Source organism: Novosphingobium sp. (assembly GCF_024642085.1).
Classification (GTDB): domain Bacteria; phylum Pseudomonadota; class Alphaproteobacteria; order Sphingomonadales; family Sphingomonadaceae; genus Novosphingobium.
The window spans coordinates 1-43,708 of the sequence record NZ_JAHEBV010000020.1 but is presented as its reverse complement, the minus strand read 5'-3'; the positions used below and the strand labels follow the sequence as shown (position 1 = coordinate 43,708).

54 protein-coding genes and 1 riboswitch are annotated in these 43,708 nt (G+C 62.2%); of the genes, 21 read left to right on the top strand and 33 right to left on the bottom strand.

From position 1 onward, the window contains the following. Positions 1-149: 149 nt before the first annotated feature. The 4 genes from infC (at position 150) to Q0L62_RS09650 (ending at position 3,980) form a co-directional block, all read left to right on the top strand. The gene (gene infC, locus Q0L62_RS09665; protein ID WP_296679256.1) at positions 150-671 is read left to right on the top strand and encodes a translation initiation factor IF-3; all 522 of its coding nucleotides are present in this window, start codon (positions 150-152) and stop codon (positions 669-671) included. A gap of 25 nt (positions 672-696) precedes the next feature. After that, positions 697-1,983, top strand: a complete 1,287-nt coding sequence (locus tag Q0L62_RS09660) for an MFS transporter (RefSeq protein ID WP_296679254.1) — start codon at positions 697-699, stop codon at positions 1,981-1,983. A 174-nt stretch (positions 1,984-2,157) separates the two neighbouring features. Further along, positions 2,158-3,456 carry a cystathionine gamma-synthase family protein gene (locus tag Q0L62_RS09655; protein ID WP_296679252.1) on the top strand — a complete coding sequence of 433 codons (1,299 nt, stop codon included), beginning with the start codon at positions 2,158-2,160 and terminating at the stop codon, positions 3,454-3,456. A gap of 41 nt (positions 3,457-3,497) precedes the next feature. Beyond that, positions 3,498-3,980 carry a PaaI family thioesterase gene (locus Q0L62_RS09650; protein WP_296679250.1) on the top strand — a complete coding sequence of 161 codons (483 nt, stop codon included), beginning with the start codon at positions 3,498-3,500 and terminating at the stop codon, positions 3,978-3,980. A 4-nt stretch (positions 3,981-3,984) separates the two neighbouring features. Here Q0L62_RS09650 and Q0L62_RS09645 read toward each other — a convergent pair whose 3' ends face one another. After that, the gene (locus Q0L62_RS09645; RefSeq protein WP_296679248.1) at positions 3,985-4,293 is read right to left on the bottom strand and encodes a hypothetical protein; all 309 of its coding nucleotides are present in this window, start codon (positions 4,291-4,293) and stop codon (positions 3,985-3,987) included. Continuing rightward, the gene (locus Q0L62_RS09640) at positions 4,281-4,814 is read right to left on the bottom strand and encodes a J domain-containing protein (protein WP_296679247.1); all 534 of its coding nucleotides are present in this window, start codon (positions 4,812-4,814) and stop codon (positions 4,281-4,283) included. The genes Q0L62_RS09645 and Q0L62_RS09640 overlap by 13 nt, the downstream gene beginning before the upstream one ends. A 135-nt stretch (positions 4,815-4,949) precedes the next feature. Between Q0L62_RS09640 and Q0L62_RS09635 the strand changes: the two genes are divergently transcribed. Further along, a complete protein-coding gene (locus Q0L62_RS09635; protein WP_296679246.1) occupies positions 4,950-5,126 on the top strand; it encodes a hypothetical protein in 177 nt (58 codons plus the stop codon). Between the two features lie 51 nt (positions 5,127-5,177). Here Q0L62_RS09635 and pal read toward each other — a convergent pair whose 3' ends face one another. The 12 genes from pal to hisB all read right to left on the bottom strand — a co-directional run bounded on the left by pal (position 5,178) and on the right by hisB (position 12,968). Then, positions 5,178-5,687 carry a peptidoglycan-associated lipoprotein Pal gene (gene pal, locus Q0L62_RS09630; protein WP_296679245.1) on the bottom strand — a complete coding sequence of 170 codons (510 nt, stop codon included), beginning with the start codon at positions 5,685-5,687 and terminating at the stop codon, positions 5,178-5,180. A 27-nt stretch (positions 5,688-5,714) separates the two neighbouring features. Further along, on the bottom strand, positions 5,715-7,076 hold the full coding sequence (tolB, locus tag Q0L62_RS09625; RefSeq protein ID WP_296679244.1) for a Tol-Pal system beta propeller repeat protein TolB: 1,362 nt from the start codon (positions 7,074-7,076) through the stop codon (positions 5,715-5,717). Positions 7,077-7,079: 3 nt separating this feature from the next. Next, positions 7,080-7,865, bottom strand: a complete 786-nt coding sequence (locus Q0L62_RS09620) for a hypothetical protein (RefSeq protein WP_296679243.1) — start codon at positions 7,863-7,865, stop codon at positions 7,080-7,082. A gap of 10 nt (positions 7,866-7,875) precedes the next feature. Next, positions 7,876-8,265: an ExbD/TolR family protein gene (locus Q0L62_RS09615; RefSeq protein ID WP_296679258.1), complete on the bottom strand. Its 390-nt coding sequence runs from the start codon at positions 8,263-8,265 to the stop codon at positions 7,876-7,878. Positions 8,266-8,317: 52 nt separating this feature from the next. Then, the gene (tolQ, locus tag Q0L62_RS09610) at positions 8,318-9,016 is read right to left on the bottom strand and encodes a protein TolQ (protein WP_296679242.1); all 699 of its coding nucleotides are present in this window, start codon (positions 9,014-9,016) and stop codon (positions 8,318-8,320) included. Beyond that, the gene (locus Q0L62_RS09605) at positions 9,016-9,471 is read right to left on the bottom strand and encodes a YbgC/FadM family acyl-CoA thioesterase (protein WP_296679240.1); all 456 of its coding nucleotides are present in this window, start codon (positions 9,469-9,471) and stop codon (positions 9,016-9,018) included. Before Q0L62_RS09605 ends, tolQ begins: the two co-directional genes overlap by 1 nt. Before the next feature lie 96 nt (positions 9,472-9,567). Continuing rightward, complete coding sequence (locus tag Q0L62_RS09600; protein WP_296679239.1) at positions 9,568-9,945, bottom strand: histidine triad nucleotide-binding protein; 378 nt, start codon at positions 9,943-9,945, stop codon at positions 9,568-9,570. Continuing rightward, a complete protein-coding gene (locus Q0L62_RS09595) occupies positions 9,945-10,259 on the bottom strand; it encodes a phosphoribosyl-ATP diphosphatase (RefSeq protein WP_296679238.1) in 315 nt (104 codons plus the stop codon). Before Q0L62_RS09595 ends, Q0L62_RS09600 begins: the two co-directional genes overlap by 1 nt. Positions 10,260-10,278: 19 nt before the next feature. Further along, positions 10,279-11,040, bottom strand: a complete 762-nt coding sequence (gene hisF, locus Q0L62_RS09590; RefSeq protein ID WP_296679237.1) for an imidazole glycerol phosphate synthase subunit HisF — start codon at positions 11,038-11,040, stop codon at positions 10,279-10,281. Then, positions 11,037-11,765, bottom strand: a complete 729-nt coding sequence (gene hisA / locus Q0L62_RS09585; RefSeq protein ID WP_296679236.1) for a 1-(5-phosphoribosyl)-5-[(5-phosphoribosylamino)methylideneamino]imidazole-4-carboxamide isomerase — start codon at positions 11,763-11,765, stop codon at positions 11,037-11,039. The genes hisF and hisA overlap by 4 nt, the downstream gene beginning before the upstream one ends. Further along, a complete protein-coding gene (gene hisH / locus Q0L62_RS09580; RefSeq protein WP_296679234.1) occupies positions 11,762-12,382 on the bottom strand; it encodes an imidazole glycerol phosphate synthase subunit HisH in 621 nt (206 codons plus the stop codon). The genes hisA and hisH overlap by 4 nt, the downstream gene beginning before the upstream one ends. Then, positions 12,375-12,968 (bottom strand): imidazoleglycerol-phosphate dehydratase HisB, encoded by a 594-nt coding sequence (gene hisB / locus Q0L62_RS09575; RefSeq protein WP_296679233.1) that lies wholly within the window; start codon positions 12,966-12,968, stop codon positions 12,375-12,377. The genes hisH and hisB overlap by 8 nt, the downstream gene beginning before the upstream one ends. 103 nt (positions 12,969-13,071) lie before the next feature. Here hisB and Q0L62_RS09570 point away from each other — a divergent pair, with 103 nt between their 5' ends. From Q0L62_RS09570 to gmk, 3 genes are read left to right on the top strand one after another with little or no spacing between them, the layout of a single operon-like run. After that, positions 13,072-13,566, top strand: coding sequence for an SspB family protein (locus tag Q0L62_RS09570; protein WP_296679232.1), 495 nt, complete (start codon positions 13,072-13,074; stop codon positions 13,564-13,566). 4 nt (positions 13,567-13,570) lie between these two features. Next, positions 13,571-13,990: a hypothetical protein gene (locus tag Q0L62_RS09565; RefSeq protein ID WP_296679230.1), complete on the top strand. Its 420-nt coding sequence runs from the start codon at positions 13,571-13,573 to the stop codon at positions 13,988-13,990. A 30-nt stretch (positions 13,991-14,020) separates the two neighbouring features. Further along, entirely contained in the window at positions 14,021-14,659 is a 639-nt protein-coding gene (gmk, locus tag Q0L62_RS09560; protein ID WP_296679229.1) for a guanylate kinase, read from the top strand. On the opposite strand, the gene Q0L62_RS09555 is transcribed toward gmk, so the two are convergent. From Q0L62_RS09555 to Q0L62_RS09535, 5 genes are all read right to left on the bottom strand, one after another. Next, positions 14,656-15,519, bottom strand: coding sequence for a dienelactone hydrolase family protein (locus tag Q0L62_RS09555; protein WP_296679228.1), 864 nt, complete (start codon positions 15,517-15,519; stop codon positions 14,656-14,658). The genes gmk and Q0L62_RS09555 overlap by 4 nt on opposite strands. 67 nt (positions 15,520-15,586) lie before the next feature. Continuing rightward, the gene (locus Q0L62_RS09550; RefSeq protein ID WP_296679226.1) at positions 15,587-16,465 is read right to left on the bottom strand and encodes an SMP-30/gluconolactonase/LRE family protein; all 879 of its coding nucleotides are present in this window, start codon (positions 16,463-16,465) and stop codon (positions 15,587-15,589) included. Between the two features lie 4 nt (positions 16,466-16,469). Beyond that, positions 16,470-17,288, bottom strand: coding sequence for an SDR family NAD(P)-dependent oxidoreductase (locus Q0L62_RS09545; protein ID WP_296679224.1), 819 nt, complete (start codon positions 17,286-17,288; stop codon positions 16,470-16,472). Between the two features lie 148 nt (positions 17,289-17,436). Next, a complete protein-coding gene (locus tag Q0L62_RS09540) occupies positions 17,437-18,576 on the bottom strand; it encodes an acyl-CoA dehydrogenase family protein (RefSeq protein ID WP_296679222.1) in 1,140 nt (379 codons plus the stop codon). Between the two features lie 107 nt (positions 18,577-18,683). Further along, entirely contained in the window at positions 18,684-19,847 is a 1,164-nt protein-coding gene (locus tag Q0L62_RS09535; RefSeq protein WP_296679221.1) for an acyl-CoA dehydrogenase family protein, read from the bottom strand. A 172-nt stretch (positions 19,848-20,019) separates the two neighbouring features. Between Q0L62_RS09535 and Q0L62_RS09530 the strand changes: the two genes are divergently transcribed. The 5 genes from Q0L62_RS09530 (at position 20,020) to Q0L62_RS09510 (ending at position 25,964) form a co-directional block, all read left to right on the top strand. Beyond that, entirely contained in the window at positions 20,020-20,859 is an 840-nt protein-coding gene (locus Q0L62_RS09530) for an SDR family NAD(P)-dependent oxidoreductase (protein ID WP_296679257.1), read from the top strand. Continuing rightward, the gene (locus Q0L62_RS09525; RefSeq protein WP_296679219.1) at positions 20,856-22,304 is read left to right on the top strand and encodes an MFS transporter; all 1,449 of its coding nucleotides are present in this window, start codon (positions 20,856-20,858) and stop codon (positions 22,302-22,304) included. Before Q0L62_RS09530 ends, Q0L62_RS09525 begins: the two co-directional genes overlap by 4 nt. Before the next feature lie 90 nt (positions 22,305-22,394). Continuing rightward, complete coding sequence (locus tag Q0L62_RS09520; RefSeq protein WP_296679218.1) at positions 22,395-23,678, top strand: acyl-CoA dehydrogenase family protein; 1,284 nt, start codon at positions 22,395-22,397, stop codon at positions 23,676-23,678. A gap of 111 nt (positions 23,679-23,789) precedes the next feature. Then, positions 23,790-24,878 carry a Zn-dependent alcohol dehydrogenase gene (locus Q0L62_RS09515; RefSeq protein ID WP_296679216.1) on the top strand — a complete coding sequence of 363 codons (1,089 nt, stop codon included), beginning with the start codon at positions 23,790-23,792 and terminating at the stop codon, positions 24,876-24,878. 12 nt (positions 24,879-24,890) lie between these two features. Then, positions 24,891-25,964, top strand: coding sequence for a phosphotransferase family protein (locus tag Q0L62_RS09510; protein WP_296679215.1), 1,074 nt, complete (start codon positions 24,891-24,893; stop codon positions 25,962-25,964). On the opposite strand, the gene Q0L62_RS09505 is transcribed toward Q0L62_RS09510, so the two are convergent. Beyond that, positions 25,961-28,309 (bottom strand): S8 family peptidase, encoded by a 2,349-nt coding sequence (locus tag Q0L62_RS09505; RefSeq protein WP_296679214.1) that lies wholly within the window; start codon positions 28,307-28,309, stop codon positions 25,961-25,963. The two genes, Q0L62_RS09510 and Q0L62_RS09505, sit on opposite strands and share 4 nt — an antisense overlap. Before the next feature lie 214 nt (positions 28,310-28,523). On the opposite strand from Q0L62_RS09505, the gene dapD reads away from it, so the two are divergent. The 3 genes from dapD to Q0L62_RS09490 are packed head-to-tail and all read left to right on the top strand — an operon-like array spanning position 28,524 to position 30,091. Further along, positions 28,524-29,363 (top strand): 2,3,4,5-tetrahydropyridine-2,6-dicarboxylate N-succinyltransferase, encoded by an 840-nt coding sequence (gene dapD / locus Q0L62_RS09500; protein ID WP_296679212.1) that lies wholly within the window; start codon positions 28,524-28,526, stop codon positions 29,361-29,363. Between the two features lie 7 nt (positions 29,364-29,370). Continuing rightward, entirely contained in the window at positions 29,371-29,805 is a 435-nt protein-coding gene (locus tag Q0L62_RS09495; protein WP_296679210.1) for a potassium channel family protein, read from the top strand. A gap of 43 nt (positions 29,806-29,848) precedes the next feature. Continuing rightward, positions 29,849-30,091 carry a hypothetical protein gene (locus tag Q0L62_RS09490; protein ID WP_296679209.1) on the top strand — a complete coding sequence of 81 codons (243 nt, stop codon included), beginning with the start codon at positions 29,849-29,851 and terminating at the stop codon, positions 30,089-30,091. A 3-nt stretch (positions 30,092-30,094) separates the two neighbouring features. Here Q0L62_RS09490 and Q0L62_RS09485 read toward each other — a convergent pair whose 3' ends face one another. Continuing rightward, positions 30,095-31,354 (bottom strand): dipeptidase, encoded by a 1,260-nt coding sequence (locus tag Q0L62_RS09485; protein WP_296679207.1) that lies wholly within the window; start codon positions 31,352-31,354, stop codon positions 30,095-30,097. Positions 31,355-31,427: 73 nt separating this feature from the next. Next, positions 31,428-32,606, bottom strand: coding sequence for a hypothetical protein (locus Q0L62_RS09480; RefSeq protein WP_296679205.1), 1,179 nt, complete (start codon positions 32,604-32,606; stop codon positions 31,428-31,430). Between the two features lie 93 nt (positions 32,607-32,699). Here Q0L62_RS09480 and Q0L62_RS09475 point away from each other — a divergent pair, with 93 nt between their 5' ends. After that, the gene (locus Q0L62_RS09475) at positions 32,700-33,458 is read left to right on the top strand and encodes a sulfite exporter TauE/SafE family protein (protein ID WP_296679203.1); all 759 of its coding nucleotides are present in this window, start codon (positions 32,700-32,702) and stop codon (positions 33,456-33,458) included. A 2-nt stretch (positions 33,459-33,460) separates the two neighbouring features. On the opposite strand, the gene Q0L62_RS09470 is transcribed toward Q0L62_RS09475, so the two are convergent. Beyond that, positions 33,461-33,913, bottom strand: coding sequence for a hypothetical protein (locus Q0L62_RS09470; protein WP_296679201.1), 453 nt, complete (start codon positions 33,911-33,913; stop codon positions 33,461-33,463). A 195-nt stretch (positions 33,914-34,108) separates the two neighbouring features. Between Q0L62_RS09470 and Q0L62_RS09465 the strand changes: the two genes are divergently transcribed. The 3 genes from Q0L62_RS09465 (at position 34,109) to Q0L62_RS09455 (ending at position 35,922) form a co-directional block, all read left to right on the top strand. Beyond that, complete coding sequence (locus Q0L62_RS09465) at positions 34,109-34,420, top strand: alkylphosphonate utilization protein (RefSeq protein WP_296679200.1); 312 nt, start codon at positions 34,109-34,111, stop codon at positions 34,418-34,420. Between the two features lie 9 nt (positions 34,421-34,429). After that, on the top strand, positions 34,430-35,353 hold the full coding sequence (locus Q0L62_RS09460; RefSeq protein WP_296679199.1) for a 1-phosphofructokinase family hexose kinase: 924 nt from the start codon (positions 34,430-34,432) through the stop codon (positions 35,351-35,353). Positions 35,354-35,427: 74 nt separating this feature from the next. After that, positions 35,428-35,922, top strand: a complete 495-nt coding sequence (locus tag Q0L62_RS09455; protein WP_296679198.1) for a hypothetical protein — start codon at positions 35,428-35,430, stop codon at positions 35,920-35,922. A gap of 2 nt (positions 35,923-35,924) precedes the next feature. On the opposite strand, the gene Q0L62_RS09450 is transcribed toward Q0L62_RS09455, so the two are convergent. The 6 genes from Q0L62_RS09450 to Q0L62_RS09425 form a co-directional block, all read right to left on the bottom strand. Beyond that, complete coding sequence (locus tag Q0L62_RS09450) at positions 35,925-36,398, bottom strand: YciI family protein (RefSeq protein ID WP_296679195.1); 474 nt, start codon at positions 36,396-36,398, stop codon at positions 35,925-35,927. Positions 36,399-36,523: 125 nt separating this feature from the next. Next, positions 36,524-37,135, bottom strand: coding sequence for a hypothetical protein (locus Q0L62_RS09445; protein ID WP_296679194.1), 612 nt, complete (start codon positions 37,133-37,135; stop codon positions 36,524-36,526). Positions 37,136-37,174: 39 nt separating this feature from the next. After that, positions 37,175-37,495: a hypothetical protein gene (locus Q0L62_RS09440; RefSeq protein ID WP_296679192.1), complete on the bottom strand. Its 321-nt coding sequence runs from the start codon at positions 37,493-37,495 to the stop codon at positions 37,175-37,177. Positions 37,496-37,498: 3 nt separating this feature from the next. Beyond that, positions 37,499-37,906, bottom strand: coding sequence for a GFA family protein (locus Q0L62_RS09435; protein ID WP_296679191.1), 408 nt, complete (start codon positions 37,904-37,906; stop codon positions 37,499-37,501). Beyond that, positions 37,903-38,100, bottom strand: coding sequence for a hypothetical protein (locus tag Q0L62_RS09430; RefSeq protein WP_296679189.1), 198 nt, complete (start codon positions 38,098-38,100; stop codon positions 37,903-37,905). The genes Q0L62_RS09435 and Q0L62_RS09430 overlap by 4 nt, the downstream gene beginning before the upstream one ends. 55 nt (positions 38,101-38,155) lie before the next feature. Further along, on the bottom strand, positions 38,156-38,488 hold the full coding sequence (locus Q0L62_RS09425; RefSeq protein WP_296679188.1) for a DUF2834 domain-containing protein: 333 nt from the start codon (positions 38,486-38,488) through the stop codon (positions 38,156-38,158). Positions 38,489-38,640: 152 nt separating this feature from the next. On the opposite strand from Q0L62_RS09425, the gene Q0L62_RS09420 reads away from it, so the two are divergent. Beyond that, positions 38,641-38,775, top strand: coding sequence for a hypothetical protein (locus Q0L62_RS09420; RefSeq protein ID WP_296679187.1), 135 nt, complete (start codon positions 38,641-38,643; stop codon positions 38,773-38,775). A gap of 73 nt (positions 38,776-38,848) precedes the next feature. Here the strand turns inward: Q0L62_RS09420 and Q0L62_RS09415 are convergent, their stop codons facing one another. The 4 genes from Q0L62_RS09415 to Q0L62_RS09400 all read right to left on the bottom strand — a co-directional run bounded on the left by Q0L62_RS09415 (position 38,849) and on the right by Q0L62_RS09400 (position 43,631). Continuing rightward, positions 38,849-39,205 (bottom strand): hypothetical protein, encoded by a 357-nt coding sequence (locus Q0L62_RS09415; RefSeq protein WP_296679185.1) that lies wholly within the window; start codon positions 39,203-39,205, stop codon positions 38,849-38,851. Between the two features lie 312 nt (positions 39,206-39,517). Beyond that, complete coding sequence (gene thiC, locus Q0L62_RS09410; protein WP_296679184.1) at positions 39,518-41,377, bottom strand: phosphomethylpyrimidine synthase ThiC; 1,860 nt, start codon at positions 41,375-41,377, stop codon at positions 39,518-39,520. A gap of 31 nt (positions 41,378-41,408) precedes the next feature. Beyond that, positions 41,409-41,516, bottom strand: a riboswitch (TPP riboswitch). A gap of 65 nt (positions 41,517-41,581) precedes the next feature. Further along, entirely contained in the window at positions 41,582-41,848 is a 267-nt protein-coding gene (locus Q0L62_RS09405) for a hypothetical protein (RefSeq protein WP_296679183.1), read from the bottom strand. A gap of 67 nt (positions 41,849-41,915) precedes the next feature. Next, complete coding sequence (locus Q0L62_RS09400) at positions 41,916-43,631, bottom strand: S8 family serine peptidase (RefSeq protein ID WP_296679181.1); 1,716 nt, start codon at positions 43,629-43,631, stop codon at positions 41,916-41,918. Between the last annotated feature and the right edge of the window lie 77 nt (positions 43,632-43,708).

The following is a 43,708-nucleotide window of genomic DNA, read 5'->3' as shown; positions in this document are numbered from 1 at the left end:
ATGCGCTGCTGGCTGCTTCGGGCCGGCTGGTACAGTTCCCGGTCTGGCGGAAAGCCGCCTAAACCCTTTCCCAAATCGCGGAATCGGATTAAGGAGCCGCCCAGACAACCGTCTAAGGAGATTCTAACATAGCACCCCCACCCCGGCGCATGATGTCGCCCCCCGTGAAGAGCGGGCCGCGCTACAACCAGATGATCACGTCCGACAAGGTTCGCGTCATTGACGAAACCGGCGAAAACATCGGCGTAATGTACACCCGCGAAGCCATCGAACAGGCAGCCGGAGTCGGCCTCGATCTTGTCGAAGTCAGCCCCAATGCCGACCCTCCGGTGTGCAAGTTTCTCGACGTCGGCAAATTCCGGTACGAGGCGCAGAAAAAGGCCAACCTTGCGCGCAAGTCGCAGAAGACGCAGGAGATCAAAGAGATCAAGATGCGTCCGAATATCGACGACCATGACTACGACACCAAAATGAAAGCGATCCACAAGTTCATTGGAGAAGGTGACAAGGTCAAAGTTACCTTACGTTTTCGAGGCCGCGAACTGTCACACCAGCAGCTGGGGATGAACCTCTTGAAGCGGGTGCAGGACGATACTGCCGAAGACGCCAAGATCGAAGCCTATCCCCGCATGGAAGGCCGCCAGATGCTGATGGTGTTGTCGCCTAAGTAATCGGTCTGGAGCGGGGGGACGACTAATGGTTAAACGGCTGTCGATCCCTCGCCAGCGCCTGGTCTCGATTATCGGCGGCTCGGCTGGCAATCTGGTCGAATGGTATGACTGGTTCGCTTATGCCAGCTTCGCGATCTATTTCGCCCCGGTGTTTTTCCCTAAGGCCGATCCCACCGCGCAATTGCTCAGCACAGCGACGATTTTTGCCGCGGGTTTCGTCATGCGACCGATTGGCGCCTGGGTGATGGGCCGCTATGCTGACGGGCGCGGCCGCAAAGCGGGCCTCACGCTGTCGGTTGCACTGATGTTTTCCGGATCGCTTCTGCTTGCCGCTGCGCCAACCTACGCCCAGGCCGGGCTGCTTGGCCCGGCGGTGCTGCTGCTGGCGCGGATACTACAGGGTTTGTCACTGGGCGGTGAGTACGGCGCCAGCGCGACATACCTGTCGGAAATGGCACCAAAGGAAAACCGCGGGTTCTGGGCCAGCTTCCAGTACATGACGCTGTGCGGCGGGCAGTTGTGCGCGATTGCCGTAGCAGTGGTGCTACAGGCCTTCCTGACCGAGGCTGAGCTGACCGCTTGGGGCTGGCGCATTCCCTTCGTGATCGGCGCGTTGTTGGCGCTGTTGGTCTACATGCTGCGCCGCAATCTTGCCGAAACGCCCTCATTCACCAACCAGGCGGTCGACCGACCAGCATCGACTGCAGCTTTGCTGTGGAAGCACCATCGGCGCGAAAGCATTCTTGTCGCCATGCTGTCGGCCGGCGGCGGGCTCAGCGCGTATACCTATACCAGCTACATGCAGAAGTACCTGTTCAACACGGTCGGCTTCGACAAAGCGACCGCAACCTACATCATTGCCGCGGCGCTGCTGTGGTTCACCGCGATGCAGCCCGTGTTCGGTGCGCTGGCCGACCGGTTCGGGCGCAAGCCGATGCTGCTGATCTTCGGGATCGGCGGGGCGCTAGCCGCAGTGCCAGTGTTCCTGCTGCTGGAACAGACCACCTCGCCAGTGGCGGCCCTGCTGCTGATCCTTATCCCGTTGACCCTGCAAAGCGGCTATAGCGCCAACAATGCGCTGGTGAAGGCCGAGCTGTTTCCTGCCCACATCCGCGGACTGGGTGTGGCGCTTCCATATGCGATCGGCAATGCCGTGTTCGCCGGAACGTTGGAAATGGTAGCGCTGGCACTGAAAGGCGCGGGGATCGAGCGGGCGTTTTACGGCTATGTCGCGGTGGTCATCGCCATGGCTGGTGTCGCGACGCTGCTGCTGCCTGAAACACGAGAGCGCAGCCTGATTGTGGAGGACTGACCGAGCCTTAATCCGGTTTCAGTTGAAATCATTTCACAGCTTGGCTAAGCACCCGCCCTGTTCCGGGACCGGGCCGGAGATGCGTTCCTGCGGAGGTTAGGAACGCCAGCGCCCCCGCCGTCCCATCACGTTCCCGCCTTCCTGGGAGCGCCTGTTCCGGAAGGATGCCACGCGATGGCCGATGCCCCGACCCCGACCCGTAAGCCCAAAGCCGCAATCACCCGCCTGGGCAATCACCAGTTGTCGCCCGCCACGCTGATGATGGGTCACGGTTATGATCCAGTTTTGTCCGAAGGCAGCCTCAAGGCACCGATCTTTCTGACTAGCACCTTCGCTTTTCCCAGCGCGGCAGAAGGCAAACGGTTTTTTGAAGGGATCACCGGCAAGGTCCCCGGCGGGACCGAGGGCCTGGTCTACTCGCGGTTCAATGGCCCCAACCAGCAGATCCTCGAAGGCCGTCTCGCGGTGTGGGACGGTGCCGAAGAGGCGCTGTCGTTTTCCAGCGGGATGACCGCGATCTGTGTTCTGTTTCTGGCCTTTGCCTCGGCGGGGGACGTCATCGTTCATTCGGGGCCGCTGTACGCCGCCAGCGAAGGCTTCGTCGCCAAAACGCTTAGCCGGTTCGGAATAACCTACGTCGATTTCCCCGCAGGGGCAACGCGCGCGGAACTGGACGCAGTGATGGCGAGCGCCAAGGAACAGGCCGCAGCGCAGGGCGGAAAGGTGGCGATGGTCTATCTGGAAAGCCCTGCAAACCCAACCAACGCGCTGGTTGACGTCGAAGCCGTAAAGGGCGCTCGCGATGGCGCTTTCGGGCCGGAATGCCCGATTGCGATCGACAACACTTTCCTTGGTCCGCTCTGGCAGCGCCCGATCGACCAAGGCGCGGATATCGTGGTCTACTCGCTGACCAAATATGTCGGCGGGCATTCCGATCTGGTGGCCGGGTCTATTTCCGGCGCCAAGAAGTGGATGACCCCGGTGCGCATGCTGCGCAATGTCATGGGCGGCATCGTTGATCCCAATACCGCCTGGATGTTGATGCGCAGCTTGGAGACGGTCGAACTGCGGATGAGTCGCGCGGGCGAAAATGCAGCCAAGGTATGCGCCTGGTTGGCGGTACACCCTAAAGTCGAAAAGCTCGGCTATCTGGGCATGATTGATGACCCACGCCAGCAGGATATATTTGACCGCCACTGTAGCGGCGCGGGCAGCACCTTTTCGCTCTACATCAAGGGCGGCGAGGCCGAGGCGTTTCGCTTCCTCGACAGCCTCAAGATCGCCAAGTTGGCGGTTAGCCTTGGCGGGACCGAGACACTGGCCAGCCTGCCCGCGGCGATGACGCATCTTTCAGTGCCGGATGAACGCAAAGCCCAGCTCGGCATTACCGACAACCTGGTCCGGATCAGCATCGGAATCGAGGATGCAGACGACCTGATTGCTGATTTCGAACAGGCCTTGGCCGCCGTGTGATCTGCCTTGCGGCGGCGTCGGCATTGTGCTTGGGCCGCCTTATGAGCTTCGAACCCCACGACAAGATGCAGCCCGACGGCGCGGCGCCCGTGTCCTGGCGGCTTGCCCCGGCGCAGGATCCGGCGTGGGATGGATGGTTTCATTGGGAACCGGCCGACGATTTCGAGGATTACGCTGGCCCATTTTATTGCCAGCCCCAATCTGGCGGCATCCTGTGCGGCTTTGTGCCCGAAAACAAGAACCGTAATGGCGGCGGAAACATCCACGGCGGATCGCTGATGACCTTTGCGGACTATGCACTGTTTATGATCGCTGGGGGGATGGAAGCCAACGTCCATGGGGTAACAGTAACGATGAACTGCGAGTTCGTCGGCGCAGCCGAGCCAGGACGTTTGCTGACCGCACGGGGCGAAGTAGTCCGCGCCGGTATGTCGATGGTCTTCGTGCGCGGCATGATCGACGATGACGGCCGCAATGTTCTGGCTTTTTCCGGTACGATCAAGCGAACCAGCCGCAAAAGTTAGATGTTCAGACGCGTTTGCCGCTCAGACGGCGGCGGTTGCTTTCCACTTTGCGGCGCAACGTTCGCACCGCGCGGTGAGCTTGGCCCTGAGGGGTCATGCCAAGGCTGCCAGTCATCGCCATAGTCTGCAACTCGATTGCGGCGTCGATTTTCTCGTTCACCATGCGCTGCGCTTCGTTCATGGCATCGGCATCGCCAGACGCCAGTTTAGTAAGCCGCAAGCCGATAACGGCAGTTGCTTCGAAACCCAGTGCCGCGCTGTCAAACCACAGTGACGTCCAGTTGCGGTACACCGGCAAACCTACCCTTTCCATTCGCGGCGCTCTTCCGCAGCGCGGAGTACTTCATAGGCCAGTTGCAGTGCCTGAAACGCTTTGGCCGCATCTTCGTCGCCAGGGCGCACATCGGGATGTACCAGCTTTGCCTTCGCCCGATAGCTTTTCTTGACCTCGTCAAAATCGACGTCGGCAGTTAACTCAAGCAGTTCAAGCGCGCGCATTTCGTCACGACTGCGGCTGCCATCGCCTGAGCCGCCCCAGCCATAGTGCGCTGCTTCCTTGTAGCCAGAATTATCCCTGGTCTCTTCCGCCTCGCGCTGAGCTGCCTCCTCCTTGTCCAGGCCCTCAAAATAGTCCCAGCCTGAATTGTATTCGGCGGCGTGGCGTTGACAGAACATCCAGCGTTCAGGGCTGTTGGGACTTTTTGGCGCAGGACAGGTACCGGAGTCCGCGCAGCCATGGCGGTCACACAGACGGATCGTCGCCGCCTCGCGCGCACCTTCATAGCCGCGCCAACGCGGGAAACCCCAACTATCCGAACGCCCAGCCTTGCTCATCCCTCCAGAGATAGTCGCTGGCGGGGGCTGGATGCAAGCTCTCGTGCAATGATTGCCCTTTTGAACAGATTGATCATTACTTGAAAATTGCCAATTTTTAGGACAAGAAGACCGCCGCAACGGGAGTTTTTCGCCATGAGCAAGCAACTGGCCCTGTCGATCGCACTATCGGTGCTGGCGATGACCGCCTTTGTCTTGCTGGGTCCGCAGCGCAGCGCATCAATGGCGGAAGATGGTGGCCTTAGCTTGCCGATCAAAGCCCATGCTCCGGCGCTGCCAAGCTTAAGCCATTTGATACCGTCGCTGCAATAGCACCCGGCCAGCCCGCTCGGACGCGCTGACTAAGCAACTGCCTGCTACGAATCAGTCGATCGTCACAGTCACCGCACGGCGGTTGCGCGCCCAGCTTGCCTCGTCCGACCCCAAGGCGGCGGGGCGTTCCTTGCCATAACTGATCGTGGCTATTCGCATTGGGTCAACACCAAGCGTGGCAAGGTAATTCTTGGCCGCGTTAGCGCGCCGTTCACCCAAGGCCAGATTGTATTCGCGGGTGCCTCGTTCGTCGCAATGCCCTTCCAACGTGATGCGTTTGGCCGGATATTTCGCCAGCCACTGTGCCTGGGCGGCAAGCGCTGTTTGGTCGGCACTGTCGATGTTGTACTTGTCGGTATCAAACAGGATCGTATCCTGGCCCATTAGCGTCGCGGCGAAATCGGCCTGACTGCCGGGAACAGGCCCCTGGCTGCTGGCCGGCGTTTCGGTCGATACCGCGGCGCCGGGATCGGGCGGCAGCACTTTGGGCGGCTTTTTCGAACAGGCCGATACGGCGAGGCCCGCGGCCAGCAAGGCGATCAGGGCGGGGTTGGTTTTCATGGGACTTACTCCTTTTGAAACTGCGAATTAGGGACGCAGCGCGCCCCAGGCGGGATCGCTGCCGTCGACCGGTGTATCGAGCTTGCGCAGCGTTCGGCCGGTCAGATCAACTTGCCACACGCTGGTTCGCCCAGTTGACTTGGCAGTGCGGAAGAACTGTATGACACGGCCATTGGGCGCCCAGGTCGGGGCTTCGTCCTGCCAGCTGTCGGTCAGGTACCGCAGCGATCCGCCTTGCGGGTCCATCGTGGCGACGCGCAGGTTGCCGACTATGTGGGTAAAGGCGATCTGGTCGCCGCGCGGACTCCATTCCGGGGTTGCCCCGCGTCCGCCAAAAAAGCTAATCCGCTTCTGGCCGCTGCCATCGGCATTCATAACATAAATCTGCTGGCTGCCCGAACGGTCGCTTTCAAACACAATCCGGCTTCCATCGGGGGAAAAGCTGCCGCCGATATCGATCCCCGGGCTGTCGGTCAGCTTTATCGCCGTACCGCCGCCAGCGGCCGGGATCTTGTAGATATCGGTATTGCCAGCGCTGGCCATCGAATACAGCACCCACTTGCCGTCGGGCGACCAGCGCGGCGCGAACAGAGGGTTCTTGGCGCTGAGCAGCAGCCGCTGCGATTTGGTTGCAGGATCGAGTATGTAAATCCGCGGCTGGCCGTTAAAATAAGACAGGTAAAGTATCGACTTGTAATCCGGCGACCAGCGCGGGGTCAGAGCGGTGGTCTGGCCGGTTGTCAGAAACTCGTGATTCTGCCCGTCCGAATCCATGATCGCCAAGCGCTTTAGCCGGCGGTCCTTCGGTCCGACTTCGGCGATATAGGCGATCTTGCTATCGAAGAACGGGCTTTCTCCCGATAGCCGTGAATAAACCAGATCGGCGCATTTGTGCGCTGCACGGCGCCAGTCGCCTGGGGCCAGTGTCCAGCCTGCCTTGGCCAGTTGCTGCTTCAACGCGACGTCATAGAGATAGCAGCCGATGGTAACCTGGCCGCCCGCTTCTGCCCGGACATAGCCCTGTATCAGCATGTCCGTCCCGCGGGCCCCCCAGTTATTGTATTCGGGCGCCTGGATCTGCGGCAGGGCCGGGCGCGGCAAGGCCGCCGGGCCGGTCGGCTTGAACAGCCCGTTGTTCTGAAGATCGGCGGTTATTACCCCGGCCAGCGCGAAACCCAGGGCCGACGTGCTGCCGGCGCTGGCCTGGGTGGGCACGTCGGCATTGGTAGCAAAGGACGGGATGGCGATCGTCTGGTTCTGCCAATCGCTGTCATCGGTGACGTCTATGGCCGGTTCTGCTGTTTGCGCAGTTGCCGCGTCAGGTGCGCTTTGCGTGAACGCGGGCTGCGCAGTCAACGCGAGGGCCAGGGCAAGGGACATAGTGTTCATGGCTCAGATGCTCTTTCTCATCCTCAGGGCGGGCGGCTTCTTCCACGCGTCGTACAATTCGGCTGGCAAGGTGAACGGCGCCGCCAGCTGGACAGCGCGGATTGCCTCTTCGGCATGGCGGCGGGCCTGGGCGCGGTTGGCGTCGTTGATTCCTTCCTGCGCCAGCAGCCGCGGTGATCCGGCTAGCGACCCATCAGCGTTGAGGTCGATGGCGATGACTGAGACCAGATTTTCGGTATCAACCCCTTGAGGTACGCGGCCCTGCCACTTGGGCTTGATCTGCCGCATGATCGCCGCGGCCAGTGCGGTCTTCACCCCCGGACCTACGGCGGCAGCGGGCGGATTGGGGGTGCGCGACTGGCCTTGCGCACCGCTAACGCCTTTGAGAAAATCGGAACCGATGCGGCTTCCTCCTGCAGGCTTAGCCGGGGCGGGAGCGGACTTTGCCTTGGGCGGCACAGGCCTCGCTGCCGGGGCGCGTTGCACAGCTGGCTTTACCGGGGCGGCAGAGACGAGCGGCACCGGGGTGGGTCGCGGCGGAGCGGCAACCGGCTGCGGCGCGCGTTCACCCAGCACCGACGCCTCGTCGGGTGCTGGCGCCGGGGCAGGCTGCGGCGCAGTAGAAGTGACGGCGATATCATCACTTAGCGTCACAGTCATCCGTTCAGGCGGCAATACCAGCGCAGAGCCGTGCGGGCTCAGCGCCAGCCAAGCAACCAGGCCCGCATGCGCGGCCACGGCCAGGCCAAGGCCAATGCGTTCGTCGCGGCGAAGGGCGATGGCTGCCATGGTGCCGGGCCTATTGAGTGGAGCCTGAACTGGTCGTGACCAGCGATATTGCGTTGAATCCGGCGTGATTGAGCTCACCCATCACCGCGATCACCCGGCCATAGTCCAGCGCTTTGTCCGCGCGAAGCGTCACTAGTGGTGGCTGACCATCCACATTGCGGGGTAACGCTGCCAGGCGCGCGGACAGAGTCCCGGGCACAACCTCGCTCTGGTCGATGAACAGGCGTCCTGCTGCATCCATTGTCAGGTTGATCTGCCGGGGCTGCTCATCAAGCGGCTTGGCCGCGCTGTCGGGCAGATCAATCGGAACTCCGGCGTTGAGCAGCGGCGCAGTGACCATGAAGATGATCAGCAGCACCAGCATGACATCGACCAGCGGGGTAACGTTGATCTCGGCCATTGGCGCGCGGCCGCGCCGTTTGCTGCGGCGGCTGATGGCACCTATCGCCACCTTACTGCCCCTCCAGATCGCGGCTCAGGCTGGCGTGGAACCGGTCGGCAAAGCGTTGCAGTCGTGCTTCCAGCTGATCGACCCGGTGCGAAAAACGGTTGTAGGCAATCACCGCAGGAATCGCCGCAAACAGCCCGATCGCGGTGGCAAACAGCGCTTCGGATATGCCCGGCGCAACCACCGCCAGCGATGAGTTCTGCTGCTGTCCGATCTGGAAAAAGCTGTTCATGATCCCCCAGACGGTGCCAAACAGGCCTACAAACGGCGCAACCGCCCCGACCGTCGCCAGAAAGTTCAGACGTTCGGACAACCGGTCCGCCTCCTGCGCAATCGCGCCGTCCATAGCCAGGGAAAGACGCTGGCGCGTTCCTTCCTTGTCGCGCCTGGCCGAAGCGCGCCATTCGGCAAGTCCGGCAGCGGCCACACGGGCTGATGGCGTTTCGCGGCTTTCCCATTCGGCCTGGAACGCGTCGATGTCCTTGGTTTTCCAGAACGCGCGCTCAAACCCGTCACACCGCTTGCGGATCGCGCTGGAGCGAAGACTGAAGGACAGCACGATCATCCACACCCAGACCGAGGCGAGGATCAGCCCTGCCATGACGATCTGCACGACAATATCGGCGTCGAGGAACAGTTTGACCGGGTTAAGATGGCGCGGCGCAGCAGCAGTGCTTGCGGCAAGGAGGGTGGCAAGGCTCATCAGGATCCTTCAGGAACGATGTGGGCAAAGGCCGCGTGCCAGCCGTCCGGCATGCGGCGGGGGCGACCATCGGGAGAAACAAAACCGACGCGAAAGTTAGCCTCTGACAGTAATATGCCGTCATCGCGTAAGGCCTTCTGGTGCATCCGGCACGATGCGGCGCGCAGATCCGCGCAGCGGGTCTCAATCAGTATTGCATCATCCAGTCGCGCGGGCACGGCATAACGGATGGTCAGGTCAACCACGGCAAAGGCGCCCAGGCCGCTTTCGTTTGCGCCGCGCTGATCAATCCCCCGCAGGCGAACGAAATCGCTGCGCGCGCGTTCGAACCAGCGCAGGTAATTGGCGTGATATACCACCCCTGAAAGGTCCGTATCCTCAATATAGGCGCGCACGGCAAAACGGTGAACGGTGCCGTCGATCAAACCGGAAGGAGGCGCGGGAAATGACGTCATGCCGCCGGACCTTTAGCAAGCGCAGGAGTCGCACGGCAACCCCGCTAAAGTGCGCCAGGGCGCAGTTTGCACGGCTGATCAGTCGTGCAGGGCGGCTCAGCGCGCCAGCATCGGACCCAAAGGTCTGCCGCCGAACAAGTGGACGTGAAGGTGCGGCACTTCCTGATGACCGTGCCCCCCTACATTGGCCAGCAAACGGTATCCCGGTTCGACCAGCCCCGCCTCACGTGCGATATGGCCCACGGCGCGGATGAATCCGGCGATTTCGTCTGCCGATGCCCGCGCCGAGAAATCATCCCAGCTGACATAGGCGCCCCGGGGGATAACCAGCACGTGCAGAGGCGCCTGCGGATTGATATCGTGAAACGCCAGCGCCCATTCATCCGCATAGACGGTCTTGTTTGGTATTTCGCCGCGCAGGATTTTCGCAAAAATGTTCTGATCGTCATAGGGCAGGGTGGCGTTGATTGGCATCATTCGCTCCGGCTGGCTTTTTCTGCGATCCCGCTAACGCCCTCTCGGCGGTCAATCTCGGCGGTAACTTCATCAAGGGTGACCCCCTTGGCATCAAGCAGGACGAGCAGGTGGAACAGTGTGTCGGCCGCTTCGCCAATCAATTCCTCGCGCGTGCCAGTCAGCGCGGCAATGACGGTCTCGACAGCTTCCTCGCCCAGCTTTTTTGCAATCACTGGAACTCCGCGCGCATGGAGCCTGGCCACCCAGCTGGTCGCAGGGTCGGCATCGCGGCGCGCGGCGATGGTCGCGGCAAGGCGGGTCAGAGTGTCCATGGCTGCGTGGTCTGCCAAGCTAACTGCGTGCCGGCAAGCCTGCTGCGCGCAGGGCAGAGTGGGCCTGGGCCAGGGTATGGGTGCCAAAATGAAAGATTGAAGCGGCGAGAACTGCGGATGCGTGGCCTTTTGTCACGCCTTCGACCAGATGTTCGAGCGTGCCGACCCCGCCGCTGGCGATCACCGGAACCGATACGGCATCGGCAATCGTGCGGGTCAGGTCAAGATCATAGCCGCCCTGCGTACCGTCGCCGTCCATCGAGGTTACCAGCAGTTCGCCCGCGCCCAGCTGCGCCAGACGGACCGCGTGCGCCAGCGCATCGATCCCGGTGGCCTGGCGTCCGCCGTGGGTGAAGATTTCCCATTTGCCCGGCGCCACCCGCCGCGCATCGACCGAGGCGACGATGCACTGGCTACCCATTTTCTGGGCGATGTCGGCAACCATTTCAGGGCGGCTGACGGCCGCGGAATTGACCGCGACCTTGTCCGCGCCGGCAAGCAGCAGCGCCCGGGCATCCTCCACCGTGCGCACCCCGCCGCCGACGGTCAGGGGCATAAAGCAGACTTCGGCAGTGCGCCTGACGACTTCGAGCAAAGTTCCGCGTCCTTCGTGGCTGGCGGAAATATCCAGGAAGCACAACTCGTCCGCTCCGGCCGCGTCATAGGTGCGGGCCTGTTCGACCGGATCTCCAGCGTCCTTGAGGTTTACGAAATTGACGCCCTTGACCACGCGCCCGTCGCGCACGTCGAGGCAGGGGATTACGCGGATGCGGACGGTCATGCCCTGTTCGCCATTGCAATTGCCGCGGCCAGATCGAGCCGCCCTTCGTAAAGCGCGCGCCCGGTAATTACCCCTTCGATGCCTTCATGCGCGTGCAGCGCCAGAACGTGAATGTCGTCGAGCCCCTTGACCCCGCCGCTGGCGATCACCGGCAAGTCTACTCTGCGGGCCAGTTCGACAGTTGCGTCGATGTTGACGCCTTTCAGCAGCCCGTCGCGGCCGATGTCGGTGAAAAGCAGGCTGGCGACTCCAGCGTCTTCGAACCGGCGGGCGAGGTCGACCACTTCAACGTCCGAGACATCGGCCCAGCCCTCGGTTGCGACCATCCCGTCTTTCGCGTCGACCGCAACGACGATTCCGCCCGGGAACTCTGCCGCCATATCGCGCACGAAATCAGGGTCCTTGAGCGCGGCGGAGCCCATCACGACGCGGCTTACCCCAAGGTCAAACCAGCCTTCGACAGCTGCGCGGGTACGGATCCCGCCGCCCAGCTGTACGTGGCCAGGAAACGCCGCGACAATGGCTTCCACCGCCTCGCGGTTCTCGGCGCGGCCGGCAAAGCTGCCGTCCAGATCGACCACGTGGAGGAATTGCGATCCGGCCTCGGCAAACAGCGCTGCCTGTGCCGCCGGATCATCGCCATAGACCGTGGCGCGGGCCATATCGCCCTCGGCCAGACGAACGACCTGACCGGCTTTAAGGTCGATGGCGGGGAATACGATCACGGCTTCCACTCAAGAAAGCGAGACAGCAAGGCAAGTCCATATGCCTGGCTCTTTTCCGGGTGAAACTGAACGCCTACCAGATTGTCGCGCCCAACCGCGGCGACCAGTCCGCCGCCGTGGTCGGTCATCGCCAGCACATGGCGGCCATCATCAGGGACAAAATGGTAGGAATGAAGGAAATAACCCTCACCCGGTTCAATCAGCACCGCGTGGGCAGTGGTCGCGACATCGTTCCAGCCCATATGCGGCACCTTGATCCGCCGGTCAGTCCGTTCGATCAGCCGCACTTGGCCCGCGATCCATCCCAGCCCCGAGGTTTCGCCGTGCTCCACTCCGGTCGCGGCGAGCAACTGCATTCCAACGCAAATGCCCAGGAATGGCGCGCCGCCGACGAACACCCGCTCGTGCATTGCTTCGACCAAGTGGGGAATCGCGTTCAGCCCTTCGGCGCAGGCCCTGAAACTGCCGACGCCGGGCAGGACAATCCGGTCGGCAGCGCGAACCACATCGGGGCTGTCGGTAATCGTGACGCCGTTACAGCCCGCCGCTTTTAGTGCGTTGGCGACGGAATGAAGATTGCCCGCGCCGTAATCGACCAGCGCGACAACCTCAGCCACCGAGCACCCCCTTGGTACTGGGAATTGCTCCACCCTTGCGCGGATCAAGCTCGACCGCCTGGCGCATTGCACGGGCAAAACCCTTGAAGATGCCTTCGCAGATGTGGTGGTTGTTCTGCCCGTAAAGCAGTTCGATATGCAGCGTGATCCCCACCGCCTGCGCAATCGACTGGAACCAGTGTTCGAACAGCTCGGTATCCATTTCGCCAAGGCGCGGCTGGCTGAACGCAGCGTTCCATACCAGCCAAGGCCGCCCCGATATGTCGAGCGCGACGCGGGCCAGCGCCTCGTCCATGGGGCTGTAAGCCGTGCCGTATCGTCCGATCCCGGCCTTGTCGCCCAGCGCGCTCGCGATCGCCTGGCCAATCGCGATCGCGCTGTCCTCGGTCGTGTGGTGCTGGTCGACGTGCAGGTCGCCTTTGATGCGGCAGGTCACATCGATCAGCGAATGGCGGCTGAACTGTTCGATCATGTGATCGAGGAAGCCGATCCCGGTCGACACGTCATAGGCCCCGGTCCCGTCAAGATTGACCTCGACCAGGATGTCGGTTTCGTGCGTCTTTCGAGCGATTCTGGCAGTACGCATGGGGCTGGCCTATAGGCCGGATTGCGCACCGTGCAACCATTCGCGTGGCCGCCCGTTGCTGCTATGGCTTGACCTATACCCCCAAGGACGCCAGTTGACAGCCATGAGCGATGACGCACCAGACAGCCTGATCCCCTATGACGAAATCGTCCAGGAGGCGCTGCGCGCTGTGGTCGGCCGGGTGCTGGGCCAGGTTGAAACGACCGGCGGAACCCTGCCGGGCAACCACCATTTCTACATTACCTTCAAGACCGAAGCGCCCGGGGTATCGATCCCGTCACACCTGAAGGAGCGCTTCCCCGACGAAATGACCATCGTCCTGCAGAACAAGTTCTGGGATCTGACAGTTGGCGAAGACGGTTTTTCGGTCGGACTGACTTTCAACCAGATCCCGGCAAAGCTGGACGTACCGTTTTCGGCGATCACCGCGTTTGTCGATCCGGCCGTCGATTTCGGCCTGCAATTTCAGGCACTTGGTGCGCCCGACGGCCCCGAACCGCACGAGGATGCCGAGAACGATACGCCCGATGGTGAAGCTCCGGCCGGAACCGATGATGGTTCCAACGTGGTGACGGTCGATTTCGGACGGAAGAAATAGGCCCGTGGCAAAGGCTCCCAAGACCCTTGCGGGCAAGACAAAGGCCGCTGCCCGCATGGCCGGCGAAAAGGCGCAGGACGCCAGTCCCAATCCGATGACCAATCTGATCGCGGCCGACATTGCACTGCGCGGCGGCGGGCGGATTCTGCGTCACGTGGTTGAACGCACCTTGCTGCAGACCAAGTATGCGCCCGGCAAGGCCAAAGCGATTGTCAAAGGTCGCTCCATGACCCAGACCCTGGTCGGCACCGCGCTTGCCCGTATGGCAACCCGTTCGGTCCCCGGGGCGCTGATTGTGGGCGGCGGTCTGCTCGCCAAAACCCTGCTCGACCGACGCCGCGGCAAGGAAAAGGCCCGCGCAAAGGGCAAGGTGCTGGTGGACAAGCAGGCGAAAAAGGGCGGTGCGGACACCTCGGGCGCTTGATCGCAGCGCTTCCATGAGCGATTGAGCGCCATGGCAACTCCAGATACCCTGCAGCGCCGCGGCCTGATGTTCATCCTGTCATCGCCTTCGGGCGCGGGCAAGACCACGATCTCGCACATGCTGCTCAATGCCGACGCGGAGATCTGCCTTTCGGTTTCCGTCACCACCAGGCCCCAGCGCCCGGGCGAGGTCGATGGACAGGATTACATCTTTGTCGATCAGCCGACCTTTGACCGGATGGTCGAGGAAGAGCATTTTCTGGAATGGGCGCCAGTGTTCGGGCATAGTTACGGCACGCCCAAGGCCCAGGTGAAAGCGGGACTTCGTGACGGGCAGGACTTCCTGTTCGACATTGATTGGCAGGGTACCCAGCAGCTTTATCAGAAGCTGGAAACCGATGTTGTCCGGGTGTTCCTGCTCCCCCCCACAATCGATGAACTGCGCCGCCGTCTGACCGGGCGCGGAACCGATGCGCCCAATGTGATCGCCAAACGGATGGAACGCGCCCGCGCCGAGATCAGCCATTGGGACGGCTATGACTATGTCGTGGTCAACGACGATATCGACCTGTGCTTTGCCAAGGTTCGTGAAATACTCCACGCCGAACGCATGAAGCGCGCCCGGCAGACCGGCCTGATCGGCTTTGTCCGTGAACTGATGCGTGACTAGCGCCGCCGTACCTCAACCTGCGCTCCACCAGTAGCCGCTGCAAAGCGCTTTGCCGCGGCTGCGTCGCCGGCAATCCTTGCTTTCAGGAAGTCGATTGCCAAGGCCCACGTTTCGTTGAACCCGGCTTCCTTGCCGGCAACAAACTCATGCGTCGCGCCCTTTACGATCAGGACCGTGTGATCGCCTTCCGGAAGCCTGTCGAAATAGAACAGGTGGAGCGCAGGATCAGACACGAAGCCAGGCACGGTGTCTGCGGTGCCGGTGACCAGAAGGGTCGGCACCGTTACACCGTCCAGCGGGCCGGGCGCCTGGCTGAGGCCGGGGATCGGTCCGGGCGAGGAAAACATCACCACGGCTTTCACCGCATCGACTTTGGCCGGCACCATCGGGGCGAATGCACCGCCCGCCATCAGCCCGGTCAATGCGCCGTAACTGTGGCCTGCCGCAGCCTGGGCCAATCCGGGAAACCTCTGCGCGGCAAAAGCTGATACGGCGATCATGTCGCCAACGCGGGTCGGGAAGGCGTCCTGCATGGTGGTACGGGTTTCAGCCGGCTGGTCCAGCGAATCGGTGTGGGTTGGCGCGGCCACGGCAAAGCCTGCTGCCACCAGACGGTCGATCACCGGGCGGACCCCGGCAAGCGGGGTACCTCCACCGTGCGAGAACAACACCACGCCCAGTGGCTGTGCCGGTGCGACCAACAGAACGGGCACGGTGCGGCCATCGGCGCTTTTCAGCGTCAGCGTTTCGGCTGAAGCGGTCATCGCAGCAGGAGTGGCTTTGGGCGGCGGGGCGACCGGAGCGCAGGCGGCAGTGGCCGCAAATGCGAGAAGAGCGGCAGAGCGGAGGAAAAGGTTCACGATCAGGTCTTTACAGGGACAGGAGGGCCCCTAGTGCCGACCCGCCTCCGGTCTGTCGAGCGCGAAATCAGGGCAATCCGGCATGGGCGGTCGAAACTTCGGTAACCAGCACCTTGCCGGTTGCCGTGTCGCTCGGTCCCGAATCTGCAGCCACCAGCATGAACAGGTGCCGTCCGGTCGGCCCACCCAGCATGCAGGCGTAGCAGGGCAGGTCGCCGGTCTGGACGACATCCAGCACTTCGCCGCCCGGCGCGATCAGCGCACATTCCGGGGCGGCGGGATTGGCGATCCACACGGCGCCGCTGGCATCAAGGCAAATCCCGTCCGGAATACGCGGCGCGGTCAATGCAAACGGCCGGCGGTTGGTCAGCGTGCCATTGTCTGCGATGTCCAGTTGGGTAAGCCGTGTGCCAAAGGTTTCGGCTACAATTAACGTGTGCCCATCAGGGCTAATCACCATGCCATTGGGGAAAGAAAAACGTTCTCCGGGCGCGGCATCGCTGACCGCGCCGTCGCTCTGAATCAGAGCGAGCATTGTGGTCGGGTGATCGGCCAGAACGCCCGCGACCCCGCGTTCAGCCAATGCTGCGCCCAGATCGAAACCGAAGTTGCCCACATAGGCGCGACCGTCGGGATCGACCACCATGTCATTGCACATGAAAGCCGAATGATCAGCCAGATCTGCGTGGCATTCAAACCGTCCGTCCGGCCAACGCCGCCACACTTGGCGCAATTCCATCCGCACCACCAACAGCGACCCATCGGGCATCCAGCCAAGCCCGGACGGCTGGCCTTCCAGCCTCAGTTCGACGCGTAAGTCCCCGGCCAGATCGACCGAATAGATGCATTGCGCGTAGAAATCGGAAAACCACAGACGTCCATTGCGCCAGCGCGGCCCTTCGCCGAAATGGATTCCGCTGGCGAGCGTGCGCAGGTGGTGCTTCATTACGTCAATGCCCTCCCGAAGCGTCCTGGAAATCTTGCGGAATCCAGCCGTTTACGATGCCGCCGTCAATCGGGATTGTCGTGCCCACGACATAATCCCCCGCGCGGCTGGCTAGATAGACTGCTCCGCCCGCAATATCTTCCGCAACGCCGACACGGGCATAGGGAATGCCCTTGGCGCTGCCTTCCGGATTGCGCGCTGCGGCCTTGTTCATTTCGCTGGGATAGGCACCCGGCGCGATCCCGGTGACGACGATGTTATCGGTGATCAGCCGCGCCGCCATCCGCTTGGTCAGGTGGATCACCGCCGCCTTCGATGCCTGATAGGAATAGGTTTCCCAAGGGTTTGGCCGCAAACCGTCGATCGAGGCGATGTTGATCACCTTGGCCGGCCGCTCAAACGTGCCGGCGGCTTTCAGCAGCGGAAACAGCTTCTGCGTCAGGAAAAACAGCGATTTGACGTTAAGGTCCATGACCTTGTCCCACCCCGCTTCGGGGAACGTTTCGAAATCTCCGCCCCAGGCCGCACCGGCATTGTTGACCAGAATGTCGAGACGGCCTTCGCGCGCGGTCAGGTCTTCGGCCAGCTTTTTGATATCGTCCATCTGGCTGAGGTCGCCAGGCAGGCCGATAACCTTGCCCGGGTAGGCCGCATTGAACTCAGTCTCGGTCTCGGCCAGCTGATCGCGCTTGCGAGCGGTAATGTAGACACGCTCGCACCCGGCGGCGAGATAACCTTCCAGCAGCATCTTGCCGATCCCGCGGCTGCCGCCAGTGATCAGGGCAACTTTGCCTTCGAGGCTGAACAGTTTGGTGAAATCCATTGTGACGCTTCCTTGGGTCTGGCACCGCGCGCGGGCTTCAATAAGCGCAGCCTGAGCGGTTTTGGGTTGCAATCTTTCGTGTCGAAGTCAGTTTCGTGTTGAGGCCCGCCTTTTTGAAACCGTCGGAGGGTGCGGCGCGGTCCGTCTCTTAATATCCGCTCAACTGCGCCACGCGCTGGGCGTGGTAATACTGATCGCCCATAAACTCGGCCAGCGCGCGGTCGCGCTTCATGTAAAGTCCGATGTCGTATTCGTCGGTCATGCCGATTCCTCCGTGCATCTGCACTCCTTCGCGCACGGCCAGGCCCGCGGCCTTGCCGGCCTTGGCCTTGGCGACCGAAACCATCAGGTCCGCCTTTTCGCTGCCCCCGTCGAGGAGCTGCTGCGCTTTGAACGTCGCGGCGCGCGCAATCTCGATTTCGGAATAGAGATGCGCGGCGCGGTGCTGTAGCGACTGAAACTCACCGATCAGCTTGCCGAACTGCTTGCGCTGCCTGAGGTAGGTGGCGGTCATGTCGAAGGCACCGGCGGCCACCCCGACACTTTCCGCAGCCGCACCCACCCGCGCAGCATTGAGCACGCGGTTCAGCACTTCGCGCCCACCGTCAACCTCGCCGATCACCGCATCGGCATCGAGCTGAACACCCTCAAGTTTGATATGGCTGGCGATTGAACTGTCGACCAGGCGAACTGCATCCTGGCTTAGCCCGACGGTATCACGCGGCACTGCGAACAGCGTGATCCCGTCCGCATCGTCATCGCTGCCGGCGGTGCGCGCGGCGACTACCAGCATGTCTGCGCTGGCGCCGTGAATCACGAAAGTCTTGGCGCCGTCCAGCCTGAACCCGTTGCCGCTGCGGACTGCCTGTGTTGCGATGCGTTCCGGACGATGCTTGCGCCCTTCATCGATCGCGACAGCGAACACGCTGTCACCTGATAGCAGCCCGGGCAGGTACCGGCCCTTCAGCTCGTGACTGGAAGCGCCTAGGGCGGTGGCAGCGGCAATGGCGCTGGTCAGGAACGGCGAAGGGGTCAGGTTTCGGCCGATCTCCTCCATCACGATACCCGCCTCGACATGGCCCATGCCAAGCCCGCCATCATCTTCGCTGACCATAATGCCGGTGAAGCCCAGCTCGGCCAATTGCTTCCACAAGGTGTGGCCAAAGCCGTCCTTGCATCCGGTGTCGCGCCAGTGACGGAGCTGCTTGGCAATTGCACCCTCATCGGCCATGAACTGCCGGGCGGTGTCAGCCAGCATCGTCTGGTCTTCGGTATGATAAAGCGGCATTTTGTTCCTTTCGTCATCCCGGACTTGATCCGGAACCGCTGGCATCCTGTCGCGGCCTCGGTGCGTTGAGGCCAGCGGTCCCCGGGCATGCCCAGGGTCGAAGCGAATTAAGCCCCCGGCAGGTCGAGAATGCGCTTGGCGACGACGTTGAGCATCACCTCGCTGGTCCCGCCCTCGATCGAATTGGCCTTGGTACGCAGCCAGTTGCGGGCGCTGGATCCGCCATTGCTGGCTTCGCTTTCCCATTCCAGCGCGGCGCTTCCGCCCGCCGCCATGACCAGCTCAAGCCGGCGCTTGTTGAGCTCGGTCCCGGCGTACTTCATCATGTTGGGCTGGGCCGGGTGGCCTTTTCCGACCTTCACTTCGTCCATGAACTTTTCGCTCATCGCGGTGAAGGCCAGGGCATCGACGTCGAACAGCGCAAGTTCGGCGCGCAGCACCGGATCCTCAAGCGCGGCAGCGCGCGATACGGCCGAACCAAGTGACGCCGCCCGGTCGCCACCACCGGTTGACGAGATCATTTCGCGCTCGTGGCCCAGCAGATACTTGGCCACATCCCAGCCGCGGTTGAGTTCACCCACGATCTGCTCCTTGGGCACCGTCACGTTGTCGAAAAAGGTTTCGCAGAACGGCGAATTGCCGCTGATCAGCAAGATCGGCTTGGTCGATACCCCAGGGCTGGCCATATCGAACAGCAGGAAGCTGATGCCCTGATACTTGTTGGTCTTGTCGGTACGAACCAGGCAGAAGATCCAATCCGCCTTGTCGGCATAACTGGTCCAGATTTTCTGGCCGTTGACCACCCAGTGATCGCCCTTGTCCTCGCCAAAGGTCTGCAAGGACACCAGGTCACTTCCTGACCCTGGTTCGGAATATCCTTGGCACCAGCGGATCTCGCCCCGCGCGATCTGGCCAAGGTAATGTATCTTCTGCTCCTCGGTCCCGAACTTGAGCAGCGCCGGGCCAAGCATCCAGATGCCGAAGCTGGACAGCGGCGGGCGCGCGCCGATCCGGGCGCATTCCTCGCGCCAGATCTTGGCCTCGGCCGCACTCATGCCCGCGCCGCCATAGGCGTTGGGCCAGTCAGGTACGGTATAACCCTTAGCGGCGCAGCGCTCCATCCAGGTTTTCTGTGCTTCGCTTTTGAATTGAAAATTGCGTCCGCCCCAGCAGACGTCATCCTCGTCCTTGACGGGCTGTCGCATTTCGGGCGGGCAGTTCGATTCAAGCCAGTCGCGGATTTCCTCGCGAAAATTCTTAAGGTCGGACATGCAATTCCTACTCCCTGGTTAAGCGCAAGGTTAAGGCCGTTGGGGGGCGCGGCGCAAGCGCGGATTTTCGCCATTTGCCAAGAATCGCAGATACCGTAGCGTCACCACTTGAGCGTTGACCGACACGGCCGCAACCCTAAGTTGTCGAACAAACGGTATGGAGAGAGAGTCGGTGCGATTCAGCGGAAAATGCGTCGTCATCACGGGGGCCGCTTCGGGAATCGGACGGGAAACGGCGCTGCTCTTCGCGCGGGAAGGCGCGCATGTTTTCGCCGCGGACCGCGATTTTGAAGGCGTTCAGGCGCTGGCCCTCGAATCCCCCGGCATTACTGCGGTGGCGTGCGATGTCTGCGCGGTCGATCAGATCAAGGCGCTGATGGATCAGGCTGCCGCCGCGCATGGCGGCATTGATGTGGTCTTCAACAATGCCGGCGCAGCCGGTGACCGCGCCCCGATCGACGAGATCGAGGCGGAAGGTTGGGACCACACCATGGATCTGTTGCTGCGCTCGGTTGCAATGGGCATCCGCCATGCTGCGCCGCACATGAAGGGGCGCCCCGGCGCCAGCATCATCAACACCAGCAGCATCGCCGCGATCGGGCCCGGCTATTCGCCCACCGCCTATGCGGTGGCAAAGGCAGGCGTGCTGCAGCTGACCCGCTGCACCGCGACCGAGCTGGCGCAATACGGCATTCGGGTCAACGCGGTGCAGCCCGGCTTCATCAACACCAATATCTTCACCAGCGCACTCGAGATTCCGAACGAGCTGGTCGATACAGCCAAGGCACTGATCCACCAGGTGTCGAGCAACGCCCAGCCTGTCGCCCGCGCCGGTATGCCCGCGGACATCGCCAATGCCGTTGCCTTCCTTGCAAGCGCAGAGGGCAGCTTCATGACGGGCGCATCGCTGGTGGTCGATGGCGGCATCACTGTCGGCCCGCGCCATGCCTGGGATCCCGAGGCGCCGAAAATGTTCGATGCGCTGCAGGCGATGGCCGAGGCGCCCAAGTGACACCCCGCGCCGATGCGCTGCCGCTGCGGGTAAAGCTGTTCAATGGACTCGGCTCGATTGCCTATGGGGTCAAAGACAACGGCTTTTCGACCTTCCTGCTGATCTTCTATAGCCAGGTCATCGGGCTGGATGCCAAACTGGTCTCTCTGGCATTGATGCTGGCGCTAATTGTCGATGCCTTTGTCGATCCGTTGATCGGCCATTTGTCAGACCGGACCTATACCCGCTGGGGACGGCGGCACCCTTGGCTTTATGCTGCGCCCGTGCCGCTTGGCCTTGCCTGGATGCTGCTGTGGAGCCCACCGGCAGATCACACCCATATTTTCACGTACCTGGTGGTTGTTGCCATACTGGTGCGCACACTGGTTTCTTGCTGCGAAGTGCCGTCCCAATCGCTGGTGGCCGAGCTGACCAGCGACTACGACGAACGCACATCCTTGGTTCGGCTGCGCTACCTGTTCGGTTGGAGCGGCGGGCTACTGCTGTTCTTCCTGGCCAACACCGTGTTCCTGCGCGCGGATGAAACCCACGCGGTGGGGCAACTCAATCCCGAAGGTTATTGGCGCTTTGGCCTGTGCGGCGCGGTACTGATGGTCGGCGCAGTGCTCATTTCGGCCTTGGGGCAACATGGCCGGGTGGCCACGATTCCCGAATTCAAGCCAGCGGCGCAATCGGCGCGCGGCGCGCTGGACGAAATTCTTGAGGCCCTGCGCCATCCGGCCGCAGTGATCCTGCTGTCCGCTGCGATGATCGCTATTGCCAGCACGCAAATGGCCTTCGCCATCGCCAATTATCTGTACCTTTATGTATGGCAACTCGATGAAACCGGCTTTGCCGTACTTCCTGGCCTGTTGCTCTGCACTGTAGTCAGTGCCTTTGTCATTGTCCGGCCGCTGCACCAGCGTTACGGCAAGCGTGACACGGCGATTGCCTGCAACCTGATCAGCGTGATCATCTGGGTGATCCCGTTCGTGCTGCGGTATGTCGGTTTCTGGCCGGAGCCGGGATCGACCCCTTCGACCGCGCTGATATTCGGCTTCCTGCTTGTCACCAATACAGCGGGGATCATGGTGTTCATTTCAGCACAGTCAATGCTGGCCGACGTAGTCGAAGCGTCGTTCGAACAAACCGGCCGGCGCACCGAAGGCACCTTTGCTGCCGGGTGGATGTTCGTGCAGAAATGCGGAACCGCGATTGGCATCGGCCTGACCGGGCTGATCGTCAGTCTGGCCGGCTTGCCTGCGAAGGCTGTGCCGGGCCAGGTTCAACCGCAGGTGATCGACAATCTAACTATTTATTATGTGTCGCTGGTGTTGCTTGCGGGAGCTGGATCAACGCTGATCCTGCGGCGCTTCCCGATCACCCGCGCCGATCACGAAGCGCGTCTCGCCGCGCTCGACGCAGCAGCCATGATCGACCGCGATGCGGAAGGCAGTCACCCTTAACCGCCCGGTTAATTCACCCTTGGCGCGGCGAGCACGGCGTGGCAGGGACAAAACCAAGAGACTCGAAAGTTTCACAGAAAGGATGACCTCATGGACTTCGACCCGACCGAACGGCAGGTCTACTGGCGCGACCGCGTGCGCCAGTTCATCGAAAACCACGTTCGCCCGCGCCAGGGTGACTATAAACGCCAGGACGCTGCAGGTGAGCGCTGGAAAGTCATCCCGGTGGTCGAAGAGGAAAAGGCCCGCGCCAAGGCGCAGGGAATCTGGAACCTGTTCATGCCGCCGCAGTCGGGCCGGACTCATGTCGATGATACGTTCGAATTCGACGGTCCGGGCCTAACAAACCTTGAATATGCGCTGTGCGCCGAGGAAATGGGCCGGGTCGGCTTTGCCTCTGAAGCGTTCAACTGCTCTGCGCCTGACACCGGCAATATGGAGGTGCTGCACCGCTACGGCACGCGCGAGCAGAAGGAACAGTGGCTCAAACCGCTAATGAATGGAGAAATCCGTTCCGCCTTCCTGATGACCGAACCGCAGGTTGCCAGTTCGGACGCCACCAACATCGAATGTTCGATCCGCCGTGAAGGCGACGAATACGTCCTCAACGGGATCAAGTGGTGGTCGTCGGGCGCGGGCGATCCGCGCTGCAAGATTGCAATCGTGATGGGCAAGACCGATTTCGAGGCGAAGCGCCATGCCCAGCAATCGATGGTGCTGATGGAACTTGATGCGCCGGGGGTTGAGATCCTGCGTCACCTGCCAGTCTTCGGCTATGATGATGCCCCGCACGGCCATATGGAAATCAAGCTCAACAACGTCCGCATCCCAGCCAGCAACATGTTGCTGGGCGAAGGCCGCGGGTTTGAAATTGCCCAGGGCCGCCTCGGCCCGGGCCGTATACACCATTGCATGCGCACCATCGGGGTCGCCGAGGAAGCGCTGGCCAAGATGGTCAAGCGATTGTCCAGCCGGGTGGCCTTCGGAAAGACGATCAGCACCCATTCGATCTGGGAACAGCGGATTGCCGAAGCGCGGATCGAAATCGAGTGCTCGCGGCTGCTGTGCCTCAAGGCGGCAGACATGATGGACAAGTTCGGCAACAAGGCTGCCCAAGCTGAAATCGCAATGATCAAGGTCAAGGCGCCGAACATGGCGCTGAAGATCATCGACGACGCGATCCAGGCCCACGGCGGCGGCGGCGTCTCTGAAGACTTCGGTCTTGCCTCGGCCTATGCTCATCAGCGTACCCTGCGCATCGCCGATGGCCCCGATGAGGTTCACAACCGTTCGATAGCCCGGATTGAACTGGGCAAATATGCCCCTCAACCCGCTGGCGGGCCCAGTTCGGGCGATGTCGGTGTGTCGCGGTAGTCGGAAAGTGGTCCCGGGCACCGCCCGGGACTCACGACCTTCAAAAACCGGCCTCAAGTTTTAGAGGCCAGCGATCCCCGCCTGCGCGGGGATGACGAGTGGAGAGAATTAATGAAAGCCGCAGTCCTGGTCGCACCGAACCAGCCGCTTGAAATTGAGCAATTGCAGATCAGCAAGCCTGCCCCGCACGAGGTTTTGATCCGCACGGCTGCTTGCGGGCTGTGCCATTCAGACCTGCATTTCATCGAAGGAACTTATCCCCACGCCCTGCCCGCTGTTCCAGGACACGAGGCGGCGGGAATTGTAGAGGCGGTTGGCAGTGAAGTGCGCACAGTCAAGGTTGGCGATGCGGTGGTAACCTGCCTTTCGGCGTTCTGCGGCCACTGCGAGTTTTGCGTCACGGGCCGTATGGCGCTTTGTCTGGGGGCCGAAACCCGCCGCGCATCCGGCACAGAATCGCGCCTGTCACGCGGCGATGGGAGCCCGGTAGCGCAGATGCTCAACCTGTCGGCCTTTGCCGAAATGATGCTGATTCACGAGCACGCCTGTACCCGGATCGATCCGGATATGCCGCTGGACCGCGCTTCTGTGATCGGTTGCGCGGTGACCACCGGGGCCGGGACGATCTTCAACGCGTGCAAGGTGACCCCAGGCGAAACGGTTGCCGTGGTCGGCTGCGGCGGGGTCGGCCTGGCGGCGATCAATGCCGCCAAGATCGCTGGCGCAGGCAAGATCATCGCCGCCGACCCGGTTGCAGAAAAGCGCGAACTGGCGATGAAGCTGGGGGCGACGCATACGGTCGATGCCTTGGCAGAGGATGCCGCCGCGCAGATCGTGGAAATGACCAAGGGCGGGGTTGATCACGCGGTGGAGGCTGTCGGCCGCCCCGCTTCGGGCGAACTGGCGGTCAAGTCACTGCGCCGCGGCGGGACGGCAACGATCCTGGGCATGATGCCGCTTACGCATTCGGTCGGGCTGTCGGCGATGGACCTGCTGTCCGGCAAGAAGCTGCAAGGCGCGATCATGGGGATGAATCACTTCCCCGTGGATATGCCGCGGCTTGTTGATTTCTACATGCGCGGGCAGCTCGACCTTGATTCGATCATTGCCGAACGCATTTCACTGGAACAGATCAACGAAGGCTTCGAAACGATGAAGGGCGGCGCTTCGGCGCGCAGCGTCATCGTATTCGATCATTAAGCAGGGGGCAGCATGTCCGAAGCAATCAACGCGGATGAAGCCTTTGTCGGCACGGTCGAACCCGAAGGCGCCGACAAGCTGGACGAAGCGCGGCTGGCTGATTGGATGACGGCTAATATCGAGGGTTTTGCAGGCCCCTTGCACCTTACCAAGTTCAAGGGTGGGCAAAGCAACCCGACTTACAAGGTCGAAGCGACGAGCGGCACCTATGTTTTGCGCAGAAAGCCGTTTGGCCCGCTGCTGCCGTCGGCCCATGCGGTAGACCGCGAATACAAGGTCCAGAACGCGCTGAACAAGGCGGGGTTTCCGGCTGCGAAGCAATACGGGCTGTGTACCGATGACAGCGTGGTGGGATCGTGGTTCTATGTGATGGACATGGTTGACGGCAAAACCATATGGGATGGGGCGATGCCGGGCTATGCGCCCGAATACCGCCGCCAGACCTATTTGGCGCTGATCGATGCCCTTGCCCAGCTTCACTCGATCGACGTCGAGGCGGTAGGCCTTGGTGATTTCGGCAAGCCGGGCAACTATTTTGGCCGCCAGGTCGATCGCTGGACCAAACAGTACAAACTGTCTGAAACCGAACACATGCCCGGTATGGAGCGGCTTATCGAATGGCTGCCGCAGACCCTGCCCGAACAAACCCAGACCAGCGTAGTCCATGGCGATTACCGGATCGACAATATGATCTGGTCAAAGGACAAGCCAAATGTGATGGCAGTGCTCGACTGGGAACTGTCGACTCTGGGCGATCCGCTGGGCGATCTGTCTTATGTGTGTATGGCCTATGTGACTGAAAATGCGGGACGATCCGGCGTTCAAGATCTTGATCGCGCAGCGCTTGGCATTCCTGGACTCAGCGAACTGGTCGAACGTTATTGTGCCGCAACGGGCAGGACTTCGCTTCCGGACATGAACTGGCTGTTCGCTTACAACTTCTTCCGCCTTGCTGGCATCCTCCAGGGGATCAAGAAGCGGGTAATCGATGGCACTGCCAGCTCAGCCCACGCCAAGGCGCAATCCGACCGGGTCCAGCCGCTGGTTGACCGCGCGGTTGAGTTTGCGCGGTTAGCCGGAGCCTAGAACTTTCGTGACCAGCTTGCTGCAACTCCGGCATCAGCCGGAAGGCTGGCGGTGTGCCCAGGGTTGTGCCGATAGAACAGACTGAATGCAGCGTTCCCCTCAAGCCAGGGTCCGCGCCATGCCAGCTCGCTGTCAATTTCGCGGCCATGCGGACTGAGCGAGAGCGGGACAGTGGCCAGAGTAGGTGTTTGCGTCACATAGGACCAGGCAACAGGCAAGGTTAGGTTGAGGCCGCCTTTTTCGATTCTAAGCGGTTGCGCGATCCGCAGTGACAGACTGTCGGACGGCCCGAAAACGCCAAGACGAGATGCGTCAAACGACCAAGCTGAACTAAGCAGTCGTGATCCTTGCGCGATCGAACCACCACTTTCAGGGTACGTCAAACCGCCGCGAAGCGCCGCGCCCATCCGCCAGTTTTGGCCCGGACGCCATTCGAGCCCGGTGTCGAGGAACAGGCTCTGTGCACCGCCTGAGCCCAAACTGCGGTGGAACTGTGCCCCCACTACGGAGCGCTGCTCGTGCAGCCAGTTGGCGCCAAATGAAGCTGAAACCGTACCCAGGTCGCGATCAATCGAAACGGCGAAGCGATCAACCGGAGCGCCGCGCGTTTGCACAAAGGTGCTGGCCGGGTTGACAACGGCCGCCGGGGCCAGTGCCGATCCGCGCTCTGCTGCAAGTGTTACGCCCCACGGTCCGGCCTGACGGCGCAGGGCCATGCTAGCGCTGCCTGCCTGCGCAAAACCGAAATTGTCCGACGCATTGCGGGCGACCAGGAAGGCTGGCTGGCTGCGCCCCTGCAGCTGCATGACCAGCCCGTCGGCACCTTGCGCGAAAGCAAAGGCCGCTGTCGAGCGCGGGGCAATTCGTGCCACGGCCCTACCCGCCAACACCCGCGATACTGCGGCGTCACTTGACGACAGCCGCAATTGACCCTGCCATGCCAAGCGAGACATCGCTCCGCGATTGTCGACCGAGAAGGCCAGCGAGGCCTGTGTGGTGCCAAGGGCTATCTGGCGGCTGTCGCCCAGCAACGAGCGCGCCAGCACCGGACTGCGCTGGGCCTGCTGCAATTGAGCCGGGATGTTGAGGCGATAGGCGCGCTGGTAACTATCCAACACCACACCGTTTACTGCCTGCGATCCGCTGGTCGCATCGCCCATTGCCGCAGATGTGACACCCAACGTGTCACCAAGCGGAATGGAAGCGCTGCTGCCCGCCAGGGTAGTCTGACCGCGCGGTGCAAAGGCTGCCGCGATATCAAGGATGCCGCGCCCATATACGGCGTCAGTTCCGCTGGCGCCGGCGTCCCTGGCGCTAGACAAAAGAATATCGACCGAGTCCTTGGCGCTAAGATTAGGAAAGGCCTGACGCAGCAATGCTATCGCGCCGGTTATTTGCGGGGCAGAAAAACTGGTTCCTGAAAACACATAATTGACGCGCGAACCATCGGCCTGGGTAACGACTTCAAGCGTGCCATCCTTGTAGCTGCAACATACCCGTTCTCCGCGCGCTGCCAGATACCACGCCGCTTCACTGCCCGCGCGGTTTGAAAATGCGGAAATCACATTGCTTGCATTAACTGACCCGGCAATGATCACATTTCCATTGCCAGCCGCCCGCAGCCCAGCGCCAAATGGATCGGGCTGGTTGGGATCGATCAACGGGTCGGTCGAATCGCCATCGTTGCCGGCGGACACGACCACCACCACGCCATTGACGGCAGCCGTAGCGATCGCATTGCGGATCTGCTGGTCTGGCGGATCGCCCCCCAATGACAGGTTTATGACTTTTGCACCTGCGGCAACGGCGGCATTGATGCCGGCAGCCACTGAACCGTCAGAGAAATTGCATCCGCCTTTGTCATCGCCGGAAGCCGGTGTCGCGCAGCTTCCCGGATCGTCGGCCCGAAACATCGCAATCGTCGATTGGTAGGCAATCCCCAGAACACCTACGTTGTCGCGCGCTGCGGCAGCGACCATCGCAACATTGGTACCGTGGTCACTGTCGGCGTTATCCAGCCCTCGCGAACCCGCCACATCGCGCGACGAAGCGGATAGCCGACCGGCAAACTCGGGACTGTCGGTGTCAATGCCGGAATCGATGATGGCGATCGTCACCCCGCTGCCGGTGTAACCCGTTGACCACGCCGTTACAGCGCCGTGCTGCGGCGGGCCGGACGATCGGTTGTATTCATTCGTCAGAAACGCCGACGGCGGCGTTGTTGTCGGTGTGGGGCTTGGCGTGGGGGTTGGCGTGGGCGCAGGTGTTGGTGCAGGTGCAGGTGCAGGCGCAGGTGCCGATCCGACTGAGCCACCTCCGCAGGCTGCAAGAAGCGCCAGCGGCATTGCAGCGGCACCTTTTGACACCCGATGCCACGGCAAAAGACGTGCGACCATAATCGAAACCCTCAACGGTGCCGTCGATGACTTGCGGCAACCCTTTGCACAACGCAATGGCACTTTAACGATCAGATGCTTAACGGCAGCTTGCAGGCGCGCTTGTGCCGCAGTCCGGCAGCGCTATAGGCGGCTAGCAGCCATGCGATCAGGAGAAATTACCATGTCCGCCGATCTTGCCGCCGCCATTGAAGCCGCGTGGGATGCGCGTGAAACGGTAACGCTTGCCAGTACGAACGTACGCGAAAAGGTCGAAGCGGCAATTGAACTGCTCGACAACGGCGGCGCCCGCGTGGCCGAGCCTGATGGCATGGGCGGCTGGTCTGTCAACCAGTGGCTAAAGAAAGCGGTCCTGCTGTCTTTCCGGCTCAATGATAATGCGGTGATCGATTTCGGATCGGGCGGCGCTCCGGCGTTCGACAAGGTGCCAAGCAAGTTTGCTGGTTGGGGCGAAAACCGGTTTCGCGATGCCGGCTTTCGCGTAGTTCCCGGAGCGGTGGCCAGGCGCGGCGCGTTTGTCGGCAAAGGTGTGATCCTGATGCCAAGCTTCGTCAACATTGGCGCGTATGTGGGTGAAGGCACCATGGTTGATACCTGGGCCACGGTTGGCTCATGCGCGCAGATCGGAAAGCACGTTCACCTGTCGGGCGGTGTCGGGATTGGCGGTGTGCTGGAACCGCTGCAGGCCGGCCCCGTCGTGATCGAAGATGCCTGCTTCATCGGCGCGCGCAGCGAAGTTGTGGAAGGTGTGCGGGTCTGCGAAGGCGCGGTCCTGTCGATGGGGGTTTACCTTGGCGCATCAACCAAGATCGTCGACCGGGCAACCGGCCAGGTCCATGTCGGAACCGTGCCGCCCTACAGCGTGGTTGTTCCGGGATCAATGCCGGGAAAACAGTTGCCTGATGGGTCGCCCGGTCCTTCGCTGTATTGCGCCGTGATCGTCAAGACCGTCGATGCCCAGACCCGTGCCAAGACCGCCATCAACGATCTTTTGCGCGACTAACTTTGCGATGTCACAATTTGGCCTGCAAATCATCGCCTCGGTCGTGATGGCGCTCATTTCAGTGATGATTCACGGTGCTGGCTTACTAAGTTTGAGCCGGATGCTTCGCAGTGAGTCTACTGTCGAGCATCTCAAGCACATTGATCCCATGAGCTTGCGCGGCGGCTTTTTCACGCTGTGCGTTGTCTTGGCAATGTTCATGCTGCACGGTCTGGAGATACTGGCGTTCGCGTTGTTTTTCATGGCAATCTACGCCATCCCGAACTTCGAGGACGCGTTCTATTATTCGACCATCAGCTATTCCACAGTTGGCTATCACGACATGCACATGGCCGCGAACTGGCGCCTTCTGGGCGCGTTCGAAAGCCTGCTAGGGATATTTCTGTTGGGCTGGTCGACCGCGTTCTTTTTCCGTATGCTTGACCGCATCGAAAGCCACTAAACTGCAGGCCCTTCGCGGAACCCCACAAGGACCCGCGCGTTAAGTGAACGATACTGCACACAATGGAGCGATGGTCATGCACCGCGAAGGCGAAGAAATCCACGTCAGCACCGAAGAGGCTAAAGGCGGCAGTCGCGGCAGACATGTTTTCACGATCCTGATCGTTAGCCTGCTCCTTGCCGCAGGCGCGATGACGATAGCCTGGGTCACCGGCGCTTTGACATCTACTGACGGCACCGCGAACCCGAAGGATACCCCCAGCGCTTCGGCGACTGAGGCGATGTAGCGATCAGAATGCGGTAGGATTCTCCAGCGGCGCATCGCGGCGGTGTTGCGCCGCATAGCCTTCGGCGGCCTTCATAACGCGCATCATATTGCCGCTCGACAACTTTTCCAGGTTGGACTGGCTCCATCCACGGCGGGCGAGTTCTGTGAACAAAGCAGGGTAGGTTGAGACGTCCTCCATCCCGACCACAACTGTGTCAATGCCGTCGTAATCACCGCCCAGCCCGATATGATCGAACCCTGCCACCCTGGCCAGATGGTCGACATGATCAGCCACCTGCGAAAGCGTGGCATGCGGTAGTGGATTGGCTTTGATCCACGCCGCCCGCCCGGCAAGGGCGGCATCGGGATTGCCGATATGGATCGCTTTAAGCCGTTCTTCCTCGCCAATACGCGCGGCTATCCAGCTGCGAACCGTTTCGCTGACGTAGGCGGGTGCGGTATTGACCATCACGATACCGCCGTTGACTGCCATCCGCTTCAATACGCGATCGGAAACATTGCGGGGATGTCCGTCAATGCCCTGGGCGCCCGAATGGCTGAAGATGACAGGGGCTCCGGCCACGTCCAGGGCGTCGATCATGGTCTTTTCGCTCACATGGCTAAGGTCGACCAGCACACCCAGCCGCTGCATTTCGCGCACGACGTCTTTCCCGAACGGGGTCAGGCCTTGCGCCATCGGCGCGTCAGTGGCGCTTTCGGCCCAGGCCAGGTTTTTGAAATGCGTCAAGGTCATGTAGCGCGCGCCGAGTGCGTGCATCTGGCGCAGTACCGCCAGAGAACCGCCGATCGAATGTCCGCCCTCCATACCCAGAAGCGAAGCAACCTTGCCTGACTTCATTGCCTTATCCACGCAAGCGCTGTCGGTACAGAACTGCATTTCAGCGGGATAGCGGGCGATTATCCGCTTCATCACGTCGATTTGCTCAAGCGTTGCCTGCACAGCTTGCGGTTCGGAAAGTCCAGCCGAGACATAGACGGACCAGAACTGCGCTCCGACCTTTCCTGCACGCAGGCGTTTGAGATCAGTGTGCATCGCACCGATGCCTTTGGTGGCATCGCCGGTGGCCAAGGTATCCCGGAAGTCGAAACCGCTCAGCACGTTCTTGCGCCGTTCCCGCAGCTGCTCGGGCACGTCGTTGTGCCCGTCCCAAACCGGCGCTGCTTTCAAAGCAGCGGCTGCGGTCTGTTCGGGTGTCTGCGCCATCGCCGGATGGGCAAGTGCTATCACCAGCACCGTGGCAGCCAGAGTAATCGAACGCATGACCATTCCTTCCAGCAAAGATTCTTTGTGTCGCGATAGAGCCGATCAAAGGAACGTGCGCAAGCAGGGCGTGTCAGGCAGTAAGTTCGCCCGCATCTTCCAGCAGTTTGAGCATGACTGCCGCACCGCATTGCTGCGACCGCGCTTGTGGATCGAAATGCCCATCGGCAACGAACTTGCCGCGTTCGTACAAGTTCGAAAAGCTCCACAGATAGGGGCTGGCGCGGCCTGCCCGGCGATAGCCGAAGCCGTTGTAAGCTTCCAGCCGGTAGAGCAGCCGCGGCAGGCTCCAATCAGATTGTCCAGCAAAGCCCATCAACCGCAGCGCATCGGCCGCGCTGTCTTCCCATTCGCTGGGGGGCAACCACGTCAGCGGGCGCCCCGCAGGTACCTGGCGAGTGCGCCGCGACAAGGGAAAATCGCCGTTGTGCAAATGAGCGCGGAAATTGAAGCTGGCCTCAAGTCCGTGGATTGCGGCGATGAAGTACCACGGCACTCCCATCCGCCGGCTGACCGATTGATAGCGGCTGCGCGACTGACGGAACATGGTCAGATGCCAACTCGCGCTCGACTCATGCTGCGGTCTAAGCGCGGCAGCGGCAAACCAGCTGCGATATTCTTCGGCCAGGTCATCGAACCGCAATGACCGCGATGGCCGTCCCAGCGCCGCCGACGTTTCGGGCAAATCGGGTTGGGGCAGGCTGACCTGCGGCAGTGACAACGGCGCGTCACTTTCCGGCGGGTCGGCAATGCGCAAAGGGCGTAAAGGCAATTCCGGCAGGTGCAGACGCCCGGCACCCGTCTCGATCGTAGGGACTGCAACGGGTCGCTCGGTAAACCAGGCATCGGGCGCATCGTACTGGGTTCGGTGAAGTCTGGAAAGCAGCGCGCCGGCGTCGTCGCCCAAGCCCGGGCTGATCGCTCCGGCGCGGTCAATCAGCGCAACAAGGCGCGGCATCGCCGCTTCATAAAGCTGGTCGGGATCCTTAGGCAGCGGCGCATTTCCGGCCCCTAACGGCGAGGGTGGCAGTTGCTTCGCATCATGTTCCAGGCGCACCAGCTCGGCCACAATCCGGGCCGCTTCGCCCAATTCTTGCGGCAATGCACGGCGCAAAGGTTCGGGCAGGTTCTTGCCAAGCAGTCTGCCCAGATCATCCAGTGTCTGGCCGGCCCGCGCCGGCGCGGCAAGACCTGCCGCGCCCGCCGCCAGCGCGGATACAAGCAGGTCCCTTCTCGCAATAGCCTTTCGCATCGACTCGCCCCTCTGCCGTCAAACTATCACCGATGACTGGACGCAACCAACACGGCTTGCACAGCGCAGCTGCGCATGCTTTGGCGCAAGCCTATGCAGCTGCTGTCCGACCCCTTTGTCGTCATGATGGCGTTGCTGGCTGTGCTGATATTGGGCTTGGCCAAAGGCGGATTTTCCGGACTGGGCGCTCTTGCCACACCGGTCCTTGCTTTGGCGCTAGCACCGACGCGGGCGGCAGCGCTGCTCCTGCCGGTGCTGCTGGTCCAGGACGTGGTTAGCGTCTGGTCGTTTCGAAAAACATGGGATCGGTGGATTGTTGCACGGATGTTGCCCGGTGCGGCCATAGGTGTTGGGCTGGCGGCATGGTTCGCCGCCTCTGTCGATGAGAGCCAGGTTATGCTGCTGCTTGGGTCAATCACCCTGTCCTTTGGGCTTTATCGGCTGTGGCTTGGACGGGGCGGACGGCTGATTGCGGCATCGGATTCGCCTGGCTGGATAGGCACCCTGTTCGGCATTGCGACAGGATTTACCAGCCAGATCGCGCATGCCGGCGGGCCGCCTTTCCAGATGTGGGTCACTCCGCGCCGCTTGCCGCATCAGATATTCGTCGGCACCAGTTCAATCACCTTTGCTGCGATCAACTGGATGAAAGTACCAAGCTTCATTTTGCTCGGCAGCTTTGACCGCCAGGTTTTGATCGCGTCCGCGCTGCTGATGCCTTTCGCCATCGTCAGTACGCTGGTCGCGGTCGCGCTGATCCGGCGGCTTGATTCCATGCGATTCTATTCGTTAATCTACGCCCTGATGATCCTGCTGGGCGCCAAGCTTGTCTGGGACGGGCTTAGCGCCTGAAGTCAATCGATCCGGGCGAGCAGGGTGCCGGCATTGCGGGCCAGTGTGGACGAATCCATGACCGCCGCCTCATCGGCCACATCCGCCGCTGCCGCACAGAACCGCTTGGGCGAACGTTGCAGCGCAAAGCGGTTGTAGACCTGAGTAAGGTGGTGGTCGAAGCCTCTACCCTGGCTACGCTGTTCCGCGGCATAGGCCGACGCGAGCAGACCCTTGTGGCGGCTCAGCAGTTTCGCATAGGCAGGAGCCACTCGCTCTCGTCCATTGCCGCGGCAATACAGCGCCGCCACATTTAGTCCGGCCCTCAGATGCCACAGCTTTTCCGTTCCAACCACATCCTGACGTATTTGACCGCTGCTTTCGCGCACCGTTTTTGCGGCAAGCGCCGGCGAACCGAAGCCGATGCCGGCCACGGCAAAGGCCGCCAAAACGGCGGCCGTCCAGGTACTCTTCATGAGATGCGACCCTCCCTCTCCCACAGCTCTGATGCGCTGCCACCGCAGCGCCGACAAGGCTGGTGCAGCCCGCTTGCGACAATCTGACCCGACGGTGCGGCAAACGATGAATACGTCTTTTGGCGCGCACAGAAGGGCGCGGTGACTCGCCAATCCCGACACCTGCTGCCAATGCTGCTGACAAAGGAGAAATCCATGCCCAGCGAAGATCAGGACGACTATGTCTATGACGAAGACAGCGGCGAATGGCTTTCCGCAGCTGAGCTGGCGCAGCGCCGCGCTGCTGCGGACTCGATTGAGGTGCGTGATGCCGTCGGCAACCTGCTGGCCGATGGGGATCAGGTAATCCTGATCAAAGATCTGGACGTCAAGGGCGCGGGCCAAACGCTCAAACGCGGTACGGTCATTGCCGCAATCCGGCTTACTGGCGATGCCCAGGAAATCGACTGTAAGTATCCCGGCATCAAGGGTCTGGTCCTGCGTGCCGAGTTTGTCCGCAAGCGCTGAGGTCGGCCGATGGACCGCGTTGCCACCCTGACACTCAATCCCGCCATTGATTCGGCCTGCGAAGCCGAAGAGGTTTCCGCCACGCGCAAAATCCGCACCCACGGCGAACGGTACGACCCAGGCGGTGGCGGACTGAACGTAGCGCGGGTTTTGCACCGTTTCGGCATTCCGGTTGAGGCGATATATCTTTCAGGCGGGCCGACCGGTGCCTTGCTGGATGAACTGCTCGACAAAGCCGGCCTTCCGCGCCGTGCCATCCCGATCCGCGATCATACCAGGATGAGTCTGGCAGTTTATGAACGGTCAACCGGCCATGAATACCGTTTTGTGCCCGAAGGCCCGCTGGTGGCAGAGGACGAATGGCGCGCACTGATGGGCGCCTGTTTTGCCAGTCCGGCAGAGTGGGTGGTGGCATCAGGATCGTTGCCGCGCGGGCTGCCCGACGATTTTTGGGCGCGCCTTGCCGCCCCGCTGCTGGCGCAGGACCGCAAGCTGGTGGTCGATACGTCGGGCGCGGCGCTGGCCGCCTGCTTTGCCGCAGGATCAATGTACCTTGCCAAGCCCAGCGTCGGAGAGTTCGAGACATTTCTGGGCCGTGCGCTCAGAAACCCTGGCGAAGTGGCCGAAGCGGCCTGCGCGCTGGTCGCAGCCGGCAAGGCCAAGATGATTGCGGTCACTATGGGCGAGGATGGCGCGGTGCTGGCTCACAGCGGCGGCGTGCTGGTCCACTCCGGGATCAAGGCCGTCGCCGAATCGACCACCGGTGCGGGCGACAGCTTTGTCGGCGGCCTGGTTACCGGATTGATCCTGGGTGAAGCGATTGAACGCGCCTTTTTGCGCGCAGTTGCCGCGGGCACTGCGGCGGTTCTGCATCCGGGCACCGATCTATGCCGGATCGAAGATGTCGACCGGCTGCTGTTAGAGATTGCGTAACGGTGGCTTGGCGGGGGGCGGGAACGCTTCGGGCGCTGCCGTGTTTTATCAAGCGAACTGTAAAGGAACCGTCCATGCAGCCACGCTTTGCCCTGATGTCGATCGTAGCCTGCGGAATTGCTGTTGGCGCGCTGGCAAGCCAGACAATCCCCGTGGCGCCGCGTTCCGTTCAAGAACCGGCCTGGCGGTCGCTGGTTCAGGCGCAGTACCGGCAAGCCTATACGCCGGCTGGCCGGGGGACCGGTCCCGAAGATTCGACAGCAGCAGCGCTCCTTGCCGTTTCATACAACCGGGATGACGCGCAGAAAGACTATGTCTTGCCGCCCGAATATGCCGCTGCGGAACGTTATGCCCGCAGCGAGGCTAAGGCCGCTGCTCAGGCTGAGCAGCGATTTCGCCTGGCCTATGCCGAAGCTTCGCGTCCCGTCGGCGAAGTCAGGGTGACAAGCGGGTCATTACCCATAACGGAAGACAGCGCGCCCCCTGGCAACGATCAGGCCGAAATGGCTGAAGCCGCCTCCGAACCCGAAGCCAAGGTCATTACAGTTGCGGCAATGACCGCGGACTGAGGTCAGTCCCCCATCGTCTCGTCATACGGGCGCGCCACCGCACGATAGCGGCCCGCCTTGATCGCCGGGTCGCCGGCCAGCATGGCATTCGCTTCGCTTTGATTGCGCGCGTGAAACAGCACGAACCCGGTATCTTTACCCACCGGTCCTGCACTTTCTACCACGCCTGATTTGTGGAGATCGTGCCAGTACCGCCAATGACTGTCGTTGCCGTTCTTGCGCAGCGGCTGGCCCTTTTTCCACGACGGGCCAGGACCCATTACTACAGCAAACAGCGGCCCTGTGCCGCGCGCACGCGCATTTTCAGGCCTCTGTTCAACCCCGCGCTTCTCGGCAACATTTCCCGGAGCTTCTCGGTTGGCGGTCCTGACCGGGCGGCTTTCCGCATGGGCAGCCGCCGCGCCTTGCAAAATGGCCAGTGCGGCCAGTGCGGCATAATGCAACCGCACGGACAAGTGTCTGGACTTTGTAATCATGGGCGACCCCTCGCTCCCTAAATCAGGCCGCCTGTTTGGTGCTTGCAGCTTAACCGCACCTTTCAGCTGCGTCGTAGCGTGCAGCAGTTACGCTCACCGCCTTGGGTGCGGCCTTAGCGTCGCGTTCAGGCGCATCCCTCGACGTAGCTAAGCTGCGGCTGCACGCCAACGTGGACGATGCTGACCTTGCGGCTTTCGTCGATTTCAAAGCGCAGACGCGGGTCGCTGCCGGGCTGGGTAAGATATTTTGCAGGGGCGGCGACATATTGATGCGGGCTGGAAACAAATCCGGGAAACGCTTTGAGCACCTCGCCCTCGCTCGAGCCTACGCCGATCCCTTCAACCAACTGGATTTTCGATGGGCCAACCACGCTGATCCGCCGCACATCGCCATTTTCGATCAGGGCATAGACACCGGGATAGGCGGGCGAGCTATAGGTTTTGCACGTACTGCCCGGTATCTGTGCGCCGCGGATGGCAAAACTCGACCCCGCCGGTACAGGTTTGCCGATGACCAGATCACCCAGCCCTTCCAGCTTCAGCGTACCCTCAGGCGTGCCGGGCTGGGCGGGCGGCATCGATGGCTTTGCGGTAGGCTCAACCGACGGGGTCGCCAGCGCTTCTGCCACATCGCGCGCCGCGCCCGATCCGGATGGCGCAGGCGCATCGCCGGAAGAACAACCTGCCACCAGGACAACAGCAAACAGCGGGGCAAGGCAGCGGGGCGTAACAATCATGGCGTAACAACCCGCCAGGTGCCCATTGCGTTCCCGCGCTCAGCCGCGCAGCAGCATCACCAGGAACGCGGCGGTGAACAGCGCGTCGCCGGCCAGCACCCAGCCAACCGCGCGGGGCAGCTCTCCGCGCCGGACCGCCGGGGCCAGCAGTGCGATCACCCCCAGCTTGCCCAGCACGCCTGCCCACAACATCGGGGCAAAGCGCGCCGGATCGGTCGCGGCAATGGCATATACCAGGCCAAAACACACCACCAGCAGGCTGACTACTCGCCCCTCGCGGCTGGCTCCTGACTTGACCAGGCCCGGCCCGCCAATCGCCAGGTTATAGGCCGCCGCGCCCCACAGGATGATCGGCTCCACCGGCTAACCCGGGTTGCCCGGCATCCCCGGTACGCCGGGGATGTCGATCCAGTCCTGCTTGCTTTTGGTCCAGAACTGCAGCTGCGGGGCAAAGCCGCTCGTATCGTCCAGCGTGCCGGCCTTGATAAAGATCATGTCGGGCTGGGCCGGGACCCGGCTGAACAGCGGCGATCCGCAGGTCGGGCAGAACTGGCGCTGTACCTCGCCGCCGCTTTCGCCGTGATCGACATAGGTGGTGACCGCACCGCTGATCGACACCCCGCCTACCGGCAGCGCAATCAGCATCGACCAGCCGCTGCCGGCCTGGCGCTGGCAGTTCTTGCAGTGGCACACCGCCTGCATCAGCGGCTCCCCGGTAAAGCTGTAACGCACCGCCCCGCACAGGCATCCCCCGGTCTTCGCCTTGCTCATCCCGCTCTCCTTTGCGGGCCATGCTGCGCGGCCCCTGCACCGCGGTCAAGCACCACAAGTGGCAGGGCGGGCAGGGCGCGGAAGTTGACAGCAAAGTTCACAGGGTAATGCGAGGCAAAAACTGCCGCTGTGACCTTTTGCAACAGCAGCAGGTTCTGCGGCGGCAAAAGGGGCAAAATCGGCAGCATCAGCATCCCCGCAATCTAGCCGCAACAGCGCGGAGTAGGAAAGGTCCGCCTTCCGGCCCGGTCAGGCGGCGCGCCCGCCCAGCTGCCGCATCCGCAGCAGCAGATAAAACGCAAAGCCCACCGCCACCCCCGGCACAATCCCCAGCACCGCGCAGACCCAGCCGTGGCGCAGGCCCAGCGTCTGCCGCTCATAGACGATCCACGCGGTCAGGATCACCCAGCAGGCCAGTGTATCGGCGGCATAGCCGCTGGCATAGGGATTGACGAAGCCCGCAGCAAAGGCCCCGACCACATCGGGATCAGCAATCAGAGGCGGAATGCACCACATGGCAAAGAGCGCGGTAAAAACGCCCGCTGCGGCGATGATCGCGGCCTTGAATGTCTTTTCGTTCATCTGTCCTGCCCCCCGCGCGCTGCGCTGCGCCGGGGTGTGGCATGCTTTGCCGATGGTGGCAAAAAGGCCTGCGTCCCGACAGCCCTCGACAAGCCGGACCGGCAGGCCCACACCCCCTTTATCCGGGCATCCCGCCTGAACGGAGCGACACGATGGCCAAGGGTCAGGTTAAATCGAACCGGGAAACCCGCAAACCCAAAGCGGAAAAGCCCAAAAAGAACAACGCCTCGCAGCCTTCGACCAAGCCCGGTACGGTTGCCGGGCTGGATAATATGAAGCGCGGGTAAAGCCCAACGGGCGGACCGCCGGAAACGGGGGTGCGCGTTTGACTATGCCCCCCCCGATGGCCCGATGCCCTGCTCAGCCCCCGGCGCATTTGGTTGCGCGGGCCCGGACTTCGTCGTTGGGCAGTTTTGTTCCGCCCACCCCGGTCATCCGGTAAGCCTTGAGCTTGATTTTCCCCAGCGCCTCCTGCGCGCCGATGCCCTCTTCCTTGGCGAGCGCAGTGCCATAGGCGGTCATGGCCGAAAGGTACGAACCGAAGTCGGTCGTCACCCCCGCCTTCTTGTTGTCGAGCAGGTTGGCCGCGGCAAAGATGCTTGCCGCGCAGGTCAGGTTGGTCTCACCCTGCGGCAGGGTCGCGGTCACCGCCTGACCGCAGCCGGCAAGCAGTGAAAGGGCAGCAGCCGCGATCGGCGCGCGATGGAACATGGTCATGATGGTCTCCCCCAATTTGCCCCTTGTGTTTGCCAGACAAGGATTTCCATTGGGTTAGCGGGTATTCAAATCGCCATGGCACGTTTCGCGCCGCATCATCCCAGACTTGATCCGGCGGCCAGCGTCAGGCCTCGCCAAGCCATGCAGCGGCAGCGGTCTGCCAGACAATTGACAGCAAGAGGATTTGGGCACTGAAAACACTGCGCTCCAGGAAGTTTCAACCTGGGTTACGGTGAGAGTTTAACTCGCTCCCAAACTGCCGCCCCGGCCACGACGTCGGGCGGGGACACGCAATAGCGTTTCCCCGCCGGATCAATCCCGCTCCCGGTCCCCGGCACCGATATACAGCTCGCGCCCGCCTTCGTTGTAGACGCGGCTCATTTCTTTCATGCCTTTTTCGGCTTCGTCGGCGGCGATGAAAGCGGTGGTTTCCTGGTTCTGCTTCGCCGCAAAGTCCCGCACTTCCTGGGTGATTTTCATAGAGCAGAACTTGGGCCCGCACATCGAGCAGAAATGCGCGGTCTTGGCGCCTTCGGCCGGCAGGGTCTGGTCGTGGTACTGTTCCGCCGTGTCGGGATCGAGCGACAGGTTGAACTGGTCGCGCCAGCGGAAGTCGAAGCGGGCGCGGCTTAGCGCGTCGTCGCGGACCTTGGCGGCCGGGTGGCCCTTGGCCAGATCGGCGGCGTGGGCGGCCAGTTTGTAAGTGACGACGCCGACTTTCACATCGTCGCGGTCAGGCAGGCCGAGGTGTTCCTTGGGCGTCACATAGCACAGCATCGCCGTGCCGAACCACCCGATCATCGCCGCGCCGATGCCGCTGGTGATGTGATCGTAGCCCGGCGCGATGTCCGTGACGAGCGGGCCCAATGTGTAGAACGGGGCTTCGCCGCAGGCTTTCAGCTGCTTGTCCATGTTTTCCTTGATCTTGTGCATCGGCACGTGGCCGGGGCCTTCGATCATTACCTGCACGTCCTGTTCCCAGGCGCGCCTGGTCAGTTCGCCCAGCGTATACAATTCGGCAAACTGGGCCTCGTCATTGGCGTCGGCGATCGATCCGGGGCGCAGGCCATCACCCAGGCTGTAGGCAATGTCATAGGCCTTCATGATTTCGGTAATCTCGTCGAACCGTTCATACAGGAACGATTCCTTGTGATGCGCCAGGCACCACTTGGCCATGATGCTGCCGCCGCGCGAAACGATGCCGGTCACGCGTTTGGCGGTCATCGGGATATAGGGCAGGCGCACCCCGGCGTGGATGGTGAAATAGTCGACGCCCTGTTCGGCCTGTTCGATCAGGGTATCGCGGAAAACCTCCCAGGTCAGGTCTTCGGCCACGCCGCCCACCTTTTCCAGTGCCTGGTAGATCGGCACGGTGCCGATCGGCACGGGGCTGTTGCGCAGGATCCATTCGCGGGTGTCGTGGATGTTGCGCCCGGTGGAAAGGTCCATAACCGTATCCGCCCCCCAGCGGATCGACCAGACCATCTTGTCAACCTCGCTTGCCACGTCAGAGGCTACGGCGGAGTTGCCGATGTTGGCGTTGATCTTGACCAGGAAGTTGCGCCCGATAGCCATCGGTTCGCTTTCGGGGTGGTTGATGTTGCTGGGGATGATCGCGCGGCCGCGCGCCACTTCCTGGCGGACCCATTCGCCGGTCACGTAATCGGGGATTTCCGCACCCCAGTCCTGCCCGTCGCGAATGTGACCGATGATCTGTTCGCGGCCCAGGTTTTCGCGCGTGGCGACATATTCCATTTCGGGCGTGACGATGCCGCGGCGGGCATAGTGCATCTGGCTGACATTGGCGCCCGGCTTTGCGCGCAGCACAGTGCGGCGCACGTTGGGAAACGCGGGAACCCCGCCCGAGCGATCAGGGCCAAGCTGGCCGTTGTCTTCGGGGCGGACTTCGCGCTGGGTTACTTCATCCACATCGCCGCGCCCGCGGATCCATTCGCTGCGCAGTTCGGCCAGGCCTTGCGCGATATCGATCTGCACCGCGGGATCGCTGTATGGCCCGCTGGTGTCATAGACCCGCACCGGCGCTTCGCCGCTGGAAGGCTCAAGCTGAATCTCGCGCATCGCCACGCCAAGGGGGCCGACATGGACTTTCCTGCTGCCGCGAATCGCCCCGGTGGTGACGCCGATTTCAAGCTTGCTGGGGATGTCGGCCATATGCGCAAAGTCCTTCAATAAGCGGACGGGGAGCACATAAACCGGCCCTCCCTCCGCCCGTGCTAACGGGTTCAGGTTCGACGGGTCGTGGGGCGTGACGCCCACCTCTCAGCTTGCACAAGCTCCCCGGGGATGGGCGCACAATAGGCGGATTGACAGGGATCGTCCAGCGCTGCGAAAGCGCTGCACGCCGGGCGCGGGCGCCTAATCGTCGGGCAGGTCGAAAGGTTCGATCGGCGGGTTGGCGAACAGGCCCTCGGCAGGATGGGCGGGGCGCGCAGCCAGCGCTGCGCTGACCCGTGGCGCGGCGCGGGCATCGATCAGCACGGTATAAAGCCCGTCGGCAGGATCAGTGGCGATCACGCCGAACTGGCGGTCAAGTTCATCCGGGGCGAGGCTGAACAGGCGGCAAACCTCGTCCATGGACGGCGCGCTGCCAGCATGGCGAAACTGGAGCATGGCGGTTTCCATCGTCTCTCCTTCGGTAAGGGCAGGGCCGGACCCGCGCCGCGGCGAGCCCGGCCGTGCACGTTCAGGCTTAGCCCTTGCCGCCGCAGCCGCAGCCTCCGCCGGATTTGGCGGCCGGGGCACCGGCGCCTTGCTGGCCATCGAAATAGCCAGCCTCGAAGATCGCGGCAAGCAGTTCGGCCAGGCCGTCTTCGCCCATTTCGCCCATTTCGCCCAGTTCACCCAGATCGTCCAATTCGTCCAGGCCGGCAGAATTGGCAAACCCGGGGCGCGGGGGGATTCGGGGATCGATGGGCCGCGGCAAATCGGGGCGCGGGATTCCCCGGCACAGCTCGGGGAAGCGGCGGCAGATATCGATCGGGATCGGGCGCGGCAGGCAGATCCGCGGGAAGCGGCGGCAAATGTCGATCGGTCCGATGACCGGGCGGAAGCGGCGGTACAGCGCGCAGCCGCCAACCACGCCAAAGCCGTGATCGAAATCGAACCCGGCGGCGCCCAGATCAGTCGCGCTTGATCGCATCAGCGCGCGGATCGCGGCGGGAGAGGCCGAAGGATTGCCGGGTACGAAAGGCCGCTTCGATCGCACCGCTGCGACGACGCCGGTCACTACCGGGGTCGCCGCCGAGGTTCCGCCGTCCGCAGCATAGACCCCGGACCCGGCAAAATGGGTATAGCCGCACAGATCAGGCTTGTTGCGTGCCAGCCTGCCCGGCCCCTGGGTCGAATAGCCAACCCGGGCGCTGCTGATATCGACCCCGCCGATGGTCAGCACCGAGGGATGACCGTTGGCACCGTAGATGGCATTGGCAGTTACCCCCTGACAGCGCCCGTCAGGGCAATTGGCGCCGCAGTTTCCGGCGGCAAACAGGATATCCGCGCCGACCCGTTCCAGCACGGCAACAATGCGGTTGAAGGGATGGTTCATGTTATCGGAATAGTTGCCGGGATGGCCGACCGGGAAATCCCACGAAGGGTGGAACATGCCCCAGCTGTTGTTGACCACGAGTGAGCGTGTTTCGCCCGGCCGGCGCGGCGCGGTCATCACGGCGCACAGATGGCTGTACGCGCGCACCGCGTCGGACAGCACACCCGACATCGGCGTCGGCCCACCGGCGGTGGAGCGAAGCAACTGAATATCGAGGAAGGTTGCCCGGGGCGCCGCTATTGCCGCATCGAAGGCGCACATCGTGCCATGACTGACCGGGGCATTGCCCGGAACCATTCCAGCTGCAGGTACCCAGCTGCGCGCGGCATCGACTGTTATGGGCCGGCCGTGCGCCGCCAGATAGGCCTGGTTGATCCCGGTATCGACAATCGCCAGAAGGACGCCCGATCCGTCCATGCGGATCCGCTGCATCTGGGGTACGCATAGCAGCCGGGCAACATCCGCATCGTTGCCCATTGGCGCGCTGCCGGGGCAGATCAGGGTGGGCTGGATTTCAACATCGGCATAGACCCCGACGACATTCTTGTGGGCCATGATTTCGTCGAACTTGGCCTCTTCGGCTTCGGCACGAACCACATAGGTCGCTTGCCGGGGATCGATGGCGCCATCATCATCCAGCGCCAGGTCGACTTTCTGGCCTGAAACGTAGCCGGATTCGATCGGGCTTCGGACGGTCAGGCCCGGAACAACGGTCGCAGCAAACGAACTGTCGAAGGTGACCCCGGGGATTTTTGGCGCTGCAGCCGTGTCCAGGCCCTTGTCGGGATCGGAAGCGGCGGCGAAGGCCGATTCAGCGATATTTGAACTGTAAGTCAGCTCTACTATTAATTTCCTGATCATGTCGGCATCCTTTTTTGATAAACACTTGAAATGGAGTTTTATCTTTTTCGACCCGACGGAAATTACGTTTCAGGCTT

Bases quoted from the DNA above. Each gene is read 5' to 3' on its own strand.
- Q0L62_RS09475 (WP_296679203.1), top strand. From the start codon at position 32,700: ATGCAGCTGCTGTCCGACCCCTTTGTCGTCATGATGGCGTTGCTGGCT.
- Q0L62_RS09595 (WP_296679238.1), bottom strand. From the start codon at position 10,259: ATGGACACTCTGACCCGCCTTGCCGCGACCATCGCCGCGCGCCGCGAT.
- Q0L62_RS09600 (WP_296679239.1), bottom strand. From the start codon at position 9,945: ATGCCAATCAACGCCACCCTGCCCTATGACGATCAGAACATTTTTGCG.
- tolQ (WP_296679242.1), bottom strand. From the start codon at position 9,016: ATGAGCCTTGCCACCCTCCTTGCCGCAAGCACTGCTGCTGCGCCGCGC.
- Q0L62_RS09510 (WP_296679215.1), top strand. From the start codon at position 24,891: ATGTCCGAAGCAATCAACGCGGATGAAGCCTTTGTCGGCACGGTCGAA.
- Q0L62_RS09425 (WP_296679188.1), bottom strand. From the start codon at position 38,488: ATGAACGAAAAGACATTCAAGGCCGCGATCATCGCCGCAGCGGGCGTT.
- Q0L62_RS09655 (WP_296679252.1), top strand. From the start codon at position 2,158: ATGGCCGATGCCCCGACCCCGACCCGTAAGCCCAAAGCCGCAATCACC.
- Q0L62_RS09520 (WP_296679218.1), top strand. From the start codon at position 22,395: ATGGACTTCGACCCGACCGAACGGCAGGTCTACTGGCGCGACCGCGTG.
- tolB (WP_296679244.1), bottom strand. From the start codon at position 7,076: ATGAACACTATGTCCCTTGCCCTGGCCCTCGCGTTGACTGCGCAGCCC.
- hisF (WP_296679237.1), bottom strand. From the start codon at position 11,040: ATGACCGTCCGCATCCGCGTAATCCCCTGCCTCGACGTGCGCGACGGG.
- Q0L62_RS09550 (WP_296679226.1), bottom strand. From the start codon at position 16,465: ATGAAGCACCACCTGCGCACGCTCGCCAGCGGAATCCATTTCGGCGAA.
- Q0L62_RS09540 (WP_296679222.1), bottom strand. From the start codon at position 18,576: ATGCCGCTTTATCATACCGAAGACCAGACGATGCTGGCTGACACCGCC.
- Q0L62_RS09660 (WP_296679254.1), top strand. From the start codon at position 697: ATGGTTAAACGGCTGTCGATCCCTCGCCAGCGCCTGGTCTCGATTATC.
- infC (WP_296679256.1), top strand. From the start codon at position 150: ATGATGTCGCCCCCCGTGAAGAGCGGGCCGCGCTACAACCAGATGATC.
- Q0L62_RS09620 (WP_296679243.1), bottom strand. From the start codon at position 7,865: ATGGCAGCCATCGCCCTTCGCCGCGACGAACGCATTGGCCTTGGCCTG.
- Q0L62_RS09605 (WP_296679240.1), bottom strand. From the start codon at position 9,471: ATGACGTCATTTCCCGCGCCTCCTTCCGGTTTGATCGACGGCACCGTT.
- Q0L62_RS09460 (WP_296679199.1), top strand. From the start codon at position 34,430: ATGGACCGCGTTGCCACCCTGACACTCAATCCCGCCATTGATTCGGCC.
- hisB (WP_296679233.1), bottom strand. From the start codon at position 12,968: ATGCGTACTGCCAGAATCGCTCGAAAGACGCACGAAACCGACATCCTG.
- Q0L62_RS09645 (WP_296679248.1), bottom strand. From the start codon at position 4,293: ATGGAAAGGGTAGGTTTGCCGGTGTACCGCAACTGGACGTCACTGTGG.
- Q0L62_RS09430 (WP_296679189.1), bottom strand. From the start codon at position 38,100: ATGCTGATGCTGCCGATTTTGCCCCTTTTGCCGCCGCAGAACCTGCTG.
- gmk (WP_296679229.1), top strand. From the start codon at position 14,021: ATGGCAACTCCAGATACCCTGCAGCGCCGCGGCCTGATGTTCATCCTG.
- Q0L62_RS09650 (WP_296679250.1), top strand. From the start codon at position 3,498: ATGAGCTTCGAACCCCACGACAAGATGCAGCCCGACGGCGCGGCGCCC.
- Q0L62_RS09455 (WP_296679198.1), top strand. From the start codon at position 35,428: ATGCAGCCACGCTTTGCCCTGATGTCGATCGTAGCCTGCGGAATTGCT.
- Q0L62_RS09450 (WP_296679195.1), bottom strand. From the start codon at position 36,398: ATGATTACAAAGTCCAGACACTTGTCCGTGCGGTTGCATTATGCCGCA.
- Q0L62_RS09435 (WP_296679191.1), bottom strand. From the start codon at position 37,906: ATGAGCAAGGCGAAGACCGGGGGATGCCTGTGCGGGGCGGTGCGTTAC.
- Q0L62_RS09480 (WP_296679205.1), bottom strand. From the start codon at position 32,606: ATGCGAAAGGCTATTGCGAGAAGGGACCTGCTTGTATCCGCGCTGGCG.
- Q0L62_RS09400 (WP_296679181.1), bottom strand. From the start codon at position 43,631: ATGATCAGGAAATTAATAGTAGAGCTGACTTACAGTTCAAATATCGCT.
- Q0L62_RS09415 (WP_296679185.1), bottom strand. From the start codon at position 39,205: ATGACCATGTTCCATCGCGCGCCGATCGCGGCTGCTGCCCTTTCACTG.
- Q0L62_RS09445 (WP_296679194.1), bottom strand. From the start codon at position 37,135: ATGATTGTTACGCCCCGCTGCCTTGCCCCGCTGTTTGCTGTTGTCCTG.
- Q0L62_RS09485 (WP_296679207.1), bottom strand. From the start codon at position 31,354: ATGCGTTCGATTACTCTGGCTGCCACGGTGCTGGTGATAGCACTTGCC.
- Q0L62_RS09615 (WP_296679258.1), bottom strand. From the start codon at position 8,265: ATGGCCGAGATCAACGTTACCCCGCTGGTCGATGTCATGCTGGTGCTG.
- Q0L62_RS09405 (WP_296679183.1), bottom strand. From the start codon at position 41,848: ATGGAAACCGCCATGCTCCAGTTTCGCCATGCTGGCAGCGCGCCGTCC.
- dapD (WP_296679212.1), top strand. From the start codon at position 28,524: ATGTCCGCCGATCTTGCCGCCGCCATTGAAGCCGCGTGGGATGCGCGT.
- Q0L62_RS09545 (WP_296679224.1), bottom strand. From the start codon at position 17,288: ATGGATTTCACCAAACTGTTCAGCCTCGAAGGCAAAGTTGCCCTGATC.
- Q0L62_RS09515 (WP_296679216.1), top strand. From the start codon at position 23,790: ATGAAAGCCGCAGTCCTGGTCGCACCGAACCAGCCGCTTGAAATTGAG.
- Q0L62_RS09535 (WP_296679221.1), bottom strand. From the start codon at position 19,847: ATGTCCGACCTTAAGAATTTTCGCGAGGAAATCCGCGACTGGCTTGAA.
- Q0L62_RS09635 (WP_296679246.1), top strand. From the start codon at position 4,950: ATGAGCAAGCAACTGGCCCTGTCGATCGCACTATCGGTGCTGGCGATG.
- Q0L62_RS09570 (WP_296679232.1), top strand. From the start codon at position 13,072: ATGAGCGATGACGCACCAGACAGCCTGATCCCCTATGACGAAATCGTC.
- Q0L62_RS09420 (WP_296679187.1), top strand. From the start codon at position 38,641: ATGGCCAAGGGTCAGGTTAAATCGAACCGGGAAACCCGCAAACCCAAA.
- Q0L62_RS09470 (WP_296679201.1), bottom strand. From the start codon at position 33,913: ATGAAGAGTACCTGGACGGCCGCCGTTTTGGCGGCCTTTGCCGTGGCC.
- Q0L62_RS09640 (WP_296679247.1), bottom strand. From the start codon at position 4,814: ATGAGCAAGGCTGGGCGTTCGGATAGTTGGGGTTTCCCGCGTTGGCGC.
- thiC (WP_296679184.1), bottom strand. From the start codon at position 41,377: ATGGCCGACATCCCCAGCAAGCTTGAAATCGGCGTCACCACCGGGGCG.
- Q0L62_RS09505 (WP_296679214.1), bottom strand. From the start codon at position 28,309: ATGCCGCTGGCGCTTCTTGCAGCCTGCGGAGGTGGCTCAGTCGGATCG.
- Q0L62_RS09495 (WP_296679210.1), top strand. From the start codon at position 29,371: ATGTCACAATTTGGCCTGCAAATCATCGCCTCGGTCGTGATGGCGCTC.
- pal (WP_296679245.1), bottom strand. From the start codon at position 5,687: ATGAAAACCAACCCCGCCCTGATCGCCTTGCTGGCCGCGGGCCTCGCC.
- Q0L62_RS09465 (WP_296679200.1), top strand. From the start codon at position 34,109: ATGCCCAGCGAAGATCAGGACGACTATGTCTATGACGAAGACAGCGGC.